Source organism: Phytopseudomonas straminea (assembly GCF_900112645.1).
GTDB lineage: Bacteria > Pseudomonadota > Gammaproteobacteria > Pseudomonadales > Pseudomonadaceae > Aquipseudomonas > Aquipseudomonas straminea.
In genome coordinates this window covers 622,476-680,146 of the sequence record NZ_FOMO01000002.1, presented here as the reverse complement: position 1 = coordinate 680,146, position 57,671 = coordinate 622,476, and the positions used below count along the sequence as shown (strand labels likewise).

The 57,671-nt window shown below is 64.1% G+C and carries 33 protein-coding genes (2 of these 33 cut by a window edge); 25 read left to right on the top strand and 8 right to left on the bottom strand.

Translation table 11 applies throughout. The annotated features are described in order from the left end of the window. From BM279_RS07285 to BM279_RS23340, 12 genes are all read left to right on the top strand, one after another. Positions 1–560: the 3' portion of a TRAP transporter substrate-binding protein gene (locus BM279_RS07285; RefSeq protein WP_093502321.1), read on the top strand. The gene continues 412 nt to the left of window position 1, outside the view; 560 of the gene's 972 nt are visible here — the last part of the coding sequence; its start codon lies off the left edge, out of view; it ends in the stop codon at positions 558–560. A gap of 2 nt (positions 561–562) precedes the next feature. After that, positions 563–1,126 carry a TRAP transporter small permease gene (locus BM279_RS07280; RefSeq protein ID WP_093502319.1) on the top strand — a complete coding sequence of 188 codons (564 nt, stop codon included), beginning with the start codon at positions 563–565 and terminating at the stop codon, positions 1,124–1,126. Then, entirely contained in the window at positions 1,123–2,382 is a 1,260-nt protein-coding gene (locus BM279_RS07275; RefSeq protein ID WP_093502317.1) for a TRAP transporter large permease, read from the top strand. Before BM279_RS07280 ends, BM279_RS07275 begins: the two co-directional genes overlap by 4 nt. A gap of 49 nt (positions 2,383–2,431) precedes the next feature. Then, entirely contained in the window at positions 2,432–3,319 is an 888-nt protein-coding gene (locus BM279_RS07270) for an NAD(P)-dependent oxidoreductase (protein WP_093502315.1), read from the top strand. 42 nt (positions 3,320–3,361) lie between these two features. Beyond that, positions 3,362–3,748 (top strand): AEC family transporter, encoded by a 387-nt coding sequence (locus tag BM279_RS07265; RefSeq protein WP_244154130.1) that lies wholly within the window; start codon positions 3,362–3,364, stop codon positions 3,746–3,748. Between the two features lie 45 nt (positions 3,749–3,793). Then, complete coding sequence (locus tag BM279_RS23540) at positions 3,794–3,952, top strand: hypothetical protein (protein ID WP_244154129.1); 159 nt, start codon at positions 3,794–3,796, stop codon at positions 3,950–3,952. A 235-nt stretch (positions 3,953–4,187) separates the two neighbouring features. Next, a complete protein-coding gene (kdpA, locus tag BM279_RS07260) occupies positions 4,188–5,879 on the top strand; it encodes a potassium-transporting ATPase subunit KdpA (protein WP_093502313.1) in 1,692 nt (563 codons plus the stop codon). An 11-nt stretch (positions 5,880–5,890) separates the two neighbouring features. After that, the gene (gene kdpB, locus BM279_RS07255; RefSeq protein ID WP_093502311.1) at positions 5,891–7,942 is read left to right on the top strand and encodes a potassium-transporting ATPase subunit KdpB; all 2,052 of its coding nucleotides are present in this window, start codon (positions 5,891–5,893) and stop codon (positions 7,940–7,942) included. A gap of 22 nt (positions 7,943–7,964) precedes the next feature. Beyond that, positions 7,965–8,558: a potassium-transporting ATPase subunit KdpC gene (gene kdpC, locus BM279_RS07250; RefSeq protein ID WP_093502309.1), complete on the top strand. Its 594-nt coding sequence runs from the start codon at positions 7,965–7,967 to the stop codon at positions 8,556–8,558. 5 nt (positions 8,559–8,563) lie between these two features. Continuing rightward, positions 8,564–11,236 (top strand): sensor histidine kinase, encoded by a 2,673-nt coding sequence (locus tag BM279_RS07245; RefSeq protein WP_093502307.1) that lies wholly within the window; start codon positions 8,564–8,566, stop codon positions 11,234–11,236. Further along, a complete protein-coding gene (locus BM279_RS07240) occupies positions 11,223–11,936 on the top strand; it encodes a response regulator (RefSeq protein WP_093502305.1) in 714 nt (237 codons plus the stop codon). Before BM279_RS07245 ends, BM279_RS07240 begins: the two co-directional genes overlap by 14 nt. Positions 11,937–12,042: 106 nt before the next feature. Further along, a complete protein-coding gene (locus tag BM279_RS23340; protein WP_167363107.1) occupies positions 12,043–12,216 on the top strand; it encodes a hypothetical protein in 174 nt (57 codons plus the stop codon). A 38-nt stretch (positions 12,217–12,254) separates the two neighbouring features. On the opposite strand, the gene BM279_RS07235 is transcribed toward BM279_RS23340, so the two are convergent. Beyond that, positions 12,255–12,650 (bottom strand): YkvA family protein, encoded by a 396-nt coding sequence (locus BM279_RS07235; protein ID WP_093502303.1) that lies wholly within the window; start codon positions 12,648–12,650, stop codon positions 12,255–12,257. A 258-nt stretch (positions 12,651–12,908) separates the two neighbouring features. On the opposite strand from BM279_RS07235, the gene BM279_RS07230 reads away from it, so the two are divergent. Together BM279_RS07230 and BM279_RS23710 are read left to right on the top strand one after the other, a co-directional pair. Next, positions 12,909–13,979 (top strand): extracellular solute-binding protein, encoded by a 1,071-nt coding sequence (locus tag BM279_RS07230; protein WP_093502301.1) that lies wholly within the window; start codon positions 12,909–12,911, stop codon positions 13,977–13,979. A 19-nt stretch (positions 13,980–13,998) separates the two neighbouring features. Then, on the top strand, positions 13,999–15,015 hold the full coding sequence (locus tag BM279_RS23710) for a methyl-accepting chemotaxis protein (protein WP_093502299.1): 1,017 nt from the start codon (positions 13,999–14,001) through the stop codon (positions 15,013–15,015). A gap of 2 nt (positions 15,016–15,017) precedes the next feature. Here the strand turns inward: BM279_RS23710 and BM279_RS07220 are convergent, their stop codons facing one another. Both BM279_RS07220 and yghU read right to left on the bottom strand, forming a co-directional pair. After that, positions 15,018–15,581 carry a hypothetical protein gene (locus BM279_RS07220; RefSeq protein ID WP_143103568.1) on the bottom strand — a complete coding sequence of 188 codons (564 nt, stop codon included), beginning with the start codon at positions 15,579–15,581 and terminating at the stop codon, positions 15,018–15,020. Positions 15,582–15,805: 224 nt separating this feature from the next. Then, positions 15,806–16,645 carry a glutathione-dependent disulfide-bond oxidoreductase gene (gene yghU / locus BM279_RS07215; protein WP_093502295.1) on the bottom strand — a complete coding sequence of 280 codons (840 nt, stop codon included), beginning with the start codon at positions 16,643–16,645 and terminating at the stop codon, positions 15,806–15,808. Positions 16,646–17,131: 486 nt separating this feature from the next. Between yghU and BM279_RS07210 the strand changes: the two genes are divergently transcribed. Both BM279_RS07210 and BM279_RS07205 read left to right on the top strand, forming a co-directional pair. Then, positions 17,132–19,156, top strand: coding sequence for a methyl-accepting chemotaxis protein (locus tag BM279_RS07210; RefSeq protein ID WP_093502293.1), 2,025 nt, complete (start codon positions 17,132–17,134; stop codon positions 19,154–19,156). 155 nt (positions 19,157–19,311) lie between these two features. Beyond that, positions 19,312–19,719 (top strand): DNA methylase, encoded by a 408-nt coding sequence (locus tag BM279_RS07205; protein ID WP_167363118.1) that lies wholly within the window; start codon positions 19,312–19,314, stop codon positions 19,717–19,719. Positions 19,720–19,728: 9 nt separating this feature from the next. Here BM279_RS07205 and BM279_RS07200 read toward each other — a convergent pair whose 3' ends face one another. Next, positions 19,729–20,217 (bottom strand): hypothetical protein, encoded by a 489-nt coding sequence (locus BM279_RS07200; RefSeq protein ID WP_093502288.1) that lies wholly within the window; start codon positions 20,215–20,217, stop codon positions 19,729–19,731. 203 nt (positions 20,218–20,420) lie between these two features. Between BM279_RS07200 and BM279_RS07195 the strand changes: the two genes are divergently transcribed. Then, positions 20,421–20,966, top strand: a complete 546-nt coding sequence (locus BM279_RS07195; RefSeq protein ID WP_244154128.1) for a DUF4124 domain-containing protein — start codon at positions 20,421–20,423, stop codon at positions 20,964–20,966. Here BM279_RS07195 and BM279_RS07190 read toward each other — a convergent pair. Continuing rightward, the gene (locus tag BM279_RS07190; protein WP_093502285.1) at positions 20,963–22,951 is read right to left on the bottom strand and encodes a sensor histidine kinase; all 1,989 of its coding nucleotides are present in this window, start codon (positions 22,949–22,951) and stop codon (positions 20,963–20,965) included. The two genes, BM279_RS07195 and BM279_RS07190, sit on opposite strands and share 4 nt — an antisense overlap. A 160-nt stretch (positions 22,952–23,111) precedes the next feature. Here BM279_RS07190 and BM279_RS07185 point away from each other — a divergent pair, with 160 nt between their 5' ends. Then, complete coding sequence (locus BM279_RS07185) at positions 23,112–23,837, top strand: response regulator transcription factor (protein ID WP_093502283.1); 726 nt, start codon at positions 23,112–23,114, stop codon at positions 23,835–23,837. A gap of 17 nt (positions 23,838–23,854) precedes the next feature. On the opposite strand, the gene BM279_RS07180 is transcribed toward BM279_RS07185, so the two are convergent. Beyond that, the gene (locus tag BM279_RS07180; protein ID WP_093502281.1) at positions 23,855–24,538 is read right to left on the bottom strand and encodes a response regulator transcription factor; all 684 of its coding nucleotides are present in this window, start codon (positions 24,536–24,538) and stop codon (positions 23,855–23,857) included. Positions 24,539–24,759: 221 nt separating this feature from the next. Here BM279_RS07180 and BM279_RS07175 point away from each other — a divergent pair, with 221 nt between their 5' ends. The 6 genes from BM279_RS07175 (at position 24,760) to BM279_RS07150 (ending at position 53,044) form a co-directional block, all read left to right on the top strand. After that, positions 24,760–26,142, top strand: a complete 1,383-nt coding sequence (locus tag BM279_RS07175; RefSeq protein WP_093502279.1) for a TolC family protein — start codon at positions 24,760–24,762, stop codon at positions 26,140–26,142. A gap of 95 nt (positions 26,143–26,237) precedes the next feature. After that, positions 26,238–41,777, top strand: coding sequence for a Calx-beta domain-containing protein (locus tag BM279_RS07170; protein ID WP_093502277.1), 15,540 nt, complete (start codon positions 26,238–26,240; stop codon positions 41,775–41,777). Positions 41,778–41,827: 50 nt separating this feature from the next. Continuing rightward, positions 41,828–43,513 (top strand): ATP-binding cassette domain-containing protein, encoded by a 1,686-nt coding sequence (locus tag BM279_RS07165; RefSeq protein WP_167363106.1) that lies wholly within the window; start codon positions 41,828–41,830, stop codon positions 43,511–43,513. Beyond that, positions 43,506–44,918 (top strand): HlyD family type I secretion periplasmic adaptor subunit, encoded by a 1,413-nt coding sequence (locus BM279_RS07160; protein WP_093502273.1) that lies wholly within the window; start codon positions 43,506–43,508, stop codon positions 44,916–44,918. Before BM279_RS07165 ends, BM279_RS07160 begins: the two co-directional genes overlap by 8 nt. A 240-nt stretch (positions 44,919–45,158) precedes the next feature. Then, positions 45,159–46,922 (top strand): ShlB/FhaC/HecB family hemolysin secretion/activation protein, encoded by a 1,764-nt coding sequence (locus BM279_RS07155; protein WP_093502271.1) that lies wholly within the window; start codon positions 45,159–45,161, stop codon positions 46,920–46,922. An 11-nt stretch (positions 46,923–46,933) separates the two neighbouring features. Beyond that, a complete protein-coding gene (locus BM279_RS07150; protein ID WP_093502269.1) occupies positions 46,934–53,044 on the top strand; it encodes a hemagglutinin repeat-containing protein in 6,111 nt (2,036 codons plus the stop codon). A gap of 82 nt (positions 53,045–53,126) precedes the next feature. Here the strand turns inward: BM279_RS07150 and BM279_RS07145 are convergent, their stop codons facing one another. Together BM279_RS07145 and BM279_RS07140 are read right to left on the bottom strand one after the other, a co-directional pair. Then, complete coding sequence (locus BM279_RS07145) at positions 53,127–55,265, bottom strand: methyl-accepting chemotaxis protein (protein WP_093502267.1); 2,139 nt, start codon at positions 55,263–55,265, stop codon at positions 53,127–53,129. A gap of 179 nt (positions 55,266–55,444) precedes the next feature. Continuing rightward, on the bottom strand, positions 55,445–56,503 hold the full coding sequence (locus BM279_RS07140; protein ID WP_093502265.1) for an extracellular solute-binding protein: 1,059 nt from the start codon (positions 56,501–56,503) through the stop codon (positions 55,445–55,447). A 534-nt stretch (positions 56,504–57,037) separates the two neighbouring features. Between BM279_RS07140 and BM279_RS07130 the strand changes: the two genes are divergently transcribed. Beyond that, positions 57,038–57,671 carry the start of an APC family permease gene (locus BM279_RS07130; RefSeq protein ID WP_093502261.1) on the top strand. It continues 818 nt past the right edge of the window, so only the first 634 of its 1,452 coding nucleotides appear in the window; its start codon is at positions 57,038–57,040; its stop codon lies beyond the right edge, outside the window.

Sequence of the window (57,671 nt, the reverse complement as noted above, 5' to 3'; positions counted from 1 at the left end):
TGGCGCTGTGGGACAACGGCATCCGCCACACCAGCAACAACAAGCGCCCCATCGTCAAACCCGAAGATCTGCAGGGCATCAAGGTGCGTACCCCGCCTGACACCATGACTCTGGACATCTTCAAGGCGCTGGGTGCCAACCCGGGCCCGCTGGCCTTCTCCGAGCTGTACATCGCACTGCAGCAGGGCGTCTTCGACGGTCAGGAGAACCCGCTGATGAACGTCTACTCGTCCAAGTTGTACGAGGTGCAGAAGTACATCTCGCTGACCGGGCACAAATACGAAACCACGCCACTGCTGGCCAGCAAGATGATTTGGGCGGGCTTGTCCAAAGCCGATCAGGCGGCGATCAAGGAAGCTGCGGTGGAAGCCGGCAAGCTCAATCGTGAGATGTCGCTGGCGGCGGATACAGAGCTGCGCAGCAAGCTCACCGAGGCCGGCGTGCAGATCAACGAGATCGACCAGGCCGCATTCGCTGCCAAGACCAAGTCGGTCTACGACAAGTGGTCGAAGCAGTACCCCGAGCTCGTAGAGCTAATCGTCTCGGAAGCGAGCAAGTAAGCATGGCCGCGCATATTTCTTCCAGCGCTGCGGCGCCTGGAGGCGTCATCGCCGTGGCTGCGAAATGGATCGACACGCTCATCGTGGCCATCAGTACAGTGGTCGCACTCACCGCCATGGTCGTCATGTTCCTGTCCCTGATGGCCGAGGTGGTGGCGCGCTACATCACCAACCAGAGCATGGGCTGGCCCACCGAGATCCCCAACCTACTGTTCCCGTGGCTGATCATGGGCGGCATCGTCCTGGCTGCCCAACGCGGCCAGCACATCGCCGTTACCGCATTGCACAGCATGATCGGGCGCGTCGGCAACCGGGTACTGGTGGCCGGGCATCAGGTGCTGATTGCCGTGGCCTTCCTTTACCTGACGTGGGTCGGGCTCGACGTCGTCGAGATCACCGGCAGTGAAATCTACCCAATGACCGGCATCACGGCGAAGTGGGCCTACCTGTCGCTGATCGTCGGCTTCGTCGGGCTGGGCCTCACCGCGTTGACCACGCTCGTTCACCTGCTGCGGGCAAGCGACCCGCTTGCCGTGCGTACCCATCAGATCGAGGAGGGTGTATGACCTTAATGATGCTCCTGGTCTTTGGTGTCCTGATGGCACTGGCTCTACCGGTTGGCTACGCGCTGATCATCAGCGCAGGCCTGGCGGCGGTGACCATCGGTGAAATGCCCAGCGTGGCCGCGGTGGTGAAGATCTTCCAACCGACGCAGAGCTTCCCGCTGCTGGCGATCCCGTTCTTCATGCTCTCGGGCAGCCTGATGATGGGCGGCACGCTGGGCAAGCGCCTGATCCACTTCGCCACCCTGCTGGTCGGTCGTTTTCACGGTGGTCTGGGCCAGGTGACGGTGGTCGGCTCCACGGTGTTCGGCGGCGTCTCGGGTTCGGCTGTGGCGGAAGCCTCGGCGCTCGGCTCGATGCTGATCCCCTGGCAGAAGCGCGAAGGCTATCCGGGCGCGTTTGCCGCGGCGGCCACGGCCTCGTCGGCGACCATCGCCTGCCTGATTCCGCCGTCGATCCCGCTGATCCTGTTCGCCACGGTATCCAACCAGTCGATTGCCTCGCTGTTTCTCGCCGGCATCCTGCCTGGCCTGATGCTGGCCGCTGGCTTCATGATCGTCTGCTACCTGTCGGGCCGTCTGCGCGGCTTCAAGCGCCTGACCGATGAGGTCACGCTCAAGGGCGTGCTGCGTGCGACCCTGGCAGCCGCTCCGGCGCTGGGGATGCCGGCGTTCATCGTGATCCTGCTGCGCACTGGTATCGCCACGCCGACCGAAGTCAGCGCGCTGGCGGTGTTCTACGGTCTGCTGGTGAGCACGCTGGTGTATCGCGACCTGACCTTGCGCCGCATCTACGATGCGCTGGTGCATACCGCCGTGACGACGGGCGTGGTGATGCTGGTGATCGCCGCTTCCAACTTGGTGGGCTACGTGCTGACCGTCGAAGCGATCCCGACCGCAGTGGCCGAATGGACGGCGCAAACCCTGCAGTCGCCATGGATGGTCATCCTGATGCTGAACCTGATCATGCTGACGGTGGGGATGTTCCTCGACCTGCCAGCGGCGATCCTGCTGCTCGGCCCGACCCTGGTGGCCATCGGCAACGCCATCGGCCTGGATCCGATCCAGCTCGGCATCATGATGGCGGTGAACCTGAGCATGGGTCTCTTCACTCCGCCGGTCGGCACCACGTTGTTCATCGCAGCGGCAATCTCGCGTGAGCGGGTGGGCGCGGTAGTGCGTGAGCTATGGCCCTTCTACCTGGTGGCGTTCACGGTGCTCGGGCTGATCTCCTTCGTGCCAGCCTTCACCCTCTACTGATTGGCATGGCCCCTGCGTGAGCAGGGGCCATGCCAGGCAAGGAATCTCCATGACCACAATTGCATTTGCCGGGCTTGGCTCGATGGGCTTGCCCATGGCCAAGAACCTGCTCGCCGCCGGCCATCGCGTGCGCGGTATCGATCTCAACCCTGTGGCGCTTGCCACGCTCGCTCAGGCCGGTGCGGAGCCGGCTGCGGACGCAGCCTCTGCCGCCAAAGATGCCGATGTGCTGGTCCTGATGGTGGTCAATGCCGCCCAGGCTGAGCAGGTGCTGTTCGACAATGGCGTATTGGAGGCACTGGCTGAGAATGGCATCGTCTGCCTGATGGCCACCTGTCCACCCGCTGCGGTCGAGCGCATCGCCGCGCGCGTCACCGTGACTGGGCGCCGCTTCGTCGACGCTCCGGTGTCGGGCGGCACTGCAGGCGCCATCGCCGGTTCGCTGACCATCATGGCCGCCTGCGAACACGCAACCTTCGAGGCACTGCAGCCGGTGTTCGAAGGCATCGGTCAACGCCTCTTCCATGTCGGCGAGCGTGCTGGCCAGGGCGCTACGGTCAAAGCCGTCAACCAGTTGCTGTGTGGTGTGCATATTGCCGTGGTCGCCGAAGCCTTTGCGCTGGCGGCGAAAGTCGGTGTCGATCTGCCGGTGTTGCTGGAAATCATGGGCGGCTCGGCGGCGTCGAGCTGGATGCTCAAGGATCGCGGCCCGCGCATGCTCCAGGCTGAGCCCGAGGTCAGCAGTGCGGTGGACATCTTCGTCAAGGATCTGGGCATCGTCCTCGAAGCCGGGCGCGACGCGCAGGCCGCGTTGCCGATTGCTGCGGTAGCTCACCAACTGTTCCTCGCCACCTCCGGGCGCGGCGAGGGCCGGGCTGACGACAGCCAGGTGATCCGCAGCTACTACGCCCTCAACGGTACGCCAACGCAGGGCTGAGTCGCCCAGCACCACCCACTCGCCAGCGACTAAGGTTGCCCGATGCTCGTGCAGATCGTGAGCATCGTCTTCCCCGTGTGCGCGGTCATTGCGGTTGGCTGCCTGTATGGCCGCAAGCATCGCCCTGACATGCTCGCGACCAATCAGGTCAACATGGGCATCTTCGTGCCCACGTTGATCTTCTCCGTGCTGGCGAGCAAATCCGTCGACCTGGCCGAGGTGCAGATGATTGCCCTCGGCGGCCTGGTCATCGTGCTCGGTTCCGGCTTGCTCGGCTGGCCCATCGCCCGCCGGCTGGGTTATGCACCGAAAACCCTGCTGCCGCCGATGATGTTCAAGAACGCCGGCAACATGGGGCTGCTGCTACTGCTATTCGCCCTGGGCGTGCTCCTGAACACCGCCCCCGTATTGGCACGTTCGGCGCCGTAGCGACGCCGCTGACCTGTATGCTGATTGCCAGCGGTGCTCAACTTCATGTTCGCCGAGCGCTATGCCCAAGAGCCCGAAAAGGTGGCGTCGATCATGATAATGGGCCATCTGGCCGCGCTGTTTTCCCTCTCGCTGGCGTTGGCTTTGCACGTGTGGCGTGAAGATAGAGTTGATGCATTTAACTCTGAACCTGAGGCGCAGTGATGAGGGCTGACACGGGCGAGATTCCTGCTTAGCTGTATCTGCAAAACCCATCCTGACGTGGCGCAGCCAAAACAGGCAGCACTAAATCGGCGAAGAAAAATACCACTACTCCAGCACCACCAAACTCGCGTTATTTACGTTTAATTTATGCATCTCGGCCTTAGCGCAATAGAGACTTTACAGCCATAGATCCAACAATCTCCTCGTCGCCGTTACGGCATCGCAGGCATGGATCATGACTGAATTTCTGTTCGTTTTTGGCTTGGCCATCGCGCTGGCTTGGCCACTGGGTAGCTACCTGGCGGCCGTTATGCGCGGTGCGCCGATGCGCGGGGATCGGCTGTTTACGTGGGTGGAGCGGCCGCTGTATCGGCTGCTCGGCGTAAGCCCGGCTCAGGGTATGGGCTGGAGGACTTACGCCGGCGCCTTTCTGCTCAGCAACCTGGTGCTTGGCCTGCTGGTATGGCTGATGCTGATGACCCAGCAGTGGCTGCCGCTCAACCCCAATGCGGTGCCCAATATGCGTTGGGATCTGGCGCTGCATACCGCGGTTTCATTTCTGACCAACACCAACCAGCAGCACTACTCCGGGCAGGCGCAGCTTTCCTACCTGTCGCAAATGACCGCCATCGTGGGCCTGCAGGTGATCACGCCGATGATGGGCCTGGCACTGGTGGTGGCGACGCTGCGTGGCCTGTTCGGCGGGCGCCGGCAGGTGGGCAGGGATGAGGCCGCCGATGTCGGCAACTTCTGGGCAGACCTCATCCGCCCGACGGTGCGGCTGTTCCTGCCGCTGTGCCTGGTGCTTTCGGTATTGCTGACCTGGCAGGGAGTGCCTGCCACCCTGGATGGCGGGCCGCTGGCGAAACCGCTGGATGGCGCCGCGCAGATGAGCGAGCAGAAGATCCCGCTCGGCCCGGTCGCCGCCATGGTCGCGGCCAAGCAGCTGGGCACCAACGGTGGTGGCTGGTACGGCCCCAACAGCGCCGCGCCACTGGAGAACCCAACGCCACTGAGCAATCTGCTGGAGACGCTGGCCATCATCCTGCTGCCGATGAGCGTGGTGTTCATGGTCGGCAGCCTGACCGGCCGAGCCAAGCTCACCGCGCTGATCTTCGGCTGCATGCTGAGCATGTCGCTGATGTCGGCCGGCGTCGCGCTGTGGTCCGAAGGGCACTCGGCGAGCAGCAGTGACAGCGCCTTGATGGAAGGCAAGGAGGTGCGCTTCGGCGCCGACGCCTCGGCGCTCTGGGCCGCGGTGACCACCCAGACCAGCAACGGCTCGGTGAACGCCATGCATGACTCCCTGGCGCCGCTGACCGGCATGGTGGCCATCGCCAACATGCTGGTGAATGCCATCTGGGGCGGCATTGGCTGTGGCCTGCAACAGTTTCTCGTGTACCTGCTGCTGAGCGTGTTCCTGGCCGGTTTGATGACCGGCCGTACGCCGGAGCTGTTTGGCCGCAAGATCGAGGCGCCGGAAGTGAAGTGCCTGGCCGTGCTGATACTGCTGCAGCCGCTGGTGGTTCTGGGTTTCACCGCGCTCACGCTGCTGCTGCCGGATCTGGCCGGCACCTCCAACCCCGGTGCCCACGCCATCAGTCAGGTGCTCTACGAGTACACCTCGGCCTTCGCCAATAACGGTTCGGGTTTCGAGGGGCTTGGCGATGCCACCTACTGGTGGAACCTGACCTGCGTGGTGGCGCTGATCCTGGGTCGCTACCCGGCGCTGATCCTGCCGCTGATCATCGCCGCGATGCTGGCGCGCAAGCGGGTGACCCCGGAAGGGCCGGGCACCCTGCAGATTGAGACGCCGACCTTTGCGCTCACGCTGATGGCCATCATCGCCATCCTCACCCTGCTGCAATTCATGCCCGTGCTGGTGCTGGGGCCTGTGGCCGACCACCTGCAGTTCATCACCCGTTGAGGCTGATTTCCATGACTCAGATAACCCAACATTCCGCTGCGGCCAAACGCCCGGCGCTGCTCGACAGCGCCGGCGTGAGGAGCTCCGCGCTGGCCGCCTTCGCTAAGCTCGCTCCGAATAACGCGTTCAGGAACCCGGTGATGGCCGTGGTCTGGCTCGGCACGCTGCTCTGTACGGTGCTGACTCTGCTGGGCAAGAGCACGCCCGCCATCGGCTGGAGCGTCACCTTACTGCTGCTGGTCACGGTGCTGTTCGCCAACTTCGCCGAGGCGGTGGCCGAGGCCCGCGGGCGCGGCCAGGCCGATTCGCTGCGCAAGGCACGTAAGGACCTGGTCGCCCGCCGCCTGAAAAGCCTGAGCGAGCGGGGCGAGCCGCAGCGCATCGCCGCCAGCGAGCTGCGCCCCGGCGATCTGGTGATCGTGGCGCAGGGCGAGATCATTCCCGCCGATGGCGAGATCATCGAGGGGCTGGCGAGCATCAACGAGTCGGCGGTCACCGGTGAATCCGCTCCGGTGCTGCGCGAGGCCGGCACCGACCGCTCCGGGGTGATCGGCGGCACCAAGGTGCTGTCCGACCAGATCATCGTCGAGGTCACCGCCCAGCCGGGCGACAGCTTCCTGGACCGCATGATCGCCCTGGTCGAAGGCGCCAACCGGCAGAAGACGCCCAACGAAATCGCCCTGGGCCTGCTGCTGACCACCATGACCCTGACCTTTCTGATCGTGGTGATCACACTGCCTGCCATCGCCGCTTTCGTCGGTATCCAGATCGATCCGCTACTGCTGATCGCGCTCCTGGTGTGCCTGATCCCGACCACCATCGGCGGCCTGCTGCCGGCCATCGGCATCGCCGGTATGAACCGCGCGCTGTCCGCCAACCTGCTGGCCAAGTCCGGCAAGGCCGTGGAGGTCGCCGGCGACGTCGACGTGCTGCTGCTCGACAAGACCGGCACCATCACCCACGGCGACCGCCAGGCCACGCAGTTCCATGCGCTGCCGGGCATGCAGCTCAGCCGCCTGCAGGAGGCCGCGCTGCTGTCATCGCTGGCCGACCCGACCCCCGAAGGCAAATCCATCGTCAAGCTGGCGCGGCAAAACGGCGTCAACGCTGAAGCGCCGCAGGACGCCACTTTCATTCCCTTCAGCGCCCAGAGTCGTCTGTCTGGCCTCGATATGAGCGACGGTCAGGTGATTCGCAAGGGTGCCATCGATGCCATTCGCCGCCATGTGCTGGCGATGTCCGGTTCGGTACCACCGCAACTGCAGGAACTGGTCGATCAGGTCGCCCGTAAGGGCGCCACGCCGCTGGTGGTATCCGATGGCCGCCTGGTGCTGGGCGTGATCGAGCTCAGCGACGTGGTCAAGCACGGCATCCAGGAGAAGTTCGCCAAGCTGCGCGCCATGGGCATCCGCACCGTGATGATCACCGGCGACAACCCGCTGACCGCCGCGGCCATCGCTGCCGAGGCGGGCGTCGACGACTACGTCGCCGAAGCGCGGCCGGAAGACAAGCTGGCGCGCATTCGCCAGGAGCAGGAGCGCGGTCACCTGGTGGCGATGGTCGGCGACGGCACCAACGACGCGCCGGCGCTGGCCCAGGCGGACGTCGGCCTGGCGATGAACTCCGGCACCCAGGCCGCCAAGGAGGCGGGCAACATGGTCGATCTGGATTCAGATCCGGCCAAGCTGCTGGCCGTGGTGGAGGTGGGCAAGCAGCAACTGATCACCCGCGGCGCGCTGACCACCTTCTCGCTGGCCAACGACGTGTCCAAGTACTTCGCCATCCTGCCGGCGCTGTTCGCCGGGGCGATTCCGGCCCTGGCCGGGCTCAACCTGATGCAGCTCTCCAGCCCGACCAATGCGGTGCTGTCGGCGCTGATCTTCAACGCGCTGATCATCCCGCTGCTGATTCCACTGGCCATGCGCGGTGTGCGCGTGCGCGCTGCCAATGCCACGGCGCTGCTGCGTCGCAACATGCTGATCTACGGCATCGGCGGGGTGGTGCTGCCGTTTCCGGCCATCAAGCTGATCGACATGCTGCTGTCGGCAACCATCGGCGTTTAGACGACTACATTGGGTGAACGATATGACCAACCACGTTAATGCGTCCCAGAGCAATCTGCTGCGTCCCGCCTGCGTCCTGGCGCTGATCAGCCTGCTGGGCTTCGGCCTGAGCTATTCGCTGCTCGCCACCGGCATTGGCAACGGCCTGTTTCCCGAGCAGGCGAACGGCAACCTCATCGAGCGCAACGGTACCGTCATCGGTTCCGAATGGGTGGCGCAGCCCTTCACCAGCCCCGGCTATTTCCAGGCGCGACCCTCGGCCGCCAGCTATGATCCGATGGCCATGGCCGGCAGCAACCAGGCGCGCACCAACCCGGCGCTGCACCAACGCATCGACGAGCAGCGAGCCGCGGTTGCCAGCCAGGAGGGCGTCGAGCCTGCTGCCGTACCGGGCGATCTGCTCACCCAGTCCGGCGGCGGCCTCGACCCGCACATCAGCCCCGAGGCGGCGCAGATTCAGGTCGTCCGCGTGGCGCGCGAGCGCGGCATGTCGCCAGGCGAGGTGCAGACGCTGGTCGGCGCCTACACCGAGGGCCGGCAATGGGGGCTGTTCGGTGAACCCAGGGTCAACGTGCTGCTGCTCAACCTGGCCCTCGACGAAGCCCACAACAGGTAGCAGCCATGCAGGAAAACCGTGAAGCGCGCGCCGATGCCCTGGCCGGCGAACTGCGCCGCCAGGACAGCGGCCACCTGACCCTGTTTCTCGGCGCCGCGCCCGGCGTGGGCAAGACCTACGCCATGCTGTCCCGCGCCCGGGAGCTGCGCCAGCAAGGTGTCGACCTGGTGATCGGCGTGGTGGAAGCCCACGGCCGTAGCGAAACGGCTGCATTGATCGACGGCCACGAGCTGATCCCGCGCCGGCAGGTCGACTACCAGGGCCACCGGCTGGACGAGATGGACCTGGACGCCATCGTGCAACGCCGCCCGCGCATCGTCCTGGTCGACGAACTGGCCCATCGCAATGCGCCCGGCAGCCGCCACGAACGGCGCTGGCAGGACGTGCTGGAGCTGCTGGACAGGGGCATCGACGTCTACAGCACGGTCAACATCCAGCACCTGGAAAGCCTCAACGACATCGTGCACCGCATCACCGGCATCCGGGTCAGCGAAACGGTGCCCGATGCCGTGCTCGACCGGCTGCGCGACATCCGCCTGGTCGACCTGCCGCCGGGCGAGCTGATCGAGCGCCTGCACCAGGGCAAGATCTACCTGCCGGACATGGCCGAACAGGCGCTGCAGCGTTTCTTCTCGGCACCCAACCTGGCGGCGCTTCGCGAGCTGGCCATGCAGACGGCGGCCGACCATATCGAAGACCACCTGCGCGAAGCCCACACGGCCCAGGGCATCAGCGCTCTGGCGCTGCGCCGGCGGGTGTTGATCGCCATCGACGGCAGCGGCAATTCTGAATACCTGGTGCGTGCCGGCCGGCGGCTTGCCGAGCTGCGCGACGCGCCCTGGAGCGTGGTCACCGTGCAGCGTGCAGGTGGCATCGACACGGCCAGGCAGGCCGAACTCGACCGCGCCTTCGCCCTGGCGCGTAACCTGGGCGCCGATACCCAGGTGCTGCATGGCAACGCGATCGCCGACACGCTGCTCGACCATGCCGCCCATGACGGGGTGTCCACCCTGGTGGTCGGGCGCAGCCGCGAGCGGCCTATCGCCCGCATGTTCAACCGCACACTGACCCAGCGCCTGCTGCAGCATGGCGCCCATTATGAGCTGGTGATCCTCAGTTCCCCGCATGCGCGCGCCCAGGCGCGGGCCCGCTGGCGGCCAGGCGCGCCGGTACGCTGGTTGTCCTGTCGCGATGCGCTGTACGCCAGCCTTTGCGCCTCGGTGGCGACGGGCTTCGCGGGGCTGGCGGAGCAGTGGGTCGGCCTCACGGACCTGTCGATGATCTTTATCGTCGCGGTGGTCGTGGTGGCCGCGCGCACGCGCATGTCTGCGGCGATTCTGGCGGCCATTCTGTGTTTTCTGGCCTACAACTTCTTCTTCATCGAGCCGCGCTACACGCTGATCATCGCCGCGCCCTGGGGCATCACCACGGTGGTGCTGTTCCTGCTCGCCGCGCTGGTTGCCGGGCGGCTCGCCTCGCAACTGCGCATGCAGGTGCTGACCTTGCGCGCTGCCAACAACCAGGCCTCGGTGCTGCAGCACCTGGGCCGCCAGCTCAGCGCTGCCGCCGATCTGGAGCAGGTGCTGCAGGCCGGGCGCAACACCCTGGAGCGCGCATTCGGGGCGACCGTCATGCTGCAGGTCGGCGCCAGCCAGAGCTACTCGCCCGGCGTGCAGCTCGCCCAGCTGGACAGGGCCGCCGCCGATTGGGCCTTGAGTCACGGGCAGCCGGCTGGCCGCCACACGCAAACCCTGGCCGGCGCTGCCTGGTGGTTCATGCCGCTTTTGGGTAACGATCAGGCAATCGGCGTCATCGGTTTGCAGGAGAGCACCGAGCAACGGCAGCTGAGCACCGAAAACCGCCGCCTCGCCGAAGCGATCTGCACGGATGTCGCCCAGGCCGCGCTGCGTACCACGCTGGTGGCGGAGCTGGAAGCGGCGCGGGTCAACAATGAAACCGAACGCCTGCGCTCGGCCTTGCTCTCGTCGGTTTCCCACGACCTGCGCTCGCCGCTGGCCGCAATGATGGGCTCGGCCGGCAGCCTGATCAGCTATTCGGCGGCGATGAACGAGGAGGATCGCCTCAGTCTGTTGCAGACCATCCAGCAGGAGGGCGAGCGCCTCGACCGGTACATCCAGAACCTGCTGGACATGACGCGCCTGGGCCACGAGGGCCTGACCCTGCAGCGCAGCTGGATCGGCGTCGACGAACTGGTCGGCTCGGCGACCGGTCGGCTGCGCCGCTATCGCCCGCAGGTCCTGGTCGACCTGCAGCTGGACGCCGACTTACCGCCGCTGTGGGTGCACCCGGCGCTGGTCGAGCAGAGCCTGTTCAATGTGTTGGAAAACGCCGCCAAGTTCTCGCCCGCAGGCCAAAGCATCAGGGTGTTCGCCCGGCAGGTCGACAGCCACCTGCAGCTGGACGTGCAGGACCGCGGCCCGGGCATCGCCGAGGAGGAGCGTGGGCGCATCTTCGATATGTTCTACAGCATCGAGCGCGGCGACTGCGGCAAGCAGGGAACCGGCCTGGGGCTGACCATCGCCCAGGGCATGATCGGTGCTCACGGCGGCAGCGTTAGCGCGTTTGCCGGTGAAGGCGGGCAGGGCACGCTGATCCGCCTGAGCATCCCGTTGCTAGCACCGGAAGAATCACGGGAGGCACCCGATGAGCGTGAATGAAACGGCTTCCAGCTGCGCGCGCATCCTGATCATCGACGATGAGCCGCAGATCAGGCGCCTGCTCGACATCAGCCTGCGCGCCCAGGGTTATGAGGTGCAGCAGGCCGAGGACGGCAGCCGCGGCCTGCTCAGCCTGGCGCAGAAGGGCGCCGACCTGGTACTGCTGGATATCGGCTTGCCGGACCTGGATGGCCACCAGGTGCTCAAACAGCTGCGCGAGTGGAGCAGGGTGCCGGTGATCATGCTCACCGTGCGCGGCGCCGAAACGGAAAAGGTCGCGGCTCTCGACGCAGGCGCCAACGATTACGTGACCAAGCCCTTCGGCACCCAGGAGCTGATGGCGCGCATCCGCGTGTTGCTGCGCCAGCACGGCAGCGAGCGCAATGAACCTTTTATCTACGACGACGGCGACCTGCATATCGATCTCGCCCGCCGTGAGGTGCTACTGCGTGGCGAGCGCCTGCAACTGGCTCGCAAGGAGTACGCGCTGCTGGCGTTGCTGGTGAAGAACAGCGGGCGCGTGGTGACCCAGCCGCAGATCCTGCGGGAAATCTGGGGCAAGACCCACGACGACGACCTGCACTATGTGCGGGTTTTGGTGGGCAAGCTGCGTCAGCGCCTGGGCGACAATGCCGCCTCACCGCGCTGGCTAGCCACCGAGCCGGGAGTTGGCTTGCGGTTCGTGGCGGCAGATGGGTGACGGCGGGTAGCTCCGCTGCCGTCCGTCGAGGTGGTTGCACTTCGTGTATCCGGCGTCTCACCAACCTTTAAGCGCAGGCGTTCTGCGCAAACACGGGAGATCCGCCATGACAGTCGAACAGAAAAACGGCCCGGCCGAACCTTACCAGGGCCCGTCCGCCGACAGCCCGACCCAGGGCCACGGCGCGAAGAAGGAGCAGGAGGCGGTCAACTCGGAGGCCGAGCGGGAAGTCGATGCTGATCAGCGCGAAAGCGGGCAGGGCGACAAAAGCGCCGATTGATTAGTGTCGTGACTTAAAGCCCAGGCACGTCGCCGGGCTTAGTTCTGTCGCCAATAATGAGTGGCGGCTTGCCAACACCAAACAGCGACAACCAACCAGATCACCACGATCAGGGCGCCTGCGATCATGCTCCTTGGCCGTGGTGTTCGATTGCGCTCATGATCGGCCGCATGATGGCGGCATTCTTGGAGCACGCTCGCCGGCATCAGGCGCATGACCAGCCAGATACCCAGCGGCAGCAGAATCACATCGTCCAGATAACCCAGAACGGGAATGAAGTCGGGGATCAGGTCGATGGGGCTCAGGGCATAGGCCACCACGACGATGGCCAGCACCTTGGCCATCGCCGGTGTGCGGGGATGCCTGCAACTGAACCACAGCATCATGACCTGCCGTTTGAGGGCCTTGGCCCAATCATTGATGCGCCGCAGCATCTTGTTCGTCTCATTTTCGTTTCGGTGGTCGGGGTGCTGGTGACCTCTCAGCAGAGCCCGGCGGGCGTGCATTGTACAAACTTGGTCGTTCAGGCTTCGCCTGCCGCTGCTACGCCAAAGCCGTCATCGTGCTCTGGTGACCCTGTTGGCTTGAGCCGGCAATGCGTCACGGCGGCACAAGAGTTCGGCATGCAGAAACAAGACGGGGCGGGTTCGGTGGGTTATTGCTAGGGCCTGACCACTTCAGGATTCTGGACAGTGAAAACCTTTCTAGTTGCCGTGCTCGTTTGTTGCGCCGTAAACGCTCACGCGCAGACGCTGAAAATCTACAACTGGGCCGGTTACATCGACCCGGCGGTGGTGGAGGGTTTCCAGCGCGAGACGGGTGTCACGGTCGACTACCAGACCTATACCTTGGCCCAGGAGTTGTCCGCCGCGCTGGATGCCGGCGCCGATTTCGACCTGGTGGTGCCCTCGCATTTTCAACTGCAGCGGCTGATCGAGCAGAACCAGCTGCAGGCGTTGGAACCGAGCAAGTTGAGCCGGTACGGCAATCTGGATCCCAAGCTGATGGCGTCCCTGGCCGGCCTTTCGGGGGCCGGCCGTTATGTGGTGCCGTACCAGTGGTCGACGGTCGGGCTGGTCATTGATGCGGCCCGCGTCGAGCAACAGCTAGGCAAGCCAGCACCGGCCAGCTGGCAGCTGTTGTTCGATGGCCAGTACGTCGCTCAGCTGAAGGGCTGCGGGATCGGCTGGGTCGATGCGCCGCAAGAGATGTTTTCGTTATGGATGAATTTCCAGGGCAAGCGCCTGCTCGACGCATCACCAAGGCGGCTGGCCGAGGTGGGCGCGCAGATGCTGCAGCAGTCCGCCGCCGTGCGCACGCTCGACAACAACACCTACACCGAGCAGTTGGCCTCGGGGCAGCTGTGTGTGTCGGTGGCCTGGAGCGGTCACGCTCTGCAGGCGGCGGCTCGCCGTTCGACCTTGAAGTTTCTGGTGCCGCAAGAGGGCGGGCTGTTGACCGTCGACAGTTGGGCCATTCCCAAAAGCGCCAAGCAACCGGAGCTGGCCTACCGCTTCATCGACTACATGCTCGATGCACGTAACGCCCGCCTGAACAGCGAGGCGACGCATTTCTATGCGCCATTGCGCAGCGATCTGCCGGAAATGGCCGAGCTGGCCAAGCAGTCCGCCGAGCTGGTGCCGCCGCCTGGCGAGCGCCGTCGCCTGTACTTTCTCGAACCACTCAGCGCGCAGCAGACGCAGGTGATCAACCAGCAGTGGCAAGCGATCAAGCAGCAATATCAACAGCAGCAACGCCCATAAAGCGAACGGGGTAGTCGTCATGTTTTTCCGTGGCCGTGAACGTAAATTCGCTGAGGAGCTGAGTCGGCAACTGGCCGACCTGTGTGCCGGGCAGCCAACATCCTCCGTGCAAAGCACCCTGCAGAATTACCCACCGCTTGGCGCTGCGCTCGAGCAGGTGGCGAAGGTGCTACGCAGTGGCCGCGACGAGGTCGCCGTGCTGCAGCAGCGAATCCAGGCGCTGACGGCGCAACGGGATCAGGCGTTGTTGCGTGAGCAGCAGGCGCTCGATGAGCTGCATCAGCAGCAGTTCGATGTGCAGAGCGCGCAGCAGCAGCTCGAACAGCAGGCGCAGGCCTTGAGCGCGTGCCAGATCGAGGCGCGCGTCTGGGAGGTTGCCCAATCGACGCTGACCGAGGGGTATTGGGACTTCTCGATAGCCAATGGCAGGCTCGATGACCCGGCCAGCATGCTGCGCCTGTCCAGCCAATTTCGGGTGCTGGTCGGCTACAGCTACGCCGAACTGCCGGATGGCATGGAGAGCCAATCGAGTCTTGTTCATCCCGACTACCTGAACGCGATGGCGAGCATCTTCGAGCGGGAGATCGTCGACCCGGCGGGCAGCGGCGAGTACGTGATCGAGTACCTGATGCGCCACAAGGTGCGTGGCTATATCTGGTTTCGCGAGCGTGGTCGGGCGGTGCGCGACGAGCAGGGGCGGCTGTATCGGGCGATCGGTGCGGTGCGCGACATCTCCGATGAGCGCAGCGCCCGCGCCGCCCATGAGCAGATGCTCAAGCACAACGAAGAGACGTATGGGCAGATCGCCCAGGTTGTCAGCGTCATCAAGGGCATCGCCGAGCAGACCAACCTGCTGGCCTTGAATGCGGCCATCGAAGCCGCCCGCGCCGGCGAAGTAGGTCGCGGCTTCTCGGTGGTCGCCGATGAGGTGAAGAAGCTGGCGCAGAGCACACGCCAGGCGACCCACGAAATCCAGGCGATGCTCGGCGGCGCCAAGGCGCGGGCGCAAAGCGTCGAACTGCAGGGCAAGGGCTAGGATCAGTATCGGCGCGGCAGGCTCACCGATTCGATGAGTGTGCCCGCTGGACTCTTGATGATTCGCAATATGGCAATGCCGCCTCTGTCAGGCATCGAGTTGTACTGCTCTCGGCTGATGCAGAGGTGCAGCCCAAACGCCTGATGATTTTCGGTCTTGATCTGGTAATCGCAGGTGCGATACCTGCCATATTCCGTTTCCCTGGCCTTGATCGCCTCGCTGATGACCATCTCCGTGCCGAATAGCGACGTGTAGATTCTCGGGATCACGATGTACACGTGGAGAAGGGCATACAAGTAAAACACCAGGGGAAGCAGCCAGAGTACCCATTTTTCCTTCCTGCTTTCTGGTCGCTTGGCGAGCACCCACGAGCCGCTTTTGAACTTGCTGTAGAAAATCGCGAAAACAACGCCTGTAAGCACTGCCGTTACTATCACCGAGGGCCAATACAGCTCTGGATTTGGCGCGAAATCGTGGTAGACGATGAAGTACAGCGTTCCTGTTATCGCGGGGAGCGCTGCCAGTAGTACGGCAAATTTCTGATGGCGGCTGACGGGTTTTGTCATCGGGGCGAGGAGCCTGCGCAGTACGAAGCGCGCTGTAATTGGGGCACGCATTATTCCATGGCAGATTGCCTAGCGGGACAGCCGCAGCCCTCGATAAGCGGCAGCGCCATAATGCGCCGCACGATCATCCTAGTGCCAGATAAAGCCAAGCCCCGATGCTAAGAGGCATCAGGGCTTGATGGTGTAGTCACCGGAGCGGTTGGCGGTAGCCGGTTTTCAGCGCCTCACGCCAGATCAGCAGCCTCATGCCGCTCGGGCACCTGCTCGGCTTCATCGCCCCAGGTGCGATTGACCCGGCGGCCGCGTTTTACCGCTTCGCGCTCGGCGATCTCGTTGGCCCAGCGTAGGACGTGGGTGTATTCGTGGGCCGAAAGGAATTCGGCGGCGCCGTAGACGTTGTTGCGCACCAGCTCGCCATACCAGGGCCACACGGCGATATCGGCGATGGTGTAGGTGTCGCCGGCCAGGTAGCGATTGTCAGCGAGGCGCTGGTTGAGCACGTCCAGTTGGCGCTTGGCTTCCATGGTGAAGCGGTTGATGGCGTATTCGAACTTCTCCGGCGCGTACACGTAGAAGTGCCCGAAGCCGCCGCCCAGATAGGGCGCCGAGCCCATCTGCCAGAACAGCCAGTTGAGGGTTTCGGTGCGGCCAGCCGGGTCCTTGGGCAGGAACTCGCCGAACTTTTCCGCCAGGTACAGGAGGATCGAGCCGGACTCGAACACGCGGATCGGCGTATCGCCGCTGCGGTCGAGCAGGGCCGGAATCTTCGAGTTCGGGTTGACGCCCACGAAGCCGCTGGAGAACTGGTCGCCTTCGCCAATGCGGATCAGCCAGGCGTCGTACTCGGCGCCGCTGTGCCCCAGGGCCAGCAGCTCCTCGAGCAGGATGGTCACCTTCACACCGTTGGGCGTTGCCAGGGAGTAGAGCTGCAGGGGGTGCTTGCCGACCGGCAGTTCCTTGGCGTGGGTCGCGCCGGCAGTGGGGCGGTTGGTCTTGGAGAACTGGCCGCCGGAAGCTTCCAGGTGCTGCCATACCTTTGGCGGGACATAGGTTGATTGGGTCATTGAATCCTCGCTAGCGCGTGATGGGGCAATGCATATGAACGCGAGGCTAGCCCGATTACGCCCCTTATTCGAGTACCCGCGGCGCATGGTGGGTATCGACCAGGTTGATACGTGAATGTCCAGCGCGGGACTCTTTCGTTTTGCTCGTTAGAAGCGTGAAAAGCCAGGAGTTGGACAGAAAGTTGTACATGAATCGTCAGTTATACCTAAAGCCGCCGACAGTCGTGGGAGTGCAGCGTTTTCTGGCTAGTGCCTCGGCTGTCCAGACGCTTTCCTGTCGCTACGGCTAGCGAAATATTTTGTTGCAACGATATCCAGAGGCAATAGTCACAGCAATACACGAATAGTGGCGTATTGCCATTTCTGGTGTGGCGACCTTTCTGCGAAGGCGCATCGAGACAGTACGAGCACAAGGCTGGTTGAAACACGAGCCGCTGTGAGCGCCATAAAACACCAAGCCGATCCTATGAGATCAGTGAGAAAACCATGATGATCCTTGCCCCTGCCATGCACCTGACCAGTCGGCTGCGCTTTCCCGTCAAGTTCGCGATTCTCGCCATAATCGTGCTAATTCCGCTTGCCCTGCTTGGGCTGCGCGTTGTCAATCAGATCAACGCCAGCATCGACAATATCCGCCATGAGCAGGTCGGCCAGCGCTACCTGCTGGATGTCACGCCCATATTGCGCCTTTCGATGCTGCAGCGCGCGCTGACCAATCGTCTGCTTAGTGGCGATGCCACCGCCCAAGGCGATTTCGCCACAAACCAGTCGAAATTGCAGGAGGCGTTTACCAAGCTGGAGGCTACTGATCGTGAGTTGGGAACGGCCCTGGAAACTGGCGACCGCGTTGCTCGTTTGCGCGCAGACAGCCAGCAACTGATTGACCAGGCCAAGGGGACTGCTGAGCAGACGGCCATGTTCGACGCATGGAATGAGCAGCTCGGCAAGGTGTTGAATTTCGTTTATCTGATCAGTGCCACCTCCGGCATGGTGCTGGACGAGGACTACGACTCGCTGTTCATGATCGACCAAAGCACCCTGCGCCTGCCGCGGCAGATCAACGTCGTCGGCCAGTTGCGCGGCCTGGCCAGCGGGCTGCGTGAAGGCCAGCCGCTGAGCGTCGGCACGCGCTCGTCCATGCGAGTCTTGCTCAAGCAGGAGTTGCAGATTCGCCAGGAGCTGCTGCAGAGCCTGACGCTGTTGCGCCGCAACGCGCCTGCGCTGACCGACCGCCTGCAAGCGCCGATCAACAGCGCATTGCACTCACTGGACAGCTTCCGTGCGGATCTCGACCGGGTACTGACTGAGACCGACAGCACAATCAGCGGTGTGCAGAGCCTGGCGGCCAAGGGTAATGCCGTGGTTGCCGATCTGTACAAGGCCCAGGACGTGCTGCAGCAAGAGTTGGCCGACGTCCTGGCTAATCGCACCGATGAACGGGTATCCGATCGGACGCTGATCCTGGTGATGTTCGTGTGCATGGGCTTGCTGTTGGCCTATGTGTTCGCCGGTATCTATGGCTCGATGCGCAACGCTATCGACCAGGTGCTCGCTGCCACCCGGCTAATCGCCCAGGGCGACCTCACCGCTCAGGTGCAGGTGCGCGGCAAGGATGAAATGGCCGACGTGGGTAATGGCTTCAACCACATGGTGCAAGCCTTCCGCACCTCGCTGACCCAGGTTGAGCACAGCTCCCACGCGGTGTCCGAGGCGTCGGTGCGCCTGGGGGCGTCCATCGAGCGGGCCAAACAGTCGATGAATGGCCAGCAGGGCGAGACCGAGCAAGTGGCCACCGCCATCAACGAGATGACTGCCAGCGTCGCCGATGTGGCGCAGAACACCGAAGGCGCTGCACGGGCGGCCGGGCAGGCCAGTCAGGCCTCAGCCAATGGTCTGGCGGTGATGCAGAACACGCGCATGACCATCGAAGCGCTGGCTGGCGAGGTGGAACTAAGCGCGCAGAATGTATCGGCCCTGGCAGTGCACAGCCAGGAGATCGGCGGGGTCATCGAGGTGATCCGCAATATTGCCGACCAGACCAACCTGCTGGCGCTCAACGCCGCTATCGAAGCGGCGCGCGCTGGTGAGCAGGGCCGCGGCTTCGCCGTGGTGGCCGATGAGGTGCGCACCCTGGCATCACGCACCCAGGGCTCGACCGAGGAAATCCGCCGCATCATCCAGGAACTGCAGAGCGCCATGTCGGCTGCCGTGGAGCAGATGAAGACCGGCCAGGACAAGGCTCAGGCCTGCGTGCAGTCGGCGGATCAGGCGGCCAAGAGCTTGGGGGTGATCAACGACGAGGTCGAGCAGATCGTCGGCATGAATACCCAGATCGCCAGCGCGGCGGTGCAGCAGCATGCAGTCTCCGAAGACATCAACCGCAACGTCATCGAGATTCGTAACGGCAGTGTGGTGCTGATCGACGGCATCGAGGAGAACGCCCAGACCGCCGACGAACTGTCGCGTCTGGCCGGTGAGCTGCGCACGGTGGTGTCGCGCTTCAAGATCTGACCGGCTTCGGCCATCGCGGCGCGCTCGGCAGATCAGGTGAGCGCTGCCCGCTGCCCGTGGTCTGCTCTGCACAAGGCGTAGCGAGCGCGCGCCGTTGAGGGAGAGCAGCGACGGTGACTGAAAGACGCATCAGCGCACAGCAATTGGGGTTGGCGATGGGCCTTGCTGTGGCCGACGAGAAAGCACTGTTCAAATGGCTGCTGGCGAGTTTTCTGTTCGGCAAACCTATCCAGCAATCGGTGGCCGAACGGGCCTATCGGGTTCTCGTGGAGCAGCACGGCCTGGATTCGCCTGCCAGGCTCGCCCGCTGCAGCCAGCAGGAGCTGGTGCTGCTGCTCGGTCAGGCGCATTACGTGCGCTACGACATCTCCACTGCCGACCGCTTGCTAAAGCTCAGCCGTAAGCTACTGGCCGAGTATGACGGCAGCGTTATCGCCATCTGCCGGCAAAGTTCTGATCAGCATGATTTCGCAATGCGCCTGCTGGCCTTCGAAGGCATAGGCCCAAAGACGGTGGAGATCTTTATGCGCGAGGCCGAAGTTGGGCTTTACGGACAGAGCTGATCGAGACAGTCAGGCGCGGGTGCTGCGCACATTCTTTTTCTGCAGTATTTCCGAGGCCTCGTTGTAGGCTGTCTGGAAGGTCTCGCTGCCGATCCATTGGACCGCCGCGTCTTCGCTCTCGTTGTGGAACAGGCCGCGATACACGATCAAAAGGCCCATCATGAAGTCGGTCGCCGCTTCCGGATCTTCCTCGGCGACCACCAGCTCCAGCACCGGGTACTGCAAAAACACCAGGCACAGGGCGAGCAGGCTGATGGCCTCGGCCTTGTGCATGGCCTGGAACAGGTCGTCGAAGTGTGCCGGGTCGAAGCCGTTTTCCTCGATGTCCTTGAAGTCGAAGGTGCTCAGGTCGATCTCCACATCATCGAAGGGCTCGTCGATCAGCGGGTTGGCCAGCACCGGATGGATGACCGGCGCCTTGGGCTTGCCCATACGGTTCTGCTTGGCCTTGGTCTTGGCCCGCTGGGCGCGTTTCTTCTGCTTGTCGGGGGAGGCCATGGTGGCGCAGTCCTTGTGTGGAGCTGAAAGCGGATGCGCATTGTATGCAGTCTTGCCTGTTCCGTTGCGCAACTTTTACAGAGGCCAATATGGCGCGGTTCGCAGATAGGCGAAAGGCATTGCGGGTGACTCTTGGCAAAGCCATCGCCCGACTCTAGATTGCCGGCAGCGCAACCCGCGCTTGGCAAAGGGATTTATTCGCCATGCTCACTCGCCAGATACTTGCGATGCTCCTGCTGTGCAGCCTGTCTGCCCAGGCCTTGAGCCAGGTGTACACCTGGGTGGACGAGAACGGCCAGAAGCATTTCGGCAGCCAGCCACCGGCTGCCCAGCAGGCCGAGGCGGTGACGATCAAGCCGGCATACGCCGGTGAAACGCGAGCTGCCAGCCCTGCCGCCCCCGCTCAGGCAGCATCAACTGAGGCTGTCCCTGCCAAGACGTCGAAGCGCGAAATGTGCCAGAGCGCGATGCGCTGGACTGCCGTCGACCTCAAGAACCTGCACGAGATCGCCGAGGAGCGCAAAAGCGGCGGGCGTATCACAGCAGCCGAATACGCCCAGGCGCAAGAGAACTTGGCCGGCGTGGAGCAGAGGATCAGCCTGCAGGACTGCGTCACCAGTTCCGGCGAGGATCAGCAGCGCTACGAGTGCCTGTCAAAAGGTGCTGGCGTACTGGTGTGTTCCGGGTTGATGGCGGCAGCCATGGAGGAGGCCGAGCACGGGGCCAAGAAGCGGGCCGCGAAGCCTTAGGCTGCCACGGGCAGGCTAAGGCGGAAGCGGATGGGAGCGCTGTCGCCGCGGCTGTCCAGATAGATCTCGCCATCATGTAATTCGGCGATGCGCTTGACCAGGTGCAAGCCCAGGCCAGCACCTGGGTGCTGCTGTGCCTGGCTGCCACGAAAGTATTTCTGGAATAGCTGCTCGGCCTGGTCGGCAGGAATCGCCGGCCCCTCGTTGACCACCTGAATATCGAGAAAACCCGCGTTGTCATCGAGTATCAGCTGCACGGTGGAGCCTTCCGGCGCGTGACGGTCGGCATTAGCCAGCAGGTTGCGCACGGCGATTTTCAGCAGGCCGTCGTCACAGCGCAACGTTTGTACGCGGCTGAGGTTGCTGACGCTGAAGCGCTCACTCGGCAGATCGCTGGTGATACGTTCGAGCAAGGGTTCCAGAGCGTGCTCGGCACGCCGTGCGATAGCGGCAGTGCCTTCCACTCGGTCGTTATTCAGGTAGTCGTCCACCAGCGAGAGCAGTCGTGTCGATGCGTCGCGAATGTTCTGGCAGCGTTGCTCGTTGCGCTCGGGTGATGCCGATAGGTTGCGGGCGATCTGTTGCGCCGAGGTACCGATGATGGCCAGCGGCGTACGGAATTCGTGGGATACCATGGCCACGAACTCGCGTTGCTCCTCCCGCATGCTCTGCTCCTGCAACAGCGCCTCGCGCAGCTCGGCCTCGAGCAGGGTCCGCTGGCTGATCTCCTCACGCAGCTCCAGGGTGCGTTCGGTGATCTGCTGCTCCAGGCGGACATTGTGACTTTGCAGCAGCTCCTTGAAATCCGCCTGGGCCAGGCGCTTTTCATCTTCCAGCTGCCGGTAGTGATGGATGATGCGCATGCTCATCAAAACCATGTGCAACAGGGTGCCGATAGCCAACGAGTTGTCGGTAATGAACGAGGCTGGTACCAGCCCGAGGTTGCGCAGGAAGGCCATCAGGACCCCGGCGTAATAGACGCCGAACACCAGCAGGAAGAAGCGCGCAGGGCGATGCCCTCTGAACAGCAGCACCATGGCCATGGCCACAAGAATCACGATGGTCAGCAGCGAGCTGGTTTGTACCAGTGGTGCGCCAAATTGGTAGTGACCCACCAGGATCGCGCCCGCGCCAAGCGTAGCGATCAGCAGGCTGATTCCTTTGAGCACCTTTCGGAAGTGGCCGAAGCTGGTTACCCGCAACTGCCGGAGGGCGAATATCAGCCCGATCGGCAGGCTCGCCGCCAGGCCACAGCCCAGCAGGCGATCGCTGATCGCCACGGGTATGTCGGTCAGCTGTTGCACTAGACCACTGCTGAGGCTTTCGATGAGTAAGCAACAACTGACGAACAACAGGTACCAGCCACTTTCCGGTGCCGCGGTCATGCGCCAGAACAGCAGGTGAAAGATGATCAGGGCCAAATACACGCCGAAATAAAGGCCGTAGGCCAGATATTCGACGCGCGATCGCTCGCTGAATATCGTTTCGGGCATCAGGTTGACACTGACCGACATGGCGTTCTTGGATATCAGGCGCAAAAGCAGCACCTGTGTCTGATCAGCTTCAAGCACCAGCGGAAAAGCCGGTGCGCGATATTTCATCGGCCATAACGGGCGCTCAAGCTCTTCGCCGCTGCGCAGGCGATAGAGCTCACCATCGTGCTTGAGGCTGTAAAGCTGCACGTCATCGAGCAGTGCGTTACTGAGCTTGAGCACCCAGGTGGGCGGTGTCGCTTGCCCAGCCCTGACTTGCAGCCGCAGCCAGATCACGTCGTGGGTGAAGCCGGCGTTGAGCGCGCCCGGTATGGATCGCCAGGCATTGGAGGCCAGCGCCGCCTGGGCATCCAGGTTGCCCTGGGGGTCGTCCAGCCGTTCGAGAAAGCCGTTGGTGCCCTGGGGCTGGGTATCCAGTTGCACGGTGTCGGCCCAGGCCAGGCAGGGCCAGATAAGGCACAGCATCATCAGGTAGCGAAGTGGACGAATCATCGGTCAGGTCTGCGAATTGCGAGGCAATGCAGGGGATTCTAACCGGCTGGCGAGCGGCGTCGACGCTGGCGCTCAGATTCGCTCGGTTTACTTTCGAACGCTTCGCGTATGGTGGCGCCGAATTGGCCGGGACCCTCGGTCATAACGGGAGTTCAGGCGCGTGGAGCGTTGCGAGAGTGTGCAGGTTGCAGCGCCGCAGACAAGGCTGCTGGCAGTCGAGGCCCTGGCAGGCAGCCTGCAAGGCGTCATCCTGCGTTTGCAGGCGCGTCTGGGCGAGTTGCAGGTCGGGATCTTCGACAGTCTCAAGGACCTGGACGTCGCCATGCTCGCACCGCATATCGTGCTGCTGGAGGTCGGCGAGCCGGGAGCCAGCGAGCTGGCCATGGCCGAACGTATGCAGCGTCTGTGGCCGGATATCGGGTTGATTCTGCTGATCGAACGCACGCGCCTCGATCAGCGTTTGCGCGGTTATGCCTTGGGGGCTGACCACTGCCTGGATCATCCGTGTGCCGAGGAAGAGCTGCTCGGGGTCATCGAAGCGCTGATGCGGCGCCTGTCGATGCAGAACACCTCGGCAGGCGATTGCTGGGTGATCGATGCACAGGCGCAGCGTCTGCATCTACCCGATGGCCGGGTTCTGGCGTTGAGTCGAAATGAATGCCGGGTACTGCAGTGCCTGGAAGGCGCGCCCCAACAAACCGCGAGCCGGCAGCTGCTGGCCGAATGCCTGGGGGCCAACTACATGACGTATGACGAGCGGCGACTGGAGGCCATCGTCAGCCGTCTGCGGCGCAAGATCGCCGATTTCGCTGGGCGCGAGGCGCCCATCCGGGCATTGCGTAACAAGGGCTACCTGTTCACCGGGAACCTGCTGGCATGCCGGTGACCAACGCGTACGGCGGCTCAGGACTGAATCTGCACCCGCTCGTAGAAGCAGTACCCGCTGTTGCGCAGGGTCTTGAGCGGCAGCTCCACACCGGTGGCCAGCTCGACATTGCGGCGCAGGCGGCGAATCTGGGTGTCCAGGCGCCGCTGATCATAGGTCAGGTAGTCCTCGTCGAGGGCCTTGACAATATCGCGTCGCGATACGGTACCGCCTGCGTTGCGCATCAGGCAGTGCAACACCAGGGCGTCCTGATGGGACAGGCGAACACCCTGCTGGTTGGGCGCGCGCAGCTCCCGCGGGGCCATGTCCAGGCGCCAGGGCAAGGCTTCGCGTTGCAGGCCGAGGCGACGACGCAGGGCGTCGAGTACCGCGGCGAGTTCCACCAGGTCGCAGCCTTTGGGCAGGTAGTGGTCGGCACCCTGGCGCAGGCCGATGACGCGATGTTCGGTGGTGCCACGAGCCGTGAAAGCGACGATTCCCACTTTGCTGCCGGCGTCGCGCAGTTGGCTGATGAGGTCCAGGCCATCACCGTCCGGCAGTCCGAGATCGATAACGGCGAGCTGGTGACGACGCTCGTCGTAGGCGCTGGCGAAGGCCGCAAGGCTGTTGGTGGTGGTAATGCGGTAACCGCATTCGCTGAGGAATTCTCCAAGCTCTTCGGCGAGCACCGGTTCGTCTTCGAGCAGGATGAGGTCGATCATGGCTATCGATTCGAACGGATTTACAAAAACGGGGCGTGCCAGCCCGATCCTCGGGTGACATTTTCCTGACAAGCCTAGCGAAAGCTAACCGATAAGCCAAAAAAAAGGCGGCCCGTTGGTAGGAATGTCAGCTTTTGTCAGTTTCGAAGAGTGGCACAAAGCTAGTATGAAGAAAGGTCGGTTTAACGCCCGGCCATTATGTTTACCAGGATGGGTGCCCCATGTTGCCACGAATCAAACCAGCCTTCCGGGCGCGCCGAGAGCTGCTCGCCGCCTGTCTCGTCGCCTGCTCGGCCAGCGCTTCGGCTGACCAAGGCTTCGCCGCCAACCTTGATCGCATTCTGCGTGAGCACCAACTGGTGCGCATGGTAGACGCGGACACCGAGACTGCCCGCGAGCAGGTCGACGTCGAGAAGGCTGCCTACTACCCCAAGCTGACCGTGAATGCAGGTGCGGGGCGCCGCAACACCCAGCGTGAAGAGGGCACCGACGGTCGTTATGACCCGGTCGATGCCAGCGTGGGGATCAACCAGCTGATCACCGACTTCGGTGCCACTTCGTCGCGTGTTCAGGCCGCCAAGGTGGTACTGAGCAAGGAAGAGGCCGAGCGTGAGCTGCAGATCCAGAACCTGATCCTGGCCGCCATCGAGGCCCAGCTGCAGGTGATCCAGGCCGAGCGTACCCAGTCGTACGCGCGTCAGTCCGAGCAGAACATCAAGCAGCAGACCTCCCTGGAGGATGCACGCATGGAGGCCGGGCGTGGCTACGCCACCGACGTGCTGCAGGCCAAGTCACAACTGGCTGGCGCCGAGGCCCGTAGGGTAATGGCCGACAACCGCATGCGCGAATCGCTGAACCGCTATCGGGTGATCTTCGGTGAAGCGCCGATCACCCCTGAGCGCCTCGATGCGCTGGCCATCCCCCGTGACCGTCTGCCGAGCTCGGAAGAGGCCATCGTGGAGAGCGTACGCCAGCAGAACCCCGACCTGCTGGCGGCGATTAAGCGCGCCGACGTCACCCTGGCCGAGCGCGATGCCGCTCGCAATCGCGAGTTGATGCCTCGGCTGTCGTTCCGGTTGAGCCAGGAGCACTATCAGGACTATGACGACACCCCCGGCTACCGCAACGACACCAAGGCCATGGTCAATTTCGATTGGCAGTTCGACCTGGGCATGCGTGCCAACTACGTGACCCGCGCCGCCGACCAGGCTATCGCCAGTGCCCAGGAAAAGGCCGACTACGTACGCATCCAGGCCATGGAAGAAGCGCGTAACGCCTGGGCTTCGTGGCAAACCTCCCGGGAGCGGGCTGAGCATCTGCGCAACCAGGTGAACATCGCCGAGAACTTCCTGAGCCTAGCGCGCAAGGAGCGCGAAATGGGGCGTCGCTCGCTGCTCGACATCCTCAATGGCGAGGTCGGCCTGATCAATGCGCAAAGCGACGCCACGGCTGCCGGCATCGACGAAATCATCGCCGCCTATCGCCTGCTGCGCGCCTCTGGCCAGTTGAACCTGGGCATCTTCCGGCAGCCGGGAATCATCGTGCCGGCTGATCGTGCGCTGCCTGTCGCCGCGCTCGAAAGCGGCGCGCCGGGCAAGCCTTGAGTCACCGCACACCGTAAATCGTTGCAACGCGCGCACCTGGATCGGGTGCGTTGGCGCTTCCACAGGATTGGCTGTAAACAGCAGGAGTAGCCGAAATGGCTGAATTGACGAGCGCACAGATCGACATCCTGGTTCGTGCCGTACAGGTGGTGACGAATTTCCTCAACGGGCGTGCGCCCGAGGGCATCGACTCGCTCGAGCAGGCGCTGGCCAGCATGAGCCAGATGCTGCGTGCGGCCGGTATCGCTCCGCAGCTGGCCGAGAGCCTGCGCCAGTCGGTTGCCGAGCAGGCGCGCGTTGCGGCCAGCCAGCCGCAAGCGATCGAGGCCTCCTCCTGGCTACAGAACTGGATGGCGGATTTGGACATCCAGACCCAGCCCGTCGATGCGCGCAGCAACGAAGTGATGACTGACCCGCTGCCTTCGCTGGTCGCGCCCGTCAGCGCCGCGCCAATCGCGGCGCCGGCGCCGTTCGCCAGCACCTACCGCCCGGAAGTCACGGGGTTGTTCGGCCAGGACATCGCACGAGACCAGACCCCCGCCGCCTATCAGCCGGAGCGCACCCAACTGACCGGTGATCAGACCGGTAGCGGCATGTTGCCGGCCGGTGCTCCGCCGGAGCTGGCCATGCTCAACCTCGATGGCTTCGGTCCCGGCTTGTTGGGGGGCGTTACCCCAGGTATCGGCAATGGCACTGCAGGCCAGGGCACGGGCGGCGTGGCCGGTGGTGGGCTGGGCATCTTCCCGACCTTCCGTGACGACAGCGGCCTGGGCAGCAGCCTGACGGCCGGAACCGACCGTAGCCAGCCGCTCGACAGCACGCCCGTACAGAACACCGCGCCAACGGGTAGCAGCCAATCTGCATCGGTCATCGCCGTACAGGGCACAGCTGCCGTGCTAGAAGGCGACACTGGCGACACCATGACCCTGGTGTTTACCGTGACCCGTAGCGGCGGCGTTGGCGCTGCCCAGGTGCAGTGGGCGCTCAGTGGCCTGGATGCGGCACTGTTCGGTGGCGCGCTGCCCAGCGGCGCAATCGCGTTTGCCCAAGGGCAGACCCAGCAACAGATTCGCATCGAGGTGCCTGGCGACTATCTGGCCCAGGGCGACCGCACGGCCGTGGTGACCTTGAGCGGCCCAAGTGCCGGTAGCCAACTTGGCCAGTCCAGCGCATCGGTACAGATTCTCGACAACGACGCCACCGTCAGCATCCAGGCTACCCGCTTGCAGGTGCTGGAAGGCGACGAGGGCGAGCAGCAGTTGCTGACCTTCGTGGTAACCCGCAGCAATGGTCGCGCCGAGGCGACCCTCGACTGGGCCGCCAGCGGCCTGGACGAGGCTGATATCGGTGGCCCGCTGCCTTCCGGGAGCCTGACCTTCGGCGTGGGCGAGGTGAGCAAGACCATCAGCATCCCGCTGCTCGGCGACCGCGTGGTCGAGCCCAATGAAGTGCTCACAGTCAGCCTGAGTAACCCCAGCAGCAACCTCACCATCGTCACCGCCGATGCCACCACCACGGTGCTCAACGATGACGGCCTGGTGTCGATTCGCGCCAACCAGTCACAGGTCGTCGAAGGCGACACCGGCACCACCACGACCATCAGCTTCACCGTTACCCGTACCGATTCGCTGAGCAGCGGTTCGGTACGCTGGTCGGTCAGCGGCGTCGATGCCGAGGATCTCGTCGAGGGCATCGACGGTGGCTTGCTGCACTTCGCGGCCGGCGAGACCAGCCGCGACATCGTCCTTACCGTGCGCGGCGATCGCGAGGTCGAAGACGACAAGACCTTGACCGTTAACCTGCAGAGCGAGCAGAGCAACCTGCGCGTTTCCGGCGGCAGCGCCAGCACGGTGATCGTCAATGACGACACCGGCGTGAGCCTGCGCGGCGTGACCATGGACGTGATGGAAGGCGGCCAGGGCCAGCAGACCGCGATCACCTTTATGGTGACCCGTTCCGAGCTACTGGATCAGAGCCTGACCATCGACTGGCGCTTCGTGCGCGTCGGCACCCATGCTGCCGATGCCAATGACTTCATCGCCGGTCAGAACCTGCTCAACTTGGCCGATGGCATGCCCAGCGGCAATGTCACCTTTGCGGCCAACGAAACGCAGAAGCTGGTAACCGTGTGGGTCAAGGGTGACAACCTGGCGGAGATGGACGAGACCTTCGGCATCGTCCTCAGCAACCCGCCGGCTGGTGTGCAGATCATCAACGGCGAAGCCTACGGCACCATCCGCACCGACGAGTCGGTATACAGCATCGAAGCCCTGACACCGTCGACCGTCGAAGGCAACGGCACGGGCGGCGTGCAGGCTTTCGTCGTCAGCCGTACCGGCAACATCAGCAATGCCGGGCAGATCGGCTACCAGATCGCCGGCTACGGCGAGTTGCCGGCTGACATCAACGACTTCGCTGCCGGCCAGGCCATGAATGGCACCGTGCAGTTCGCCGCGGGCGAGAGCAGCAAGGTCATCTACGTGCGCCTGAACGGTGACACCCAGATCGAGGGCGCCGAGAGCTACACCGTGTCGCTGCAGGCTCAGGATGCCAACAGCCAGATCGACGTAGGTGCGGCTTTGGTCACAATCGATTCGGACGACCAGGCCGTTTCTATCGTCGCGCGCAATGCCAATGTGCGTGAGGGCACTACCGGCACCACGCCGCTGGAATTCGTGGTTACCCGCAGCGGTGAACTGTCGCTCTCCGGTACGGTGCAGTGGCGCGTGCAGGGCTTTGGCAACAACCCGGTGGATGCAGCCGATTTCGGCGGCACCTGGCCGTCCGGCACGGTGCAATTCGCCCCGGGCCAGAGCAGTGCGGTGATTCGTTTCAGCGCCACTCCGGACAGCCAGTTCGAGCCCACCGAAGGGCTGCAGGTGGTGATCAGCAGCACCACCCCCGGCATGACAGTGATCCAGGATCGCGCCAACGGCAGCCTGATCAATGACGATGCGCGCCTGAGCCTCGATGGCAGCGGGCTGGTAGCGGCCGAAGGCAACAGCGACATGCCGCGCTCGCTCAATTTCACCGTCCAGCGCCAGGGCGACCTGACCCAGAGTGTCAGCGTCGACTGGCGCCTGGTGTTCGGCAACGGCGCCAATTCCGCCAATGCGGCCGATTTTCTCAACGGCACGGCCTTCAACGGCACCCTTGAATTCGGTCGTGGCGTGCAGAGCCTGGTCGTGACCCTGCCGCTGTCGCCGGACAACCTGGTGGAGCTGGATGAAAGCTTCCAGGTGGTGCTGAGCAACCCCAGCCCCGGCGCGGAAATTTCCGTCGGATCGGCCAATGGCCTGATTCGCAACGACGACGTGGTGTTCAACCTGTTGTCCCAGGCCAATAGCCTGGAAGGCAGCGGCGGCAGCCACGAACTGCGTTATGTGGTCGAGCGCAGCGGCGACCTGAGCGGCAGCGACACCATCACCTGGAGCCTGGCGCCCGGCGCCACCAACGGCGTAAGCGGTAGCGACTTCGTCGGTGGCATCCTGCCGAGCGGCACCCTGGTATTTGCCGCCGGTGTCGATCGCATGGAGATCGTCCTGCCCATCGCCACCGACTCGCAGCTCGAGCCCGACGAGAGCTTCGTGATCAGCCTCGGTACCCCGGGCCCGGGTGCTACGGTAGGCAATGGCAGCGTCAACGGCATGCTGCTCAATGACGACCAGCAGTTCGCCATCCAGGCGCAGACCGCCAGCGTTGCCGAGGGCGGCGACGGCCAGATTGCACAACTGAATTTCCTGGTCAACCGCACCGGCTACCTGAACGGCAGCGGCAGCGTGGCCTGGCGCGTGGTCGGCGAGGGCGGCAACCCGGTGGACGGCGCCGATTTCGTCGGTGGCGTGCTGCCGACCGGCGTACTCAACTTCACCAGCGGCCAGACCAGCCAGACCATCAGCCTGCAGGTGGCGGGCGACTATCGCCTGGAGGCCAGCGAAGGCCTGCGGGTCGAACTCTATGACCCGTCCACGGGCGCCAGCCTGGGCAATGCCTCGGCCACCGCGACCATTACCAACGATGACACCGGCCTGGCCATCGCTACCACCCGCAGCGGCCTGCTCGAGGGCGATGGTGGCAGCGTCATCCATGAATTCACCGTGACCCGCTCCGGCGTCACCACGGGCACCACCAGCGTTGGCTGGAGCCTGTCCGGCCAGGTCGATGCGGCGGACTTCGTTGGCGGCGTGCTGCCGTCCGGTACCGTCACTTTCGGCCCAGGCGAGACCAGCAAGGTCATCCAGATCGCCGTGCGCGGCGACCGCGACGTGGAGGGCGACGAGTCCTTCACCGTGACCCTCGGTAACGCCAGCGGTCATGCCGACATCCTGGTCGGCGAGGCCCAGGGCAGTATCGTTTCCGATGACGTTGGCATCCGTATCCAGGCCCAGCAAAGCGCGGTGGATGAAGGCGCTGCTGGCGAAACCCAGGTGCTGCGCTTCACCGTGACCCGTAGCGGCGACCTGTCCGGTCCGGTCAGCGTGACCTGGGCCGCCAGCGGCCTGCAGGCCGACGATTTCGTGGCCGGCATGGCGCTCAATGGCCTGGTGGAATTCGCCGCCGGCGAAACCAGCAAGGTGATCGAGCTGACACTGGCCGGCGATGCCGTGCTGGAAAGCGACGAAACCCTGACGCTGACGCTGGGCAATCCGCTTTCCAACCCGGCCCATGGCCAGACCCAACTGCTCACCGACACCGCCAGCACCCTGGTGCGCAACGACGACCAAGCGCTTTCCATCGGTGCCGACCAGGCCAGCGCCACTGAGGGCGATGCCGGTCAGGAGCGCAGCTTCACCTTTACCGTGACCCGCAGCGGCGATCTGCGTGCCACCAGCGTCGACTGGAAAGTCGCGGTCGGGCAGGGCGTCGATGCCGCCAGCCTGGCCGACTTCGTTACCGGTCAGGATGCACTCGGCGCCAACGCCGGTCTGCCGTCCGGCACCGTAGCCTTTGCCGAAGGCCAGACCAGCGTGCAGATCACCGTGCGCGTGGCGGGTGATGGCCATATCGAGCTGGACGAAACCTTTGCCGTCGAACTACAGGCCCGCGATGGCAACACCGAACTGACGGTGGCCAGTGCCGAGACCCGTATCGACAATGACGACATGGGCTTCTCCATCACCCCATTGGCCGCCGACAAGGCCGAAGGCCACAGCGGCACCACCGCATTCACCTTTACCGTGACCCGCGCCGGTGATCTCGGCTCGGCAGCCCTGGTGGACTGGTCGTTGTCCGGCATCGCCAATGCCGCGGACTTCGCTGCCAGCAGCGGTACCCTGAGCTTCGCCGCCGGAGAGGCGAGCAAGACCCTGACCATTCAGGTCAACGGCGACCTGCAGGTCGAAGCCGACGAAGCCTTCACCGTGACCCTGAACAATGCCCGCCTGGAAGACGGTACGCCGCAGGCGGTGGTCGATGGGACGGCCGCTGGAGTGATCCGCAACGATGATCAGGGCTTCTCGGTTAATGCCCAGCAGGCCAGCATCAGTGAGGGCAACAGCGGCAGCAAGACGGTGATCTATAGCATCGTACGCAGTGGCGACCTCACCGGCAGCGCCACGGTCGACTATCAGGTTACCGGCAGCAACGGTGGCGACGCGGCCGACACTTTCGGTGGTCTGCCGACCGGCAGCCTGACGTTCGTTCCTGGCCAGTCCGAGCTGACCGTCAGCTTCACCTTGCGTGGCGACACCCGCGTGGAGGCCGACGAAGCCTTCACCCTGACCCTCAGCAACCCCAGCGCCGGGATGCTGGTCAAGGCCAGTGACAGCACGCTGGTCACCAACGATGACACCAACTTCAGCATCAGCGCCCCGGCGGCGCAGAACGAAGGCGCCTCGGGCGATGTCAGCGAATTCACCTTCACCGTCACGCGCAGCGGCGTGACCACCGGTACAGGCTCTGTGCAGTGGCGCCTGGATCCGGCCACCGGCATCAATGCCAGCGACTTCCAGGGTAGCCAGGACGCCCTTGGCAGCAACGCCGGGCTGCCCAGTGGCACCGTCAACTTCGCTGCCGGGCAGACCAGCCAGACCATCACCATTCGCGTGCGCGGTGACAACACCGTGGAGAGCAGCGAGTCCCTGCAGGTGTCACTGTTCAATCCGGTTGGCGGCACCATCGAGGCGGGCGAGGGCACGGCTAGCACCCAGGTACTCAATGACGACGCCAGTTTCAGCATCGCCGCCAACGCCACGACTCAGGCTGAGGGCAACACCGGCGAGCGCGACGTGTCCTTTACCGTCACCCGCAGCGGTTCGCTCAGCGGCGCCCGGGACATGACCTGGACGCTGAGCGGTGGCTTGAACGCCAGCGATCTCGGTGCGGGCCAGACGTCCAGCGGGACGCTCAGCTTCGCCGATGGCCAGAGTACCTCCACCGTGGTGATTCGCGTGCGTGGCGACTCCAACGTGGAGGGCGACGAGGCCGTTACCGTGACGCTTTCCAACCCGTCGGCGAATGCCAGCATTGGTACCGCCAGTGCCACCACGACGCTGACCAACGACGATGCGTCGCTGAGCATCAGTGCGTTTTCGGCAGACAAGGGTGAGGGCAACAGCGGCTACGTCGAATTCACCTTTACCGTGACCCGCGCCGGCTATACCAGCCAGGTCAGCACGGTCGACTGGCGTGTCGACCCCAGCGTCGCCAACTCGGTGAACGCTGCCGACTTCTTTGGCAGCCAGGCCGCTGGTGTGTTGCGCGATGTCGACGGCATCCCGTACGGCAGCGTGACCTTCGCCGCCGGCGAAACCAGCAAGACCATCACCCTGCGCGTGGCGGGCGACAGCCAGCTCGAAGGCAACGAAACGCTGCGGGTGCTGCTGGAAAACGCCTCGCCGGGCAACGAGATCGCCACGGCCAGTGCCGATGGCGTGGTGCGCAACGACGATGCCGAGCTGAACATCACCGCTGGTACTACCAGCAGCAGTGAAGGGGATGCAGGCAACAGCGGCCCATCATTCACCTACACCGTGACTCGCACCGGCAATCTGGACCAGACCAGTACCGTCAACTGGGCCGTGCAGCACGTTGATACTAACAGCCTGGACTTCAGCTCCTTCATCACGCCAAACGGCACGCTTACCTTCAACCCGGGCGAGAGCAGCAAGACGGTTACCGTGCGCGCCTATGGCGACAGCGGTGTGGGCAGCGTCGAGGGTAACGAGCGCTTCAACCTCGTGTTGAGCGGCGCCAGCAGCGGCACCTCGGTCGGCAGCAATGGCAGCTACCAGAGCACTATCATCAACGACGATACTCTGGTCACCATCGAGTGGGCGCAGGCCCGTCAGGCCGAGAAGATCGACGGCGAGACCACCACCTACACCATCACCCTGACCCGCAGTGGCGATACGGCCAAGGCTTCTAGCTTGAGCTGGAACCTCAGTGGCCAGGATGTCTATGACTACGGCAACGGGCGTTGGGAGTATTCGGCCGACGGTGCCGACTTCGTGGGCGGCACCTTGCCCTCGGGTACGGTCAACTTCGCCAATGGCGAGACCAGCAAGACCATCACCATCAGCGTGCGTGGCGACAACATCGTCGAGGACGACCAGTGGTTCAAGGTGCAGTTCACCAATACCGGCGGTATCGATGAGCTGCGCGCCCCGCAGACCGGCAGCCAGAACATCTACACCTCCGATACCACGCTGCAGAATGGCACCAGCGCGTCCACCGTCTACCTGTTCGGCGAAATCCAGCGCGACGAAGCCGAGTTCTACATCCAGGACACGCCCACCACCGGGCGCAATCGTTTCGAGGGCGATACCGTTGCCGATGGCGGCAGTGCGGCCGACGGCTATATCGAGCACACCTTCGCCGTCTATCGCACCATTTCCACCGCCGGCCCGGCCTGGGTCGACTGGGCGGTGCAAACGGGCGTCAGCGGTTATACCGCGATGGACACCGATGATTTCGCGCCGGGTGAAGCGCTGTCCGGTCGCCTGTCCTTCGCCGATGGGCAATCGGTTGGCTATGTAACCATCCGCACCCGTGTGGACGATGTGGGTGAGTACGACGAGGCCTTCCGCCTGTACCTCAACCAGGCCAGCCCGGGCAGCAGCATTCAGGCTGGTTCCACGGCAAGCCCACCCGGTGGCGCCAACAACTATGCGGTGCTGAAGAACGACGACACGCGCTTCGACGTCAGCAGCGAGCATGTTGCCGAAGGCGCCGACCTGGTCTTTACCATCACCCGTGCCGGCGACCAGCGCGGCAGTGATTCTGTGGACTGGAAGATCGTCCTCGACGGTTCGGAAAGCGGCAACGAATCCAACAACGTCCGCAACGACTGGTACAAGCTCGACCCGGCCGACCTGGACATGAGTGCGATCCTGGCCAATAACCCCGGCCTGTCGTGGGATGCCGCCACGCGCACGCTCAGTGGCAGCTTCACCTTCCTCGATGGCGAGCTGACCAAGACCGTTACCCTCTATACCGTCAACGACACGCTGACCGAGACCTGGCGTGAAGAAGTGAAGATGCAACTGAGCAATCCGCAGAATCTCGATGGCGACATCGAGACGCCGACGCTCGGTTACAACCAGGGTGGCTGGATGCTGAACGACGAGCCGGCTGCACTGCTCGGCGTGACCCGCAGCACCAGCGAGGTGTTCGAAGGCAACACCGGCACCACCAGCGTCACTTTCACCATTACCCGTACCGCACAGCCAGGCGGCAGTGTGGACTACGCCAGCAGCGTGGCCTGGCAGATCGTCGGTGACGCCATCAACTGGGGCGGCAACGGTGGGGCGCAGGTCAGCAACTACGGTGGCAATGCCGCCGCGGTGACTTCGCCATACTCCAACACCACCTATGGCGTGGTGAACTTCGCCGCCGGCGAGACCAGTAAGCAGGTCATGGTGACCTTCCCGGGCGATACCGTGATCGAGCCGGACACGTTGCTGAACTTCTCTCTGATCTCGCCGAACGACGCTTACAACCATCCGTTCATCAGTTCGCAGTATCGTGACGAGTACGGCCCGACCGGCCTCGACCCGGCGCAGAGCAGCACCAGCGCCACGCTCAAGAACGACGACATTCGCCTGTGGGTGGGCGGCTGGGGCAACACCAACCCCGTCGCCAGTGGTTACGAGGGGCAACCGCTGAACTTCAATATCGTGCGCAGCGGGCGCATGGATAACGCGCTGACCATCGGCTACACCCTGACCAACGGCACGACCAGCAACGCCGATTTTGTCAGCCTGAGCGGCACCTTCACCTTGCCTGCCGGGACGTCCAGCTACAACGTCTCGCTGCTCGACCTGCTCAAGGCCGATGGCATCATCGAGAACACTGAGGGGTTCACCCTTACTCTCAATGCGCCGGCCGACACCACCGGCTCCACCGTGCGTTTTGGAAGCGATGGTTGGAGCGCCAGCAACGCCACCAGCATGAACGTCACCGGCACGCTGCTGGAAAGCGATACGCGTTACACCGCCACGCCAAGCACGGCCAGCCAGAGCGAAGCTGATAGTGGCCAGAGCACCACCTACTCGCTGACGGTCAACCGCACCGGCTACACCGGCTATGGTTCGGTGAAATGGCGTGTGGAAGGTGTTGGCGCGAATCCGGCCGATGCCGCGGACTTTGGTGGCAGCTTGCCCAGCGGTACCTTGACCTTCGCCGACAGCGTTATGACCGGCAACATCAACATCGTCGTGCGCGGCGATGGCCAGGTGGAGAACAACGAAGGCTTCCGCGTGGTGTTCTACGAGGAGACGCTCAACAGCGCCGGCATCGCCAACCGACCAGTCAGTGGCCAGAACAGCCCAGACTTGACCATCGTCAACGATGACACCGGCATTAGCATCGCCGATGCCTCGATCACCGAAACCGATGCCAACCAGACCCTGACCTTCACCGTCACCCGTTCGGGCGTCATCAGCGGCACCTCCAGCATGAACTGGTCGCTGCTACACGACACCACCAGCGCCGCTGACTTCAGCGGCGCCACCAGCGGCGTGGTGAACTTCGCCGCCAACCAGACCACGGCGCAGATCACCGTGACCGTGGTCGGCGATGTCACGCCGGAGCAGGTGGAGAACTTCCGCATTGCCCTGAGCAACTTGAGCAGCGATATCAGCGACCCGATCCGCACCACCGCCAACGGCACCATCCGCAACGATGACGCGAGCTTCTCCATCGCACCGTTGCAGGGTGCCAGTAGCGAAGGCCAGGCGCAGACCTTCGTCATCACCCGCAGCCACAGCACCGAGCAGAGCCAGACCATCAACTGGCAGGTGCTGTTCAACGGCACGGCCAACAACGCCGACCTCAGCGGGCCGCTGTCGGGCTCGGTGACCTTTGCGCCGGGCGAACTGACCAAGACCATCAGCGTGCAGTCCAACCAGGACGCCGTGGCCGAGGCTGACGAAACCTACAGCGTGCAGATCACTCTGGGTTCGGGCACCACAGGCGATACCATCACCCAGGCCACGGCCGAGGGCACCATCCTCAACGATGATGCGGCCTTCAACATCGTGGCTGGGCAGACCGAACTGGCCGAAGGGCATAGCGGCACCACGGCGTTCACCTTTACCGTGCAGCGCAGCGGCGACACCAGCGGCAGTGCCAGCGTCAACTGGCGCCTGGGTTCGGCTCTGGCTGGCGTGGCCGATTTCGCCACGGCCGATCAGTTGGGCGACAACAGCGGCCTGCCGAGCGGCAGCCTGACGTTCGCCGATGGCGAGTCGAGCAAGACCATCACCGTGCTGGTCAACGGCGATACCCTGGTGGAGGGCGACGAAGCCTTCCAGATCGTGCTGGGCAACCCGGTCGGTGCGCAGATCCAGACTGGCAGCGCCAGCAGCACCATCGTCAATGACGATGCCAGCATCAGCATCACCGCCACCGACGCCAGCAAGGCCGAGGGCAACAGCGGCACCACCGCGTTCACCTTCACCATCACCCGCAGCGGCTCGCTGGACCAGCCGAAAACCGTCGACTGGGCCGTGATCGGCAGTGGCGCGCACCCGGCGGACGGCAGCGACTTCGCCCTGGGCGTGCTGCCGTCCGGCTCGCTGGTGCTGCCGGCGGGGCAAGCCAGCGTCACCCTGACCATCAACGTGCGCGGCGATGTGCTGGCCGAGTACGACGAAGGTTTCAGCGTGGTGCTGAGCAACCCGTCCAGCGGCCTGGTGATCAGCCAGGCTAGCGCCGACGGCCTGATCCGCGCCGACGACGTGGTGATCGACGTCGCCGCACCGGCCGCCCAGGCCGAAGGCAATGACGGACAGACCACCTGGTTCGACTTCGTGCTCACCCGCAGCGGCAAGCTGTCGGGCACCGAGACCATCAACTGGAGCGTGGCCGGCATTGGCGCCAATCCGGCCTCGGCGGATGACTTCCTGCAGACCAGCGGCAGCGTGACCTTCACCGCCGGCCAGGAGCAGCTGACCATCCGTGTGCCGGTGCGCGGCGACTACAGCGGCGAGGCCAACGAGGACTTCCGCCTGAGCCTGAACAGCACCGATGGCGTGGTGTTCACCCAGGCCACGGCCGATGCCACTATCGTTAACGACGACGTGTCGCTGACCCTGGTGGCCACCGATGCGCGTCACGTCGAGGGCCATGATGGCCTGCAGACCGTCTACACCTTCACTGTCAGCCGCAGTGGCAACCTCGACCTGGCCACCAGCGTGGACTGGAGCCTGCAGGGGCTGGCCGACGCTGCCGACTTCCTTGGTGGCGTGCTGCCCAGCGGCACGTTGAACTTCGCTTCGGGCGAGGCCGGCAGCCAGACCATCAGCATCACCGTCATCGGTGATCGCGCGGTCGAGCCGGACGAAACCTTCCAGGTGGTGCTCGGCAATGCATCGGCTGGCTCCGACATCAAGGTCGGCAGTGCCACCGGTACCATCGTCAGCGATGACGTGCACTGGAATATCGGCGTGGCCGCCACGCCGGTCGAGGGCGACAGTGGCGCCACGGGCTACCAGTTCCTGGTTACCCGTACTGGCAGCGGCCTGGCCACGACCCTGGCCTGGAGCGTGGCTGGCAGCGGTGCCAATCCGGCTTCAGCGGACGATTTCTTCGGCGGCCAGTTGCCGTTCGGTGAGCTGACCTTCGCCGAAGGCCAGATGAGCCAGACCATTACCGTCTGGGTCGCCGGTGACAATCAGTTGGAGCCGGACGAAGGCTTCACCGTCAGCTTGCAGGCACCGAGCGACAGCCTCAGCCACAGCTTCGCCAATCAGCAGGTGGACGCGGTGATCCGCAACGATGACGACGTGTTCGCCATCGCCCCGCGCGCTGCCGATGCCGCCGAGGGCACCTCGCTGACCTTTACCGTGACCCGTACCGGTAGTACCGAAGGTACGTCTACGGTCAACTGGCGCATCAACCATGGCGATACCGATGTCAGTGATTTCTTCGCCACCAGCGGCACGCTGACCTTCGCCGACGGGCAGAGCGAGATGGTGCTGACCATCCCGGTACGCAGCGACCGCGACGTCGAAATCGACGAGCACTTCAGTGTGGAGCTGTATCAGCCAGGCCCTGGCAGCACCATCGATGCAGGTGCCGGCAGTGCCGCTGGGGTGATCCGCAACGACGACATCGACCTGACCCTGGCCAGTGTCGTCGCGCAGGTTCACGAAGGCGATAACGGCACGCCGGGGCGCCTGCACTTCACCGTGACCCGCAGTGGCGATACCAGCGGTCAGACTTCGGTCGATTGGCAGGTGCAAGCCGGCTCGGCCAACGCAGCCGACTTCCCGGGTGGCGTGCTGCCGTCCGGCTCCGTAGTGTTTGCCGCCGGTGAAACCCACAAGGACATCTACATCCATGTGCTCGGCGACGGTTTCGACGAAGGCGACGAGTCGTTCACCCTGCACCTGTCCAACCCGACCGGCAACACCGACATTGTCGGCAACGATCAGGTCGGTACACTCGTCAACGACGACGACAGCCTGGCCCTGAGCGTGGTGACCCGCGAGTTGGTCGAAGGCGACAGCGGCCTGACCCTGTTCACCTTCCGTATCGACCGTACCGGCAGTGCCGTGGGCACCGCCAGCGTCGACTGGCGTGCGGCCGGCATCGGCGCGCATCCGCTGAGCGACGCCGAGTTCGCCGCGCTTACCGGCACCGTGCAGTTCGCCGACGGCGAGACCAGCAAGACCTTCACCGTCGCCGTGCGCGGCGACGAACTGGGCGAGGAAGACGAGAGCTTCGCCGTGCAGCTGGAAAACCCCAGCTACGGCTCCACCATCACCACCGGCCCGGTCAGCGCCGTGGTGCTCAACGACGACCCCGTGCTGTGGATCAGCGCCGACGCCGCCACGGTGGTGGAGGGCAGCGACGGGCTGCAGACCCCGGTGACCTTCACCGTGACCCGCGGTGGCGACCTGTCCGGCCCGGCCAGCGTGCTCTGGGAGGTGCTGCCGTCAGGCGCCAACCCGGCCAACGCCGAAGACTTCGGCGGTATCTACGTCAGTGGTGTAGTCGCCTTCGGGGTGGGTGAAACCAGCAAGACCATCACCGTGTGGGTGGATGCCGACACCCTCGGCGAGCAGAACGAGACCTTCTCCGTGGTGCTCAGTGACGCCGAAGGCGCGACCATCCTCACCGGCGAGGCGAGCGTCACCATCCTCAACGATGACCGTGGCCTGAGCATCGCCGCCCTGGGTAGCGACCGCCAGCGCGAGGGAGATACCGGTGACATCACCGAATTCGTCTACCGTGTGGAGCGCGTCGGTGACAGCGCCGGCAGTGTCAGCGTCGACTGGTCGCTGCGCGGCAACGGCACCTACCCGGCCAACGCCGGCAGTTTCGACGGCGGTGTACTGCCGTCCGGCTCGCTGGTATTCGCCGATGGCGAAACGCACAAGGACATCGTCATTCGCGTGCGTGGCGACGACGTACTCGGCCCGGATCAGGGCTTCGAGGTGGTGCTCAGCGACCCGCAGGGTATCGACCTGATCAACGACCGTGCCACTGGCACCATCGTCAACGATGACAACCAGTTCGCCATCCGTGTGGTGGACAGCGTGTTGGCCGAAGGCAACGGTGGTGCCACCACGGTGTTCCGCTTCACCGTGACCCGCAGTGGCGATACCGCCTCGAGCGCCAGCATCGACTGGTCGGTGGCCGGCAGTGGTGCCGCTCCGGCGGACGGCAGCGACTTCGTCGGTGGCGTGTTGCCCACGGGAACCCTGCAGTTCGCCGCTGGCGAGACCAGCAAGGTGCTGGAGATCGCCGTCAACGGCGACGACCTGGGCGAATCCGACGAGCAGTTCACCGTACAGCTGTCCAGCAGTGGCGGCGGCAGCAGCGTCAACCCGCTGCAGGGCAGCGCGCGGGCGACCATCCAGAGCGACGACGTCGCCGTGACCGTGCTGGCGCTGGACAACAGTCGTCTGGAAGGCGCTCCGGGTACCACCACGCCGCTGACCTATCGCATTCTGCGCGCCGGGCCCGATGGTGCGGCACTGACCATCGGTTACAGCATCGTCGGGGCGGTGGACGCCAACGATTTCACCATCCCGCTGACCGGCACCATCACCCTGGCAGCCGGTGTGTCGGAGATGATTTTCAACCTGCCGATCCGCGGTGATTCGCTGCGCGAGGGCGACGAGTCGTTCAACCTGACCTTCACCCACCCGGCCATCGCAGGCGGCGCTACCACGCTGGGCGGCACCATCCGCGACGACGACCTGGGCCTGGCCATCACCGGCCCGGACAGCCTGGTGGAAGGCGACAGTGGCCTGCAGACGGTCACCTACCAGCTGACGCGCAACCCCACGGGCAGCGCCGAAACTTTCTACTGGAGCGTCACCCCGGGTGCGGGGCAGGGCGTGGACGCCGATGACTTCGGTGGCTCCCTGCCAGCCGGCAGCGTCACCTTCGCCGCCGGCAGTACCACGGCCAGCTTCAGCTTCCAGGTCAGCGGCGACCGTGCCGTGGAGGCCGACGAGCTGATGTCCATCGTGCTGCGCGCCACGGCCAACAGCCCGTATGTGCTGATCAGCAAGGACGTGGTGCTGCGCAACAACGACCAGGCCGGGGCCGGCGACGACCTGCTCACCGGGACGGCGGGTGCCGATAACCTGTCCGGCCTGGGTGGCAACGACCGGCTGTTCGGCGGTGCCGGCAGCGATGTACTCAACGGCGGCGATGGCGACGATCTACTGGTCGGTGGCGCAGGGGCCGACGTGCTGAGCGGCGGGGCGGGGGCGGATCGCTTCCACTACAGCTCGCCAGCCGATGGCATGGACGCGATCCTCGACTTCCAGGCCGGGGTCGACCACCTGACCTTCGACCCCACTGCATTCGGTGGCCTGAACAGCCTGACCTCGGTGTCGCAATCCTTCACGGGGGACATCATGGACACCCTGGCGCAGCTGGCCGGGCAAGGCAACGCCGACGTCTATCGCGTCAGCTTCGCGCCTGGGCAGTTCCAGTTCGGTACCGGCAGCAATGGCCATCTGGACGAGCTCGAAGCGGCGATCAGCGGTAATGGGCAACACAATGGTGCTGCCTTCTTCCTGATCTCCAATGGTGATGTCACGCGGCTGTACTACGATGCCGATACCGCCAGCGGTAGCGATGGCAGCGGCCTGGTGGCGCTCGCCGAGCTGGCCAACCAGCCGGACGCGCACAGCCTGCCGCAGGACATCATCCAGCCCTACACGGTGTAACCCCTTTCCCTGCGCGGTCGCGCGCAGGGAGCTTTTTCCCGAGTGTCATGATGAACGAGTTTCTCCGCCGCATCGCCCTGCAACCCAGGCTACGCCTGGAGCTGTGGCTTTCCTCGCTGTTGATCAACCTGCTTGGCCTGGCCAGCTCGCTGTACAGCATCCATGTGCTCAACCGCTACCTAGCGCTGGGTGTGGATGCGACCCTGGTGACCCTGACCATCGGCGCCGTCATGGCGGTGGGCTTCGAGGTCTTGCTGCGCAACGCGCGCCTGCGCCTGGCCCAGTGGCTGTGCGCGCGGGCGGATACCGAACTGGGCGAGACGCTGTTCGAAGGTGCCGTGCGGGGCCAGTACGCCCTGGTCGAGCAACTGCCGCATACCGCACGGCGGGAAATCCTTTCCGGGCAGAGCACCGTGCAGCAGTGCTTCGGCGCGCCCAACCTGGTGACCTTGCTGGACACGCCGTTCGCCTTCGTATTCGTCGTGGTGCTGGGCATGCTCAGCCCGTTCCTGGCCTCTATGGCCCTGCTGGTGATGGCCGGTGTGACGCTGGTGTCGTTGTTGGCCCAGCGCCGCCTGCGTGAGCCCATGGAGGCGCAGAGTCGCATCGCCATGCAGATGGCCGGCTACCAGCACAACCTCACCGCCGGTGGGGAAATGGTGCGGGCGTTTTCCGCCGCCGATGTGTTGAAGGAAAAGTGGCGGGCCTGCGCCGACGAGCAGGCCGAACAGCGTGCCCAGCTCAATCGCCTGCAGAACACCATGCAGAACGCCAGCTACGCCGGCACGCTGATTCTCAGCATGGTGATCATGGGCCTGGGCGCCCGCGAAGTGCTGGCCGGTAACCTCGACATCGGTTCGTTGATCGGCTGCAACATCCTCGCCAGCCGGGCCCTGGCGGCCCTGACCCGTGCCCTCGGTCTGGGTGAGCAGATCGGCCGTGGTCAGCGTGCGCTGGAGCTGGCTCGCCAGCTGTGCGCTATCCCTCGCGAGCGCGGCGAAGGCGTGCGCCTGGGGCAGACCCGCGGCAGCCTGCGTTTCGAAGACCTGGCCTTTGGTTACCCCAAGCAGGCCGTGCCGGTACTGGAACATTTCGATTACCAGCTGGAGGCTGGAAAGGTGCTGGCCTTCACCGGCGCCAACGGCAGTGGCAAGACCACCTTGTCGCGCCTGCTGGTCGGCCTGCTGGAGCCCAGTCGCGGGCACCTGCTGGTCGATGGCATGGACTTGCGCCAGGCCGACCCGCAATGGTGGCGCCGGCAGGTCGCCTACCTGCCGCAGGAGCCGCAGTTCTTCGACGGCACCCTGCGCGAGAACCTCTGCGTGCTGGCGCCGGAAACGACCGATGCGCGGGTTTTGGAGGTGTGTCGTGAATTGGCGGTGGGCGCCTTCGTCGAGGGAGGGGCCGAAGGCCTGGGGCTGACCGTGCGCAACGGCGGTGGCAGCATTCCCCTGGGGATTCGCCGGCGCCTGGCGCTGGCGCGTGCCGTCATCGGCGGTGGCCAACTGGTGGTGCTGGACGACCCTACCGAGGGTGTCGATGCCGAGGGCTGCAAGGCCATCGCCGCCTTGCTCAGCCGCCTGGTACGCGAAGGCCGTACGCTGGTGGTGATGAGCAACGAAGGCTTCATCCTCGGCGCTGCTGATACGGTAATCGACCTCAATCACAAACCGGTACCACGCGTGTTGCGTGACGGGCCGCGCGAGCCTGCTCAGGGAGGCGCCGACCATGGCTGAGCACGATATGTCGATCAATGACGCTCCGAGCCGTCTGGGGCGCCTGGGTGACCGGGTCCTCGGCACCTTCGAGAACCACCCGCTGTTGAGCCGTTTCGCCGGCTTCTTCCTGCCCGGCAAGACCGACCCGGCGCTGCCCGGTGACGAACTGCTGGGCAGCCGCCTGACCATTCGCCTGTTGGCGCTGATGCTCGGCGCCATGCTGCTGTGGTCACTGTTCTTCCCGCTGGACATCGCCAGCCACTCGACCGGTGAAGTGACGTCGCTGGGGCAGACCAAGCTGGTGCAGCACCTGGAAGGCGGCATCGTGCGGCGCATTCTGGTGCGCGAAGGGCAGCGCGTTGCCGCCGGCGAGCCACTGGCAGAAATCGAGCGCGTCGCCATGCTGTCCGAAGGTCGCGAGACCGAGGCACTGCTGGCCGCGTTGCGTATCCGCGCCTTGCGCCTGGAAGCGCAGTTGGCGGGTGCCGCCGATATGACGGTGCCGGAGGAGTTGGCCCGTGACTTTCCCGAACAGGTCAAGGTCAACCGGGATCTGTTTATCGCCCAGAAGAGCCGCCTGGACAGCCGTTCCGAGGAGCAGCAGCAGAAAATCCAGCAGCGCCGTGCCGAGGAAAAGGAGCTCAAGGCGCGCATCGGTCATGTCAGCTCCAAGCTCACGTTGCTGCGCGAACAGATCGCCATCAGCCAGAAGCTGATGACCGAGGGCCTGGCCAATCGCTACGAACACCTGGAACTGCTCAAGGACGAACAGCAGTTGCGTGGCACCCTGCAGGAAACCGAGGCCTCCCTGGGCCGCGTATACGCCGGTCTGAAGCAGGAGCAGGCCGCCCTCACCAGCCTGGATTCGGGTGGCAACGAGGAGTTGCAGAAGGAGCTCGCCGAGGTGCGCCGGCAGATCACCGAACTGCAGGAGCGCCTGACCAAGTTTTCCGACAGCCGCGAGCGTCAGGTGGTGCGTTCGCCCATCGAAGGCGTGGTGATGACCCTGCAGGTGGTCACCGAGGGCGGTGTCATCCAGCCCGGTGGCACGCTGATGACCCTGGTCCCGGCGGACGAGCCGTTGATGATCGAGACGCGCCTGCCGGTCGGCGACATCGGCATGGTCACCCCGGGGCAGCCCGCCCGTATCCAGCTGGTATCGTCGATTGCCCGCGGCTTCCAGCCGATCGACGGCGAAGTGATCGACATCAGCCCGGACTCGGTGCTCGACGAGCAGCGCGTACCGTACTTCCGCGTGCGTATCCGCCCTGCGCAGGACGCCTTCGAGCATGCCGGCACGCGCTATCCACTGCTACCCGGGGTACCGGTGAGCGTCGCGATCCTCACCGGTGAGCGTTCGCTGTTCGACTACGTTGCCGGCCCCCTCACCGATGGCATGCATCGCTCCTTCAGCGAGCCTTGAACCTTCTGCCATCGTCTGCCTTGCCCTGAACGCATCGCGTCGCAGGGCGGGGCGGCTTCGTCCGATGTCAGCTTTTGTCAGTTTTGATGGGATGTCATATGGCTATCATTCGGTAGCGGCTCCGCGTGCCTGCCAAGGCGCCGGGCCGCGCTCACCGATATAGCCAGAAAAAGACGGTGAGCCGCCACGCTTGCGTGGCTCGGACCAGCCTCTGCCCTCATTTCCATCGAGCGATCAACTATGCGTTCAACCGCCCCTGCGCAGCGTCGTGCGAGCCGCCCGCACAGCCACTTCTCCCATGCCGTCGTAATGCTCGTGTTGGGCGCCGCGTCGGGCCTGAGCCATGCCCAGACGCCCGGTGACATCGAGGCAGCGGCGCGCCAGGCCGAGCAATTGCAAAGCCAGCAGCGCGAGTTGATCGAGCGCCAGCGCCAGGAGGACATTCGCTCGGATGTGCCACCGACACGTCTGCAAGTGGCCCCGCGCCCGTTATCCGAACGGGTGTCGACGAACTGTCGGCAGATTGAAAACATCAGCGTTTCCGGTGTCACGCTGCTGCGCCAGGGTCAGTTGGACGACTTGCTGGCGCCCTATCAGGGGCAGTGCCTGGGCGTTGCGGAAATCGAGCGGATTCTCGGCGCCTTGACCAATGCCTACATCGACAAGGGCTACGTGGCGGCACGGGCCTATCTGCCGGCGCAGGATCTGAGCCAGGGCACGCTGCTGATCCAGGTGGAGGAGGGCCGCCTGAAAAGCATCGTGGTCGAGGATGGTGGGCAGGGCTCGCTGTGGTTGCCCAACCTGACCCCTGGGATGCTCGATCGCCCTCTGGACCTGCGTGATCTCGAACAGGCGCTGGACCAGATCAACCGCCTGCGCTCGAACAGCGCCACCATGGACATCGCGCCCGGTCAGGCGCCCGGCGACAGCGTGGTGACCTTTCGCAATGCGCCATCGCGTCGCCTGCACCTGGGCGCCACCTACGACAATTACGGCCAGAAGGCCACCGGGCAGAACCAACTGGGCGCCAACCTGGCGCTGGACAACCCGTTCGGTCTCAACGATTTCGTCAGCTTTACCCACCGGCGCTCGCAGCCCTACGACACGGGGCGTCATTCGTCCTACCTGAGCAACCTGTCGTATGTGGTGCCGTTCGGCTACAGCACCTTGAGCCTCGGTGCGTCGACCTCCGAGTACGCCAGCATCCTCGACGCGCCCAGCGGTGCCGAGCTGGAAACCTACGGCAATTCCAAGAACTACTCGGCTCGCCTGGATCATGTCGCCTGGCGCGGGCAGGACTCGATGTGGACGCTGTCCGGCAGCCTGACCAAGAAAAAGAACGAGAACTATCTGGAAGGCATCCTGCTGGAAGTCAGCAGCCGCAGCCTGACCGTGCTCGACCTCGACTCGTCCTTCACCACCCGGGTGCTGGGCGGCGCCCTGACCCTGGATGCCGGCGTCGCACGGGGTCTGACCTGGTTCCATGCTCTCGAGGATGCCGACAATCTGCCGGACTGGGCGCCGCGCGCGCAGTTCACCAAGTTGAAGTACGGCGTGAGCTTCTACCGGCCGTTTCAGGTCGCTGGTGAGAACCTGTCGTTGAACAGCGCCTTCTCTGGTCAGCACGCGCTGGACACCCTCTACGGCTCCGAGCAGATGTCCATCGGCAGCCCCTTCACCGTACGCGGCTTCGCCGAAACGCCACTCAGCGGCGACCACGGCCATTACCTGCGCAACGACCTGAGCTGGATAAAGCCCGTGGCCCTGCTCGGCAGCCAGACGCTGACCCTGCGGCCATATCTGGGCGCCGATTACGGCCGGGTCTGGAACCGTGTGGCGGACGTGCCCGAGGGTGAGCTGAGCAGTGTCTCGGTCGGCATCGGCGTTTACCTCGGCCCGCTCAGCCTAGACCTGCTGCATTCGCATCCGCTGAGCTCGCCGGGCTTCATGGATGACGACGCCCGCGGCGATTCGACCTTCTTCAACATCAGCCTTGCCATCTGAGGGAAATCACCATGAACCATGTATTCCGGATCATCTGGAGCTTTTCCCGCCATGCCTTCGTCGTCGTTTCCGAGCAGGTAAGCGCGCGTGGCAGGCAAGGTGGCCGCGGGGCGCTTGCGGTCGGCAGCCGCCCAGGGCTCTTCTGGCTGACGCCGATCTGCGCTGCGCTGGCCGCCAACACGGCCTGGGCGGCGGGAGTCGAAGTGGCCAGCGGCAATACCGCGGTATTCAACGCCCCCAACGGCGTGCAGGTGATCGATATTGCCACCGCCAACGGTGCCGGCGTCTCCCACAACCGCTACATCCAATACAACGTCGACCCCAGCGGGCAGATCCTCAATAACAACTCGGCATTCACCCGCGCCGGTGCGTTGCAGTCGCAGCTGGGCGGGCAGATCGTGCCCAACGTCAACCTGACCAACGAAGCCCGGGTGATCCTCAACGAAGTGGTGGCGCCCAACCGCTCCTCTTTGCGCGGCTACACCGAGGTGGTGGGCGGCAAGGCCGACGTGATTGTCGCCAACCCCTATGGCATTACCTGTTCGGGGTGCGGCTTCATCAACAGTGATCGGGCCACGCTGACCACGGGCGTACCGACCATCGGTGCCGACGGCCGGGTAGCCGGCTTCACCGTCAACCAGGGTGACATCCTGGTGGAAGGCAACGGCATCGACGCCAAGAACCAGAAGGTGCTCGATCTGGTGGCGCGTTCGGTGAAGATCGACGGCCAGCTCAACGGCCAGGATGTCGCGCTGGTGGCCGGCGCCAACGACTATGGCTACGCCAACCGCGAGACCACGGCACGCGCGTCCAGCGGTGATACGCCGCTGTATGCCATCGACTCCACGGCACTGGGCGGCATGTACGCCAACCGCATCAAGATTCTCGCGACCGAGGGCGGCGTTGGCGTGCGCATGCGCGGCGAAGCGGCGGCGACTGGGGATGACTTTACGCTCAGCGCTTCGGGCAAGATCGAGATCAACACCCGCCTCAGTGCCGAGCGTGATTTGGCTCTGAGCAGTTCGACCAGCGGCGACGCCATCGTCGTCGAAGGTGCGAATACCCAGTTGAGTGCCAAGCGTGACCTGGCGCTGAGCGCCAGCAGTGGCGCTACCAGGCTCGATGAGGCGACCCTGACCGCGAACCGTGACCTCAACGTGACCGCCGCCACCCTGAGTGATACCAGCAGCACCGGCAAGAAGCGCTATGCCGGGCGTGACACCAGGATTCAGACTCAAGGGGCAACCACCCTGGCGGGAACTACCTGGGGGGCGGGTAACGACCTGTCGGTGCAGGCTGGTAGCCTGACGGTGACCAACACCGGCAACCTCTACAGCGGCGCCGATGGCCAGGCAGCGAGCAAAGCCCTGACGCTGCGCACCACCAGTGGCGACCTCAAACTGACGGATGCCAACGTACAGAGCACGGGCGCGCTGAAACTGGATTCGGCCGCTGCGTTGTCCGTTGGCAGCGCTACCACCATCAAGAGTACAGGCGACTACGAGCTGAAGGCGGCTCGCTCGATCGACAACGCCGGCAAGGTCAGTGGCTCGGCAGGCGGCAAGGTCAACGCCGGCACGACGCTAAGCAACAGCAACCTGTTGCATGCCAATGGCTCTTTAGCGGTCGAGGCCGCTTCGATCGGCAACAGCAGCACTGCGGGCATGTCCTCGCTTAATGAGTTGAGCCTGAAAGCCAACACCAACATCGACAACCACGGCGCTCTGTATGCCGCCGAGCACCTGAATCTGCAGGCTGGTGGTCAGTTGAGCAACTACGCCAGCGGTACGCTGAGCGCAGCCAACAAGCTCGATATCCGGAGTGCCCGTCTCGTCAATAACGGCGCCATCGTCAGCTTCGGTGATGCCTACATCAAGACCACCCAGTCATTCGTCAACGAGACACTGTGGAGTGGTGGCATCTTGACCAAGCGCGACGGCGCGGTTGCTTACGGCGGTGTGATCAGCGAGGACAAGATCGCCAACGAAGGTTCGTTCGACAAAGGCATGAACGCCTGGCTCTACGACGAGAAGTATAGTTTTGACGAGCAGTTGGTGGGCCTGACGCTGAGCGAGCTGCAGAACCTGCAGAAAGCGCAGATCATTGCCTACGGTGCCGGCAGCAAACTGACGCTCGACTATGGTTCCAGCGGCCTGAACCGGGTTGGTGTGATATCCGCACCGAATGTCGAGATCACCGGTACCGGCACTTTTACCAACCAGGAGTTGGCGCTTTACCACTATGAGAAAACCCTGCGGTGGATTCGTATCGATGACGAGTCGAGCGGTGATGATGACTTCATCGCCTGGGCGCGCACGGATTCCACTGTCTACTGCTATAACGGTGCGCCTGCCAATTGTTCGGGCCGTGATGATGACCTGCCCAACAGCCCGGATGACGACAACTACAACTGGGACGAGTGGAGCCCGGGCGCCGGCTGGACCAAAACCCGGCACCTCTCGGGGGGCGGCTTTCCTTCGGTACTGGGTGACGAGGCCAGGGAAATGGCTATACAGGGCGGCGTTTTCCGCGATGCCAGCGTTATCGGGCGCAGCGGCGCCGGCATCTTTGCCACCAACCTGAGCATCACTGGTACTGGCACTCTGGTCAACGATGGCTCACCGTGGCCAGACGATCAGGCGCGGGTGGCCCAGACCACGCTGGTCACTGGCTCGGCCAACGGTCCGGCCGGTGGCGCATCGACCATCAATTTACCGAGCAACCCCAATGGTGACTTCGTCATCAGCAAGAACCCGAATACCAAATACCTAGTCGAGACCAACCCCAATTATGGGGTCGGCTCAAACTTCGTTGGTTCGGACTACCTGGCCAAGCGCTATGGCTTCAACCCGGACGATGTACAAAAGCGCCTGGGTGACGCCAATTACGAGGCCTACCTGATTCGTCAGCAACTGATCCAGAAGACCGGCAGTAACGTCATCAACGGCTACGCCAATGAGGTCGATCAGATGCAGCGTCTGATGGATCAGGCCTATGGGGAAGGCCAGAAGCAAGGCCTGCAGTTTGGCAAGCCATTGACTGCCGAACAGGCGGCGAACCTGACCCAGGATATCGTCTGGATGGAAGAAACCGAGGTCCAGGGGCAGAAAGTGCTCGTGCCTCGGGTCTACTTGGCAGCCTCCACCGTTGCCGCCATCGCCAGCGGTGCGGTGATCGCCGCGGACAATCTGGATATCGCTGGCGGCGGTCTGAAGAACACTGGCGGTACCATCGAAGGGCGTGATTCGCTGAGCGTGAAGACCACCGGTGACATCACCAACACCAGTGGCACCATCAAAGGTGGCAACGTCAGCCTGACCTCGACCGAAGGCAGCATCCGCAATGAAACCCTGGCGGTCGGGCAGGGCGATGGCACGACCTATACGACGGCTCTCGGCAAGAACGGTACGATCGAGTCGAACAACAACCTGAGTCTGGATGCGGCCAAGGACGTGACCGTGCTCGGTGCCGACGTCAAGGCAGGTGGCGACGCCTCCATCGCTGCAGGCGGCGACGTGACCTTCGACACCATCGTCGACAAGAACACGGCCACTAGCTACACCGAACGCGGCGGCTTCCTGGGCGGCACCAGCACACGCACGTCGGTCAGCACCGAGAAGAACCTCGGTTCGAATCTGTCCACTGGCGGCAACCTGACGGTCAAGAGTGGTGGTGATACCACTATCGCCGGCAGTAATGCCGATATCGGCGGAAACCTAGACGCGCAGACCGGCGGCAGCTTCAAGGTCGTGGCCCGGCAGGACAAGGAGACCGTAGAAACCCAAACCAGCACATCGGGTGTCGGTGTCGGCGGCGGTCTCTACGGTAGCCAGAAAACCACGGTGAACGATTTCACCGGCACCAACAAAGGCTCGACCCTTAATGTCGGCGGCAATGCCAACGTCAAGTCGGACAAGGCCATCGTTCTGCAGGGCTCGGATGCCAACATCGGCGGTGACGCCAACCTCGAAGGCAAGGAGGGCATCGCCATTCTCGATGGCCTGGACGAGAAGCGCACCAGTACGCGTGTCGAGACCACCACCTTCCTCAAGGTAGACAGCTCCAGCGGCGCCGAGGCCAAGGCCCAGGCCAGTGCCGTCGGCCTGCAGTCGGAGGCTTCTGCCGAAGCCAGCGCCAAGGCGTCGGCCAACCTCAAGCTGGCAGAAACTAGCGTCACCACTACCAAGGAGGGCAAGAACACCAGCGTCGCCTCGAACCTGAAGGTCGGCGGCAATCTGGGCATGAAGAGCGACGGCACGGTTACCGTGCAGGGCTCGAACGTGGAGGCCGGTGGTGACCTGGCGATCGATGCCAAGGACGTTCAGGTACTGACCGGGCGCAACGAGGAATGGCGCGAGAGCGAAACCACCACGACCTCCGTTGGTATCTACAACGATGCCGAAGCCAAGGCGGGTGCGTCGGCTTCGGCAGGTGTGAGCGGTGGCGGCGTGGCCAGCGGCCAGGCGCAAGCCGGTGCGGATGCCGGGTCGACCACGACGGCGGGGGTGCGCCACGAGCATTCGCAGGAATCCAGCTACAGCCTGACCAACTCGTCCTCGACCCTCAAATCCGGCGGCAACATGAGCGTGACCGCCAAGGATACCGCGACCTTCCAGGGCGCCAATGTGGAGTCTGGTGGCGACATGAACATCCAGGCCAAGGACATCAGGAATGTCGCGGCCCAGGATGTCAGCCGCTCCAGCAGCTCGGCCGAAACCCATACGGCCGGCGTCTATCTGGGCACCGGCGCATCGGCCCAGGCCAGTGCCAATGGCAATTCCCAGGGGCAGGGCGATGCGTCAGCCATTGCCTCGGCCGAGGCCAGTGCCGGCCTGCGCTATGCCTACGAATCGGAGAAGAACAGCGAGGGCTCGATCACCCAGGTGACCAACAGCTTCAAGTCCGGCGGCAACTTCACCCGCCAGGCACAGGACACCATCGTCGATCAGGGCACCCAGGTGGAGGCGGCGGGCAACATCACCCAGTCGGCGCGGGTGATCCGCGACGAGGCGGTCTCCGATTCCAGCTGGTCGAGCAGCGATGCCCAGAGCCATGACGCCCGCGTTGGCGTGTATGCCGGCGCGGAAGCCAACGCCAGTGCCAGCGGGGGCGCCGATGCCAGCGCCGGGGTTGGGGTCAAGGCGTCGTACCAGGGCTCCATTTCCAGCGAGAGCGAGCAGCAGAGTACGGCGGTCACCAGCCGCTTCAAGGCCGGTGGCGACATCAGCTCGACGTCGAAGGAGCAGACGACCCTGGTCGGTACCCAGTTCGAGTCGGGTGGCGACACCACCATCGACGCCGGTTCGCTCGATTACCAGGCGGCGAAGGACACCTCCAGCGCCAAGGGCAGCAGTCACGACATCAATGTCGAGGCCAAGGTCGCCATCGCCGGAAACGACGCCAGTCTCGACGCGGGCTATGACATGGCCAAGAGTTCCGAGAGCGCTTCGACCGCGCGCACCGGCAGCATCCAGAGCGCAGGCAACCTGACCATCCGCACCCGCGGCGATGCCACGTTCACCGGCACTGAACTATCGGCTGGTGGCAAGACCAGCATCGACTCCGGCGGCAACGTGACGTTCAACGAGGCGCGTGACACCGCCAACAGCTCGTCCCTCGACCTTTCCGTCGGCGTCAGCGCGTCGTCGAGCAAGACCGATACCGGTGGCAAGGAAAACGAAGGTGAGCTGGGGCTCGGTGTCGGCTACGGCACGGCATCGAGTTCTACCGCGCGGGTTGGCAGCATCAGCGGCGGACAGGGCGTGAGCATCAGCAGTGGCGGTAATACCACGCTAGTGGGAACGCAGATCGAGTCAGGGGCGCAGACCGACATCAGTGCCGGGGGCAAGGTCAACCTGCAGGAGGCCGTCAGCACCTCGTCGAACTTCGCCGTTCGGGCGGAAACCTCGGTCAGCGGTAGCAGCAGCTCGGAGCCGGCCAAGCCAGCTAGCGAGGGGGCCTCCAAAGGTGCTGCGAACAAACCGGCAGAGGATGCCGGCGAGGACGACGATGGGCCGATCGGTGCCTCAGGGCTGGAGCTCGAGGTGGGCAGCAGCCGTGAAGCCACCAAGGTCAATATTCAGTCAGCTGGCGGCACCAGCATCAGGCAGGGGCAGCGCTGAGCAGCGAGGGTCTAAGGCATAAAAAAGCGCCTGGGCATTAGTGTCCAGGCGCTTTAGTTTTAGTCTGTTGCCGCCAGAGTGCTTACACCTTGAACTGATCCATCAGTTTCATCTGCTGGTTGGCCAGGCTGTTGAGTTGGCTGCTGACTTTCGCCGACTCGGTGGCTTGCTCGGTCAGGGTTTCGGTCACGGTGCGGATGGCGGCGACGTTGCGGTTCACTTCTTCTGCGACAGCGCTCTGCTCTTCGGCTGCGCTGGCGATCTGCAGGTTCATGTCGCTGATCACAGACACAGCATCGCTGATCCGGCCCAGGGTCTGGGCGGCGTTCTGGATCTGCTCGACGTTGGCCTGCGCATGCTGGTGGCTGGTGTGCATGGTGGTCACCACGCCGCGGGTAGCGCCCTGGATGCGCTCGATAACCTGGCGGATTTCTTCGACCGAATCCTGGGTGCGCCGCGCCAGGTTGCGTACTTCGTCGGCGACTACCGCGAAGCCGCGGCCGCTGTCGCCTGCTCGGGCTGCTTCGATGGCGGCGTTGAGGGCCAGCAGGTTGGTCTGCTCGGCGATACTGCGGATCACTTCAAGCACCGAGCCGATCTGTTCGCTGTTGACCGCCAGGGCTTCGACCTCGGTCACCGCCTTGCTGATTTCATCGGCCAGGGTACGGATGTCCTGGCTGCTGCGCTCGATGATGGTGCGGCTCTGCTGGGCCGATTCATCGGCGCCGCGGGCCGCTTCGGCGGCGTTGGAGGCGCTGCTGGCCACTTCCTGAGCGGTGGCGCTCATTTCGTTGGAGGCAGTGGCGACCTGATCGACCTCACGGAACTGTATCTGCATGCCGTCGCTGGTCTGGCTGGCGATGTGGGAGGACTGATCGGCGGTGGCACGCGCCTCGGTGATGCTCTGCTTGATCTGCGCGATGGTCGGCTGCAGCTTGTCGAGAAAGCGGTTGAACCAGCTGGCCAGCTCGCCCAGCTCATCGCGCTTGTTGTAGCGCAGGCGCTGGGTCAGGTCGCCTTCACCGCTGGCGATGTCTTCGAGCATATGGGCCACGGCGTTGATCGGCCGGGTCACGCCTGAGGCGGTCAGCCAGATCAGGATCAGCCCCACCAGGCCGGCAATCAGCGCCACGCTCAATGCCTTGATGGTGCCGCTGGTCTGGGCTTGGTCGAGCAGGCCCTGCAGTTTCACCGCGTCGGCCAGCAATACCTTTTCGGGCAGACCGATGGACACGCCCCAGGGTTTGGCATTGGCGATGGGGCTGACCGGGTAGACAGCGTATATGAAGTCGCCTTGCTCGAGGGTGCTCGGCGCGCTGTTGCCCACCGCCGCGAGAATCTTCTTGCCTTCGTCGCCCTGGGCTTCTTCGATGCTCTTGCCGATCTGGCTATCGTCGGTGCTGTAGGCGGCCAGGGTGCCGCTGGGGGAGACGATCAGCACCCGGCCGGCGTCGTCGAACAGCCCGTGCTGGGCTTCCCTGGCCGCCGCCTGCAGCGAGGCCAGCTCCAGATCGACGCCCAGCGTGGCAACGACCTTGTCACCGTCCATCACCGGGATGGTCAGCGACGTCATCAGCAGGCGCTTGCCTTCAAGGGTGTCTGCGTAGGGTTCCAGCAGGCAGGCGGTCCTGCGCTCGCGGGGGCAGGTGTACCAGGCGTTGTAGGGTGTGCCGCTGATGCTCAGCTCGGTTTTGTTGATGTCGGCTTCGGTGATCATGATGTTCATCGGCTGCGGCGTACTGCGCGTCCATGCACTGGAGAAACGGCCGGTTTCATTGGAGCCGCGAGCGCTGTCGTTGACGAACTCACCGTCGCGACCATCCAGGGCATTGGGCTCGAATACCAGCCAGACGCCCAATACCTTGGTATTGCGCTCGAAAGTGGTCTTGATGCTCTGGTTGATCGCTTCGCGCAGGTCGCTGGTCGGCATGCCGACCTTGGTGGCCAGGGTGCGCAGGTCATGTACTTCATCGGCCAGACTGGTGGCAACCACCAGGGTTTCGCTGAAGGTGCGCTGCAGCCTGACCGATTGTTCGGCGGCCCGGGCTTCGAGCAGATTTTCGACGCTGTCAGTCAACATCTGGCGGCTGGAGGTGCTGGTCAGTTGGTTGTTCTGGCTGCTTTGATAAAGGTTCATCCCCACGATCAGGGCGATCACACCAAGCAGGCAAAGCCCGGAGAGCAAAACGATTTTCAGCCGAATCGACATCGAGTTGAACATGGCGCTATCTCTGAAGTACGCGGTTGCTCAGCGCTGCTGAGCAGACACGAGTGGGGTCTTTAGGGGTATCGGCGCGGCGGTTCTTTTCATGAGCGGGTACCCTTGAAAATGCTGCACCGTTGAGCGCTTCGCTAGCTGTCATATAGACACTAGTCGACTCGGCGGTGACCGCCATGCTTCTAAGGGCTGCTTGCCCGAAGTTTCTGCCAGGTGCTGTCCAGTGCTGATTTCTGGGCGGCGCTCAAGGACTCCAGCAGGTAGCTGGCGCGCCGTTGCTTAGCGTTCATCACCTGCAGTGGATAATCGGCTGCGAACTGCAGCATGGCGGGTGAGTCACTTGGCAGCGGCGGGTAGAAATGCGTGGCCTGGGCATTGCGAATGGCGTTTTGCGGGGTGATCAGAAAGTCGATGAAGCGGTAGGCCAGCTCCGGGTTGGGCGCATTGGCAGGGATGGCCAGGGTATCGATGTACATCGCGGCGCCCTCATCGGGAATCACATAGCTCAGCGCCGAATTTCTTTCGATCGCCCGCAGGGCATGGCCGCTCCAGCTCATGGCCAGGCACAGCTTGCCTTGCGCCAAGGCATCGATGTACGCCCAGTTGTTCAGTTCGGCGAACTTGGGCATCAGGGGTTCCAGGGGTTGCAGTGCCTTGGCGATTTGGCGCGGGCTGCTGACCGTCGGATTACGACCCTTGTAGTTGAGCATCAGCGAGGCCACTTCCTGAGGGGCATCGATCAAGCCAACGCCACAGCTGAACAGGCGCGACACCTGGGGGGGTTCGAACAGCAGGCTCCAGCTCGTCGGCAATGGCGTCCCGTAGGCGGCCTGGGCCAGAGTGGCGTTCACCACCATGCCAACCGAACCCCACAGGTAAGGCACCGCATGTTCCTTGGCCGCTGGCTGGCCGGCCAGCATCGACAGCAGCCAGGGATCGAGCTGTTTGTAGTGGACCAGGCGACTGGTATCCAGCGGCGCCAGCTTGCCGCCAGCGACCAGCTCCTTGAGCATGAAATGCGACGGCACGATGACGTCATAGGCCGTGCCTGACTGCATCGCCTGCATCAGCTCCTCGCTGGTGGTGAACCCCTGATACTCCACGCGTACGCCGGTGCTGCGTTGAAAGTCCTCGATCACTGCAGGGTCGAAGTAGTCCTGCCAGCTCAGGAAACGCAGTACTTGTTGGGCGTGCACGCTGTTGCAGGCGAGTAGGGTTATCAGGCAGACCAGGGCTTTCATGGCGTCGCTCCTTGGCTCAAGGGCACTCGGATGAGGCGGGGTGTTTGGGGCAGGGAGCTGCAAAGGCTGACGAGGGCATTGGGCATGCCGGAACGAGACATACCGCAATCGTTGCCGGGGTCGAGAACGAGGTTATCGGTGCGGGGCTCGATCCGGTGCAGATCGCGTTCATTGGCATCGAAGGTGCTGATCTGCTGCCTCGGATCATGGTGAAGCCCTTAGCTGCATTCTTATTGTTCTTGTCGTGACGGGCAGGGCGAGATGAGGCTGCTGCCGATCCGGTCTTGTCGCGATGATAGGGGCGGCCAGCGGCCGACGTTATCCCGAATTGGCAAGGGGGACAGATACCCGCGCACAGGTGTGAACCATCTTGGAAACAGGGTTTTTTTGGCTGCCAATATGGGATAACGCCACTTGGGGGAAGGGCCTAGGATCATTTTCGACAGCCAATAACAATTGCGTTCCGGTCGGCCAGGAGGGCGCGTCGCCTTCTTCCGACCCTTGCAAACTGCCTCATAAAATAAGGTCAAGAGAATGAGCGTATCCACGAGTGTGCCTGCAGGCTCGAACGAGCTGCGGCGCGGTGCCCTGAGCGTTGGTTTCATCATCTTTTTCGTGGTGTCGGCGGCCAGCCCCCTGAGCGTACTGGCCGGCGGCTTCCCGATCGGCATCATGCTGGGTAGCGGTGCCGGTACGCCGGCGCTGCTGGTGATCGCCCTGCTGGTGCTGCTCGCGTTCGCGGTGGGTTACACCACCATGGCGCGGCACGTCACCAATGCCGGCGGCTTCTATGCCTTCTCCTCGCGCGGCTTGGGTGGGCTGGCGGGCGGGGCGGCGGGGATGCTGGCAATGTTCGCCTACAACATCCTGCAGGTTGGTCTTTATGGCATGTTCGGCGGTGTGATGGCTGGCACCATGTCCAGCGTGTTCGCCATTGACCTGCCCTGGTGGTCGTACTCGCTGATGGCCATGGTCAGCGTGGCCATTCTCGGCTACCGCAATATCGATCTGTCCGCGCGGGTGTTGTCGCTGATCGTGGTTGCCGAGTATCTGGCCATCCTGGTGCTGGACATCGCCATCCTGCGCAGCGGTGGCGACAGCGGGGTGAATTTCGACTCCTTCAAGGCCGAACATGTGTTCAGCGGCAATCCGTCGATCGGTCTGCTGT

Coding starts and splice junctions, on each gene's coding strand:
- BM279_RS07180 (WP_093502281.1), bottom strand. CDS start 24,538: ATGATCGACCTCATCCTGCTCGAAGACGAACCGGTGCTCGCCGAAGAG.
- kdpC (WP_093502309.1), top strand. CDS start 7,965: ATGACCAACCACGTTAATGCGTCCCAGAGCAATCTGCTGCGTCCCGCC.
- BM279_RS07200 (WP_093502288.1), bottom strand. CDS start 20,217: ATGGCCTCCCCCGACAAGCAGAAGAAACGCGCCCAGCGGGCCAAGACC.
- BM279_RS07160 (WP_093502273.1), top strand. CDS start 43,506: ATGGCTGAGCACGATATGTCGATCAATGACGCTCCGAGCCGTCTGGGG.
- BM279_RS07275 (WP_093502317.1), top strand. CDS start 1,123: ATGACCTTAATGATGCTCCTGGTCTTTGGTGTCCTGATGGCACTGGCT.
- BM279_RS07240 (WP_093502305.1), top strand. CDS start 11,223: ATGAGCGTGAATGAAACGGCTTCCAGCTGCGCGCGCATCCTGATCATC.
- BM279_RS07265 (WP_244154130.1), top strand. CDS start 3,362: ATGCTCGTGCAGATCGTGAGCATCGTCTTCCCCGTGTGCGCGGTCATT.
- BM279_RS07270 (WP_093502315.1), top strand. CDS start 2,432: ATGACCACAATTGCATTTGCCGGGCTTGGCTCGATGGGCTTGCCCATG.
- BM279_RS07190 (WP_093502285.1), bottom strand. CDS start 22,951: ATGATTCGTCCACTTCGCTACCTGATGATGCTGTGCCTTATCTGGCCC.
- BM279_RS07145 (WP_093502267.1), bottom strand. CDS start 55,265: ATGTTCAACTCGATGTCGATTCGGCTGAAAATCGTTTTGCTCTCCGGG.
- BM279_RS07140 (WP_093502265.1), bottom strand. CDS start 56,503: ATGAAAGCCCTGGTCTGCCTGATAACCCTACTCGCCTGCAACAGCGTG.
- BM279_RS07170 (WP_093502277.1), top strand. CDS start 26,238: ATGGCTGAATTGACGAGCGCACAGATCGACATCCTGGTTCGTGCCGTA.
- BM279_RS07210 (WP_093502293.1), top strand. CDS start 17,132: ATGATGATCCTTGCCCCTGCCATGCACCTGACCAGTCGGCTGCGCTTT.
- BM279_RS23710 (WP_093502299.1), top strand. CDS start 13,999: ATGTTTTTCCGTGGCCGTGAACGTAAATTCGCTGAGGAGCTGAGTCGG.
- BM279_RS07245 (WP_093502307.1), top strand. CDS start 8,564: ATGCAGGAAAACCGTGAAGCGCGCGCCGATGCCCTGGCCGGCGAACTG.
- BM279_RS07175 (WP_093502279.1), top strand. CDS start 24,760: ATGTTGCCACGAATCAAACCAGCCTTCCGGGCGCGCCGAGAGCTGCTC.
- BM279_RS07280 (WP_093502319.1), top strand. CDS start 563: ATGGCCGCGCATATTTCTTCCAGCGCTGCGGCGCCTGGAGGCGTCATC.
- BM279_RS23540 (WP_244154129.1), top strand. CDS start 3,794: ATGTTCGCCGAGCGCTATGCCCAAGAGCCCGAAAAGGTGGCGTCGATC.
- BM279_RS07195 (WP_244154128.1), top strand. CDS start 20,421: ATGCTCACTCGCCAGATACTTGCGATGCTCCTGCTGTGCAGCCTGTCT.
- BM279_RS07150 (WP_093502269.1), top strand. CDS start 46,934: ATGAACCATGTATTCCGGATCATCTGGAGCTTTTCCCGCCATGCCTTC.
- BM279_RS07165 (WP_167363106.1), top strand. CDS start 41,828: ATGAACGAGTTTCTCCGCCGCATCGCCCTGCAACCCAGGCTACGCCTG.
- yghU (WP_093502295.1), bottom strand. CDS start 16,645: ATGACCCAATCAACCTATGTCCCGCCAAAGGTATGGCAGCACCTGGAA.
- kdpB (WP_093502311.1), top strand. CDS start 5,891: ATGACTCAGATAACCCAACATTCCGCTGCGGCCAAACGCCCGGCGCTG.
- BM279_RS07220 (WP_143103568.1), bottom strand. CDS start 15,581: ATGACAAAACCCGTCAGCCGCCATCAGAAATTTGCCGTACTACTGGCA.
- BM279_RS23340 (WP_167363107.1), top strand. CDS start 12,043: ATGACAGTCGAACAGAAAAACGGCCCGGCCGAACCTTACCAGGGCCCG.
- BM279_RS07235 (WP_093502303.1), bottom strand. CDS start 12,650: ATGCTGCGGCGCATCAATGATTGGGCCAAGGCCCTCAAACGGCAGGTC.
- BM279_RS07205 (WP_167363118.1), top strand. CDS start 19,312: ATGGGCCTTGCTGTGGCCGACGAGAAAGCACTGTTCAAATGGCTGCTG.
- BM279_RS07155 (WP_093502271.1), top strand. CDS start 45,159: ATGCGTTCAACCGCCCCTGCGCAGCGTCGTGCGAGCCGCCCGCACAGC.
- kdpA (WP_093502313.1), top strand. CDS start 4,188: ATGACTGAATTTCTGTTCGTTTTTGGCTTGGCCATCGCGCTGGCTTGG.